We start from the raw sequence: 56,109 nt of genomic DNA, 5'->3' as shown, positions 1-56,109 counted from the left end.
TCATCAACGAGGCCGGCTCCCTCTACAACTCCGAGCGCTACCAGGAGTCGCTGGCCAAGTACCAGGAGGCCCGCGGCCAGACCGGCGGCGAGCAGCTGCGCACCCTCAACGGCATCTATCTCAACAACGTCAAGCTCGGGCGCATCGCGGAGGCCGAGTCGGCCTTCGGCCAGATCGTGGCCTATGGTCTGCGCGCCAACAAGCTGGATGTGAAGTTCCTCTTCAACCCCGGCAGCACCGAGTTCTGGTCCGACCCCAAGATCAGCGGCCCCTATCCGATGTGGCTGCGCCAGATCGCCAAGGAGGGCGCCGGCGCCCGGGTCTGCATGGTCATCGTCGGCCACACCAGCCACACCGGCTCGGAGCAGACCAACGACACGCTGTCGCTGCAGCGCGCCACCTTCATCCAGCAGCGCCTGGCCTCCGAGTCGTCGGGCCTGGGCCAGCGCACCAAGGCCAGCGGCATGGGCTGGCGCGAGAACCTGGTGGGCAGCGGCAGCGACAACGCAGTGGACGCGCTGGACAGGCGCGTCGAGTTCCGCGTCGAGCCCTGTAACTGAAAGCCCCTCGCCCACCCTCGCATCGCTGGACGCGAGCGAGTCTGGTCGGTCCCCCGAGGGGACGGCGATGCTTGCGGCATTGAGCCGCAAGCACATCGCCCAAGGCGGGCCGGCTAGGGAGCGGCCCGGCGCTCGGCCCGCAACGCCGCAGAACCAACGGATACGGGCATGGCGCCATCCCTAAGCTGGCGCAAGACTCGCACTGCATAATCGTTTTCGACCTGCAGTCCCCGAGTCCGCGCCCATGCTGATCCAGTTCTTCTACACGCTGCGTGCCGCCAAGCTCAAGGTGACGGTGCCCGAGTACCTGACGCTGCTGGAGGCCCTGCAGGCCGGCGTCATCGGCGGCCCCGACAACGGCGGCGTGGCCAGCATCGACGACTTCTATCACCTGGCCCGCACCAGCCTCGTCAAGGACGAGACCCAATACGACAAGTTCGACCGCGCCTTCTCCGCCTACTTCAAGGGCGTGGAGATGCTGACTGACTTCACGGCCGAGGTGCCGCTGGAGTGGCTGCGCAAGCAGCTGGAGATCGAGCTCACGCCCGAGCAGAAGGCCGCCATCGAGAAGATGGGCTGGAACGAGCTGATGGAGACGCTGAAGAAGCGTTTCGAGGAACAGAAGGAGCGCCACGAGGGCGGCAACCGCTGGATCGGCACCGGCGGCACCAGCCCCTTCGGTAACAGTGGCTACAACCCGCAAGGCATACGCATCGGCGGCGCCGGCGGCAACAAGAGTGCCGTCAAGGTCTGGGAGCAGCGCGCCTACAAGGACTACGACGACACGCTGGAACTCGGCACGCGCAACATCAAGGTCGCCCTGCGCCGCCTGCGCCGCTTTGCGCGCGAAGGCTCGGAGCTGGAGCTGGACCTGGACGGCACCATCCACGGCACGGCGGCCAACGCCGGCATGCTGGACATCCGCATGCAGCCCGAGCGCCACAACAAGGTCAAGGTGCTGCTGCTGATGGACGTCGGCGGCACCATGGACGAGCATGTCCATCGCGTCGAGGAACTCTTCAGCGCCGCCAAGAGCGAGTTCAAGCACCTCGAGTTCTATTACTTCCACAACTGCGTCTACGACTTCGTCTGGAAGAACAACCGGCGCCGCTTCGCGGAGAAGCTCAACACCTTCGACCTGATCCGCAAGTACAACCGCGACTACAAGCTCATCTTCGTCGGCGACGCGACCATGAGCCCCTACGAGATCCTTCAGGTGGGCGGCAGCGTCGAATACAACAACGACGAGGCCGGCGCCGAGTGGCTGCAGCGCCTCACCCACGCCTTCCCCAAGTACGCGTGGATCAACCCCGAGCCGCAAGGCGTCTGGCAGTACCGGCAGAGCATCGCGCTGATCCAGCAGCTGATGCAGCAGCGCATGTTCCCGCTGACCCTCTCCGGCCTCGAAGGCGCGATGCGGCTGCTCAGCAAATGACGCGTCTCGTCGCACTGCCTTTTGCAGTGCTTTTTGCAGTGCTGCTCAGTGCCTGCGCGACCCAGGCCCCGCCCCAGGCTCCCGCCCCCCCGGCGCCCGACATCCCGGCCGACGCGCCGGCCGTCTACAGCCTGGACATCCGCATCGACGGCGACAGCCGTGATGCCGGCGCGCTGCAGAGCCTGCTGGCCCAGAACCTCGATCTCGCCCGCTACCGCGCCAGCGAGGCTGCACTGAGCAAGGTCGAACTGGCCCGCCTGGCCGCGGCCGCACCGGCCCAGGCCGAAAGCCTGCTGGAGACCGAAGGCTATTTCAGCGCCAAGGCCGATGTGGACCGCGACCCGGCGGACGAGACGCGGCTGCTGTTGAAGGTCACCCCGGGGCCGCTGACGCGGGTCGGCGAACTCGACATCGAATTCACCGAAGGCCTGGCCGACGAGGAGGCCAAGGCCCTGCGCGAAAGCCTGCGCAGCGCCTGGCCGCTGAAGAAGGGCGCCGCTTTCACCCAGCAGCAATGGGCCTCGGCCAAGAGCGATGTGCTGCTGCGTGCCCGCAACGGCGGCTACCCGCTGGCGCGCTGGGGCGAGACCGCCGCCCGTGTCGACCCCGAAGCGCAGACGGCCGACTTGCACCTCGTGCTGGCCAGCGGCAACCGCGCCAGGCTGGGCGCCTTGCGCATCGAGGGGCTGAAGCGCCAGAGCCGCGACGCCATCGAGCGTCTGACCGGCTTCGACAAGGGCGATGGCTACACCGAGCAGAAGCTGGCCGAATTCCAGGAGCGCTTGGCCAAGACCCAGCTCTTCGACGCGGTGCGGGTGCAATTGCTGTCCGAGACCCCCGACGCCGATGGCACGACGCCGGTGCAGGTCACCGTGACGGAGTCGGCCCTGCAGCAGGCCACGGCGGCCGTCGGCTATCACAGCAACACCGGCCAGAGCGTCAGCGTCGAGCATCTGCATCGCCGGCCCTTCGACCTGCCGGTGCGCCTGCGCAGCAAGCTGCAGCTCAGCCGTGAGCTGAGTGGCGCCGAGTTCGAGCTCAGCTCGCATCCCCAGCCCGACCTGCACCGCAATCTCGCGTCTCTGCAGTTCGAGCAGGACCGCACCGGCGACACCATCGCCACCAACCTCGGCATCCGCCTGGGCCGCCTCTACGAATCGACGCGTGACGAACGCCTCAGCTATGTCGAGTTGCTGCGCGCCCGCGAGACCGAAGGCCAGCAGGTCAACACCAACCTGGCCCTGTCCATCAACCAGCAGTGGATTCGCCGCCGCCTGGACAGCACCCTGCTGCCCACCGACGGCCATCAGGCCCTGGCCCTGGTCGGCTTCGGCTATGCCAAGGGCGGCGGCACCGACAGCAGCGGGCCCTTCGGCCGCATGCAGTTCAAGCTGGGCGTCTACAAGCCCTTCGGCGGCTGGTTCGCGTCGGCACGCGCCGAGGTCGCCCAGGTCATCGCCAGGCAGCAGGTCGGCGTGCCCGAGAAACTGCTCTTCCTGGCCGGCGGCGACGAGTCCGTGCGCGGCTATGCCTATCGCAGCCTCGGCCCGCAGAACGATGCCGGCCTGACCGTTGGCGGCCGCGTGATGGCCACCGGCAGCCTGGAGATCGCGCACCCCATCATGCCGAGCTTCCCGGCCCTGTGGGGCGCGGCATTCATCGACGCCGGCAATGCTGCCCGGCGCTGGGGGGAATACAGCCCCGTCGTCGGCTATGGCGTCGGCGTGCGCTGGCGCAGCCCGGTGGGGCCGCTGCGCGTGGACGTGGCTCGGGCGCAGGAGACCGGCAAGTGGCGGCTGCACTTCAGCGTGGGGATCACGTTATGAAGCCAGACGCTGCGACTGCGCCGAACAGTGTGGGGATCACGCTGTGAGGCGCTCCCTGCGCGTGCTGCGCGCCTTCCTGATCGCACTGGTGCTGGTGCTGGTGCTGGCTGCCGGCTTCATCTTCTGGTTGCTGCAGCGGCCGTCCGGCGGCGCCTGGCTGCTGGCCCATCTGCCCGGCATCCAGATCGAGGCGCCGCAAGGCTCGTTGATGGGCGAGTTCAGCGCCCGCCGCCTCGTCATCAGATGGACCGGCGGCTCGGCCGAGCTGCGCGGCCTGCACTGGAAGGGCCTGGGTCTGACGGCCAGCAGCGGCCTGCTGCTGGCCCGCGAGCTGGCGGTGGACGAGGTCGTCATCCGCAGCCAGGCCAGCGACAAGCCCCTGGTGTTGCCACCCGACCTGACCCTGCCCATCGGCGTGCAGATCGCCAGCCTGCGCGTCGCCAAACTCAGCTGGTCGCCCGACCAGCCGCCTCTGCTCGGCCTGGACGCCCAGCTCGACCTGCCGCGCCGCGGCACACACGAGATCCAGCTCAAGGCCGCGCGCTGGCAACACCTGACGCTGGCCGGCAAGGCCCGCATCGAGACCGCGGCACCACTGCAGACCGATGCGACGCTGCGTGTGCAGCAGACCGAAGCCACCGACCTGCCCTGGACGGCGATCGCCGCCGTGACCGGACCGTTGGCCAAGCTCAAGGCCAAGGCCGAACTGGAAGCGGCCCACCAGACACTGAAAGCCGACGGTGAAGTCCAGCCCTTCGCGCCCTGGCCCGTCAATGCCCTGCAGCTGAAGGCCGACAAGCTCGACCTGGCCGCCCTGATGCCGGGCCTGCCGCGCACCGCGCTGAGCGGCGAGGCCCAGCTGAAGGCACCCGCCCGCGATGCCGAGGCGACGCTGCAGGCCGATCTGCACAACGCCGGCGCCGGCCGCTGGGACCAGGGCGCCCTGCCCGTCACCCGCCTCGTCATCGCCCTGGCCGGCCGCCCCGACCAGCCCACCAGCCTGCGCCTGACCGCCCTGGATGCCGAGCTGCCCGGCGGCGGTCGCGTGCAGGGCAAGGGCCTGCGCGAAGCCGACGGCCGCTGGCAGCTCGACGCCCGGGTACAAGGGCTGAGACCCGAGGCCCTGGATGCGCGCGCCACACCCGCGCGCCTGGACGGCCCGCTGACCCTCGCCGGCAGCAAGGCCGGCCCGCTGAATGCCAAGCTCGACCTCGCCGGCACGATCGAGAACCGCCCGCTGCGGCTGAAGGCCCAGCTGCGCGGCGAAGGCACGAAGTGGCAGATCGAGGATGCCCGCCTGGCCAGTGGCGACGCCACCCTACAGGCCAGCGGCCGCATTGATACCAGCAGCACCGCCGGCGCTGCCCAGCTCAAGGCCCAGTTGCGCCAGTTCGACCCCCATCTGCTGTGGCGCGGCGTCCCTGGATCGGCCTGGGCCCGCCTGCCCGGTCCGACGCGCCTCAATGCCGAGGCGGACGTGGATGTGCGCGGCAAGACCTTGAACACGCTCAGCGGCAACGCCTATGTCCGCCTGCTGCCCGGTCAGTTCGCCGGGCTGCCGCTGGAGGGCCGCATCAAGCTGCAGCGCGAGCGCGCCGCCGACCCGGCCGTCTTCGACGTCGAGGGCCGCCTGGGCAACAACCGCGTGCAGACCCAGGGCGAAGCCCGGGCCGAGGCGGTCACCGGCACGGCCCGGCTGAAGGCCGGTGCTCTGGCCGAACTGAATCCGCTGCTGGCCCTGTTCGGGCAGCAGCCCATCGCCGGCCAGGGCGAGGGTGAAGGCAGTTACCAGCTGATGCGGGGCGCCAAGGGCTGGCAGCTGGGCGGCAGTGGCAAGCTGGCCCTCGCCTCGGCCAAGGCCTTGGGCACCAGCATCGCCAGCATCAAGGCGCGTTGGGAGCTGCCCCTGCCCGGCGTCGATGGCGATGGCCCCGTCGCGCTCAACCTGGACATCAGCCAGCTGCGCGACCCATTGGCCCAGCTCTCCAGCGCCAGGATCGACCTGCAGGGCCGGCGCAGCGGCCACGACGTGAAGGCCGAGGTCAAGGGCAAGGTCACCCGCGAGTCGGAGGACCTCGCGCTGAACGCCCAGCTCCAGGCGCGCGGCCGCTGGGATGGCCAGGCCTGGACCGGCCGCGTGGCGCGCATCGACATCGGGCCGCTGCGCCCCAACACGCCGCCGCTGCTGGCGGCCAAGGACATCAATCTGCGCTGGGCCAGCGACGGCCCGCGCCTGCAGGCCGAGCCCGGCCGCGCCGAGGTCGGTGGCGCCTTCGTGCGCTGGCAAAGCCTGAGCTGGACTGGCGGTGAGCACCCCGAAGCCCGTGCCGATCTGCAACTGGAGGACCTGGCCGCCGCGCCGCTGCTGGCGCGCTGGCAGCCCGACTTCGGCTGGGGCGGCGACCTGCGCGTGACCGGCCATGCCTCGCTGTTGCTGAACGACCGATTGACGGCCGAGCTTCTGATCGAGCGCCAGGGCGGCGACCTGCGCGTGACCGACGAGTTCGGCCAGCGCGCCCTGGGCCTGACCGATCTGCGCCTGGCCGTCAACGTGAAGGACGGTGTCTGGCAATTCGCCCAGGGCATCGCCGGCAGCGAGCTCGGCAGCCTGGGCGGCGCGCTGACGCTGCGGCCCACCGGCCTCTGGCCCGACGCGCAGACACCGGTGCAGGGCGTGCTGCAGGCCAATGTCGCCCACCTCGGCACCTGGGGCAGCTGGGTGCCGGCCGGCTGGCGCCTGGGCGGCCGCGCCGCGGCCACCGTGCAGCTGTCGGGGCGACTGGGCGCGCCCGACCTCAACGGCCGCGCCGAGGGCGAGAACCTGGCCCTGCGCCATCTGCTCTATGGCGTCGACGTGACCGAGGGCCGCTTCGTGCTCGACCTCAAGGGCCAGCACGCCGAGCTGTCCAAGCTCGAGGCCCGCGGCGGCGATGGCTGGCTGCGTGCCAGCGGCACGGCCGAGCTGGGCGCGCAGCCCAAGGCGCATATCGGCATCACGGCCGACAAGCTGCGCGTGCTGTCGCGCGTGGACCGCCGCCTCGTCGCCAGCGGCGAGGCCACGCTGGACCTCGACGCCAAGGGATTGAAGCTGGACGGCAAGCTGCGCGCCGACGAGGGCCTGTTCGACTTCAGCCGCTCCGACGCACCGGCCCTGGCCGACGACGTCACGGTGCTGCGCGGGCCGCGCCCAGCGAGTGACGGGGCGCCCACCGGGCCTGCCGCCCCCAAGGCCGCGCGCAACAGCACCGTCAACATCGCCCTCGATTTCGGCGACGACTTCAAGGTGCGCGGCCGCGGCCTGGCCACGACGCTGCGGGGCCAGCTGCAGGTCAGCCAGAACAACGGCCCGCTGCGGGTGGCGGGCAAGCTCGACGCCCACGGCGGCCAGTACGCGGCCTACGGCCAGAAGCTGGACATCGAGCGCGGCGACATCCGCTTCACCGGCGCCTACGACAACCCGTCGCTGGACCTGCGCGCCGTGCGCCCCAACCTGGACGTGCGCGTCGGCGTCTACGTCACCGGCACCGCGCTGGCGCCGCGTGTGAGCCTGTATTCCGAGCCCGAGATGAGCGACACCGACAAGCTCTCCTGGCTGCTGCTGGGACGCGGCCCCGACGGCCTGGGCCGCACCGACACGGCCCTGCTGCAGCGCGCCGCCCTGGCCCTGCTCAGCGGCGAAGGCGAAGGCCCGACCGGCAAGGTGCTGCGCAACCTCGGCCTGGACGAGCTGTCGCTGTCGCAGAGCGATGACGACACCAAGGCCACCATCGTGCGCCTGGGCAAGCAGATCTCGCGGCGCTGGTATGTGGGCTATGAGCGCGGGCTGAACGCGACGACAGGCAGCTGGCAGCTCATCTACCGCATCGCCCAGCGGTTCACCTTGCGCGCACAGGGTGGTGAGGACAACGCGCTGGACCTGATCTGGCAATGGAAATGGGACTGAGGCAGGACGTCCGGCATGCTGGCCAAATGGCATGAGTGGCACCTCTCGGCCTGCGCTGTAAGACAAAGCCGTGTCGATACGGTCTGCACATCGGCCATCAGCCAGCGCCCTCCTACAGAGCGACGCGCCGCAAGCCCCCTCCTCCGCCCTCGCCTGCCTACACATCTGAAGGCCGACAAGGACGAAATTTGAATCACAGCTTCACCGCTGTGATGCCGAAGGAGGATCACGATGTCTCAGTCCAGGCTTGCTTCCCAACAAGACGCGATCGTCATGCCGGTGCCCGCACCGCAGCCCGAGCCGAAATTCGCCGCCAAGACCACGCTCGCTGAAGCTCTACCAGCCGAGGCAGAGCCCACCCATCTGCTGCACTTCGAGCCCCTGTCGGCCCAGAGTGCCGGGCTGGACATCCCCTGCGACCCGCAGGGCCGCGTCGGCCTTGATGCGCTCGGCGACAAGCTGCGCAACGACTACTTCTTCGCCCGCGCGCTGATCGGTCGCCTGTTCGACAAACCCATCGTCAAGCAGGCCCTGCCGCTGATGCACGCCTGAGCGATCAGGTGCCGTCCTACAGCCGCTGCGCGGTGCGCCCGACAACGGCTGTCACATCCCTCAACGAGGATTCCGACCATGTTCTCTGAATCCCTCTCCCCGCTGACCGTGCCGCTGTTGCCGGTCGAAGCCGACCTGGTCGATGCCGATCTCGACGTCTCCCTCAGCACGCCTTCCACGCTGGTCGTCAACGCCAGCCTCGAACTGCAGACCAGCGAGGCCATGGATCTGTCCCTGGTCATTCCGCGTTCGCGCTGCAACGGCGAGCGCCCGCGCCTGGCGGCCCTGCTGGACGCCGTACAGGCCGCTGTGGCGCGCGCCACGCGCGGCGGCACCCTGCACCAGCCGCGCCGCGTGCTGACGCGCGTGGCCGGCCAGCCCCACCTCGTCACCCAGTTCTGACCGGCCTGGTCAAACTTCACGAACCGTCGCCTGCGGCCCCGGTTCGCGGGTGTTGGCGTTCTTTACAAGACAAGTTCAGAAATCCCTAGATATAGGGATTGAATCCTTTTGAATCAAATGCTTGCAAACGCTGGCATGACGATTGCTTAAAGCTGGGTACTGCGGGCTGCATCAGCCATCGCAGCTGCCGCTTGAAAATTCAAAAGGAATCCTGGAATGAAGAAGATCGCCCTGGTTGCCGCTCTTGCAGGTCTGGCCATTGCCCAGTCGTCCATCGCCGCCCCGCTGATGACGACCGAACTGCCGAGCAACGCCTACATCACCATCAACGGTTACGACGTGGCCTGGGTTTCGCCCTGGAGCCAGCACACCACGCCTGGCGGCGGCATCGACTATTCCGTGCAGGCAGCATATGGCTGGCAAGCCATGACCAAGGCGATCTATGACCAGATCGGCGGCCTGACTGCCTACAACTTCTCGTTCGTCGGCGCCAACGTCGACTACGTGACCGGCAACAACCGCGACGAGGCCAGCGGCGCCTACGTGTCCTACGTCCAGAACGCCCCGGCCCACGACGTGGCCGTGGCCACGCCCTGGTTCACCCAGTACACCTGGATCGACTGGAACCAAGGCGTTGCCGGCCAATGGAGCCTGGCCGACATCGACATCGGTGGTGGCTGCGCCTATTCGTGCAATGAATCGCTGGCCTACCGCGTTCACGTCAACGCCAACACCGTTCCCGAGCCGGCATCGCTGGCCCTGGTCGGCCTGGGCCTGGCCGCTGCCGGCCTGCGTCGCCGCAAGCAAGCCGCCTGAGCGAGCTTCACCCCCTCTGAGCCCCGGCCCTGCCGGGGCTTTTTTTCGCCGGCTCGACGCTACTTCGACCGACCGTCGAACTCCGTGATGGTCACGGCCTTCAGGTCGATGTCTTCCAGACAGCGGATATTGATGGCCGCCATCGCCGAGCCGTCCGGCCCCTTGCCCTCGCCATAGGGGTGCATGCCGCAGGTCGGGCAGAAGCGGTGCCGGATGACGTGTTGGTTGAAGGTATAGCTGCTGGCGTTCTCATCCGGCGTCAGCAGCTTCAGCGCCGTGCGCGGCACGAACCACAGCAGCGAACCCTTGCGCTGGCAGATCGAGCAATTGCAAGACAGCGCCGAGGCCGGCTCGACCTCGACCTCGAACTTGATGCGTCCGCAATGGCAGCTTCCGTGATGCGTCATGGCCCTGTCTCCTTGTGTGCCGCATGCTGCCAGAAAGCCCTCGCGACCCCATGAGAGAATGCGCGCCGCTCGACGGCGTGGCCACACGCCGAGCAGCAGTCTCTCCGTAGTTCAATGGATAGAACGGCCGCCTCCTAAGCGGCAGATACAGGTTCGATTCCTGTCGGAGGGACCAGCACGGCCGAGGCCCGGCAGGCGCTACTCGTCGTCTCCCACCGTGAGGTTGAACTGGGCGGCCACCGTGTCCTGCCACTCCTCCCGGTTGCTGCTCTTCACTTTGGCGGCAGCAGCGCTTCCGAAGTCTTCCTCGAACCGCTTGGCCTGGGCTTCACGCTTGCGCTGAGCACGTTCTTCGACGCGCCGGAACCTTGCGACAAAGCGCTTGGGCATCTTCTCCAGCAGCGCAGCAAAGCCCGCCGGCTTGTTGGCCTTCACAGGGCCGTCCGAGCGGCGTCGCGCTCGATACCCTCCCCGTCTTCTTCATCGGCCACCGGCACTGTGATGTGCGTCATGGCGGCGCTCGCCGGTTGCAAGGCGTCGGGGCTGGGCGGGGTAGCGGTTGGGGCTGTCATGGTGGCTCCTGTTTCGATGGAGCCAGTCTCGAAGCCATGCCGCAAGGCGGCTATCGCCCCTTGGTGGGGCCAAAGGGGGATGGGTGACGAAGCATCCCCCCAGCTCCCCCAAAAGAGGGAGGCCGCCCGGGATCAGGCGTAGGTGTTCAGATGGCGCCCCACGCCGCCTTCGGCGGCCAGCGCTGGCGGCTGCGGCAGCGCGTTGAGCAGGGCCATGGCGCCGTCCTGTTGAACATCCAGGGCCTTGCGCAGCACCAGCAGGTTGACTGCATCGGCCGTTTCGCCCTGGGTCTGGGTAACGGCCGTGTTGACGGCCGTGGAGTTGGCGATGTTCATGTCGCGTGTATCGGCAGGCCCGCTCAGGACTTGAGACCCGGGTTTGTATCCGTCTGCAAGTCGACGCGGCCGCGCAGTCTGACCTTGCTTCGGCCACCCGCATCGCAAGAATCGTGGGTTCGCTTCACCGAGGAATCCCGATGCCCGCTCCTGCCCTCCGCGCCCTGGGCGCCGCCTGCCTGCTGGGCATTGCCGCCGCGGCCTTGGCCGCCGACCAGGTCGTCACCCTGCCGCTGAAGGAAGCCTGGTTCGAGGGCGAGATCGTGCACTACGTCAGCACCGACATCTCCGACCCCGGCATCGCCAAGAAGCAGGGCATCAACTATGTGCCCGCCCTGGCCGACACGCTCAAGCCCGGCATGCCGGTCGAGAAGGCCTACAAATTCCCCAATGACGAGCAGGCCACCGTGCTGCCCTCCATCCCGCGGCCGGTGGGCGGCGCCAACGCCGACGCGAGCTACAGCCCGCTGTGGGTGCTGACCATGGTGCGCTGGAAGCCCGGCGTCGCGCCGCACACGTTGACCTCCGAGGAGGCCGTGCTGGCCGCCGAGGAAAAGGGCGAGGTCGAGCTGACCCGCACCAGGATCGTCGCGAACTGGCCCGTCGTGCGGGCCCGCGGCGCCGCGCTGCAGGGCGTACGCTGATGCTTGGCCCAGCTTGCGCAAGACTTGCCAGCGGCTGACATGGTGCTGTAAGCCCTGAGCAGGCGCCGATGGCCGCGATCCTCGCGGCTAGAGTGGCGCGGCCTTGCCGGCCCGACGCACAGGGCCTGTCCATGCCTTTCACCCGCCTCGACGCCCTCCGCCGCTCCTGCGCCCCGCTCTGCCTGGTCTGCATCTCCTTTGCGGCCCACGCGGGCGGCAGCTTGCTGCTGCTGGAAGCGCCCCCGGCCGAGACCACCTGGTCGGGCGGCCTGTCGGTGCGAGGCTGGCCGCGGGCGCCTGGCAGTGCACGCCAGCGCGAGACCCTGCTGCCGGCCCTGGACTACGAGTCCCCCAGCGGCGTCTTCGTGGCCACCGACACCGGCATCGGCTGGAACGCCGCGCGGCAGCTGCTGGGCACCGAAGCCGCCAAGGACTGGCAACTGGGGGCACGGCTGTGGCCGCAGTCGGGCCGTTCGCGGCGCGAGTCGCCACCGGGCGTTGATCGCCTCGGCTCGCGGCTGATCACCCAGCTGTTCGCCAATGTGCAGGCCACGCCCGAGCTGCTGCTGCAGTCCGGCCTGTCCTGGGGCAGTGGCCGCCACCACAACGGTGACCAGCTCGAGCTGGGAGCCACCAGCGGCATCCCCGTTGGCCAGGACCTGCTGGCCATCAGCCTGGCCACCACCTATGCCAACGCCGCCCACCTGCGTGGCAGCTTCGGCATCGGACCTGGCGAGGCCCAGGCCAGCGGCCTGCCCGAGTTCCACCCCCACAGCGGCTGGCAGGACTGGAGCATCGCGCTGAGCGCCGAGCACAAGTTCTCGGACCATTGGTCGGTCAACGGCCAGTGGCTGCACACGCGGCTCATCGGCCAGGCTGCCAAGTCACCCCTCACTCACAGCCGCGACCAGCCATCCTTCATCGTCAGCGTCTGGCACCAGTTCTGAGGCATGTCCGAGATCGTGCTTTACGTGCTGCCCATCTTTCTGCTGCTGATGCTGGCGGAGTGGGCCTGGGGCCGCCGGCGAGGCCACAACACCTACGGCCTGGCCGACACCCTCAGCAGCCTCAGCCAGGGCCTGCTCAGCCAGGCTGTGGCCGTCGTCACGCCGCTGTTCCAGACCGGCCTCTACGCCGCCGTGCACAGCCGGCTGGCCCTGCTGCCCGGCACGCCGTGGCAGGGCGCAGTCGGCGCGCTGGCGGCCGTCGTCATGTACGACTTCTGCGACTACTGGCTGCACCGCACCAGCCACGAGAGCGCGCTGTTCTGGGCCGCCCATGCCGTGCACCACCAGAGCGAGCATTTCAACCTCAGCACGGCGCTGCGCCAGGAGAGCCTGTATTCGGTGATGGGTGCGCCCTTCTTCCTGCCCATGGCCCTGCTGGGCGTGCCGACGGCGCAGTACGCGCTGGCCGGCATCGTCGTGCTCTTCTACCAGTTCTGGATCCACACCGAACACATCGGCCGCCTGGGCTGGCTGGACCGGGTGCTGTCGACTCCGTCCAACCACCGCGTCCACCACGCCGTGAACCCGTGCTATCTGGACCGCAACTACGGGGCCATCTTCGTCATCTGGGACCGACTCTTCGGCAGCTTCACCGAAGAAACCGAACCCTGCGTCTACGGCACCGTCAAGCCGCTGGCGAGCTGGAACCCGCTGGCCGCGGTGGGGCAGTTCTATGCCGAGCTGTGGCGGCGCATGCGGGCCACGCCGCGCTGGGCCGACAAGCTGCGCGTGCCCTTCAAGTCGCCCGGCTGGATGCCCCCGGGCGCGGCGCCGTCCGCCCTGCCCATCGAGGCCCGCCTGAGCCAGCCCCGCTTCGATCCGCCCACAGCGCGCCGGGCGAGGATGGCGGCTGTCGCCCTGTTCGTGCTGACCGCTGCAGCCACGGGCGTGTGGCTGTGGTTCGCGGACGACCTGGGCGCCGCAGCCAACCTGTCCGCGGCCGCAGCCCTGGCGACGGGGCTTTGGGGCGTCGGCGCCCTACTTTCACGTCCCGCATAAGCATCCCGCTTTTCCTTCGTTCCGCGAGGAAGGCGGCTTCCCTATCGTTGCGGCCTGAATTGAATCAGGCCGCCATGCACATCACCAGCCTCTCCGCCAGCCCCAGCGAACGCTCGCGTTCCGCCTGGCTCACGCAGTTCGCGCTGACGCGGCTGGAAGGCCGGGGCACGCAGCAGGACCACATCCTGGTGCGCGACCTGCCCGCCGCCGCGCTGCTGAATGCGGATGTGCAGGACCGGGCCATCGCCGCGGCCGTGCAGGCCGTCGAGCAGGCCGATCTCGTCGTCATCGGCACGCCCATCTACAAGGCAGCCTACAGCGGGCTGCTCAAGGTCTTCCTGGACCTGCTGCCGCCCGACGCGTTGCGCGGCAAGCTGGTGCTGCCCCTGGCCACCGGCGGCAGCCCGGCCCATTTCCTGGCCCTGGACTACGCCCTCAAGCCGGTGCTGTCGGCCCTAGGTGCCCGCCACGTGCTGGACGGCGTGTTCGCCACCGACGCCCAGCTGCGCCGCCATGAAGCGGGCGGCTTCGTGCCCGAGCCCGACCTGATCGCGCGCCTGGACCGCGCCCTGGCTCCTCTCACCTCGGGCTCACCGCGAATGCCGACGCGGCTGGAGCCCGCGCTCAGCTGTTGACGCCTGCTCCGCCGCACACACCACCGCTTGTCTCCTCGCCTCCCGCACGGGATCGGCGACTTCATCCCGGCGCCACTGGGTGCTGATCGGGTGCGCCTCGGCGCCGGGATCTTTTTGCACAGGACACGACTCATGCTTTTCCGTTCTCTCCTCCGCTGGACCGCGCCGCTGTTGATTGCGGCCACCAGCCTCCACGCCTCGGCGCAGACCACCTTGCGCATCGGCTTCCAGAAATCTGCCAGCCTGCTGACGCTGCAGAAGTCCTCGGGCTCGCTGGAGAAGAAGCTCGCGCCCCTGGGTGTCAGCGTGAAATGGGTCGAGTTCCCCGCCGGCCCGCAGCTGCTCGAGGGTCTCAACGTCGGTGCCGTCGACGTGGGCTTTGTCGGCGAGGCCCCGCCCATCTTTGCCCAGGCGGCAGGCGCCCAGTTCGTGTACATCGGGTACGACCCGGCCGCACCGGAGGCCGAAGCCATCGTCGTGCCCAAGGACTCGTCCATCAAATCGGTCGCCGAGCTGAAGGGCAAGAAGGTCGCACTGAACAAGGGCAGCAATGTCCACTACCTCATCGTCAAGGCGCTGGAAAAGCAGGGCCTGAAGTTCAGCGACGTGCAGGCCGTCTACCTGCCGCCCGCCGATGCGCGCGCCGCCTTCGAACGCGGCGCCGTGGATGCCTGGGTGATCTGGGATCCCTTCCTGGCCGCCGTCGAGAAGCAGAGCGGCGCCCGCGTGCTCGCCGACGGTCGCGGCATCGTCAACAACTACGCCTACTACCTGGCCGAGCGCGGCTATGCCGAGAAGCAGCCGCAGGTCATCCGCGCGCTGTTCGAGGACACGCAAGCCCAGGCCAACTACCTCAAAGCCAATACCAAGGCCGCCGCGACCGTCATCGCCCCGTTGCAGGGGCTGGAGCCCGACGTGGTCGAGAAGAGCCTGACGCGCTACCAGTTCGGCGTGAAGCCGCTGACGCCGGCCGTCGCCGCCGAACAGCAGAAGATCGCCGACACCTTCCATGCCCTGGGCCTGATCCCCAAGTCCATCCGCGTGGCCGACGCCCTGCCCGGCACAGCCAAGCTGGCGGAGGCGGGCAAATGAGCGGCCACCACACGACGCGGCGCGCCGCCGTCGCCATCCTCGCGACGACGGCGGCAGTCTGGACCCGCGCGCAGTCGCAGCCGCAATTGCGCGTCGGCTTTCAGAAGGGCTCACTCAACCTCGCGCTGCTGAAGAGCTATGGCCTGCTGGAGCAGCGCCTGCCGGGCACGCGCATCCAGTGGATCGAGTTCCCCGCCGGCCCGCAGTTGCTGGAAGCCCTGGCCCTGGGCAGCGTGGAGTTCGGTGCCACGGGCGACGCGCCACCGGTGTTCGCGCAGGCAGCCGGCAAGGACGTGGTCTATGTCGGCGCCGAGCCGCCCAAGCCCGACAGCTCGGCCATCCTCGTCAAGCCCGATTCGCCGCTGAAGACGCTGGCCGATCTGAAAGGCCGCCGCGTCGCGCTGCAGAAGGGCAGCAGCGCCCATTTCCTGACGGTCCGCGCCGTCAAGAAGGCCGGCCTGACCTGGAACGACATCCAGGCCGTCTACCTGCCGCCCGCCGATGCACGCGCTGCCTTCGAGCGCGGCTCCGTGGACGCCTGGGCCGTCTGGGACCCCTACTACGCCGCGGCCGAGGTCACGGGCGAGCTGCGCGCGCTGGCCACCAGCCGCGGGCTGACCAGCAACAACACCTTCTACCTGGCTTCGCAGGCCCTGGGCCGCGAGGCCGCCCTGCTGAAGACGCTGTTCCAGGCCCTGACCGACACCGACTCGCGCGTGCGCACCGACCGCCGCGACGCGGTGCAGCGCTATGCCGAGTTCGCCGGCCTGCCGCTGGCGACGGTCTACAAGATGGTCGAGCGCCGCGGCGCCGCGCCGGTGGGCCCGCTGACGACGGAGCTGGTCAAGGAACAGCAGCTCGTCGCCGACTCCTTCACCGAGCTTGGCCTCATCCCGCGCTCCATCCGCGTGGCCGATGCCATCGCCACGCCGATCAAGAAGGCATGACATGAAGATCTTCTGGTTCATCCCCACCCACGGCGACAGCCGCTACCTCGGCAGCTCACGCGGCGCGCGCGTGGCCGACCATGCCTACTTCAAGCAGATTGCCATCGCCGCCGACAGCCTCGGCTACGAGGGCGTGCTGCTGCCCACCGGTCGTTCATGCGAAGACTCGTGGATCGTGGCGGCCAGCCTCATCGATGCGACCAAGAATCTGAAGTTCCTGGTCGCGCTACGCCCCGGACTGGTGGCGCCCTCGCAGAGCGCCCGCATGGCGGCCACGCTGGACCGACTCTCGGGCGGCCGCCTGCTGGTCAACCTCGTCACCGGCGGCGACCCCGACGAACTGGCCGGCGATGGCCAGTTCCTCGGCCATGCCGAGCGCTACGAGCAGTCGGCCGAGTTCATCCGCATCTGGCGCGAACTGCTGACCCGCTCGCACACCGGCGAGCCGCTGGACCTGGACGGCGAACACCTCAGCGTCAAGGGCGGCAAGGTGCTCTACCCGCCCATCAACAAGCCCTATCCGCCGGTGTTCTTCGGCGGCTCCTCGGGCCCGGCCCACGACCTGGCCGCGGAGCAGGTCGACACCTATCTGACCTGGGGAGAACCTCCCGCCGAGGTCGAGAAGAAGCTTGCCGATGTGCGCGAACGTGCGGCCATCAAAGGCCGCCAGCTGCGCTACGGCATCCGGCTCCACGTCATCGTGCGCGAGACCGAGGACGAGGCCTGGCGCGCCGCCGGCGAGCTGCTGTCCGAGCTGGACGAGGCCACCGTGGCTGCGGCCCAGGCACGCTTCAAGAGCATGGACTCGGTCGGCCAGCGCCGCATGGCCGAGCTGCATGGCGGCCAGTTCAACAAGGCCGATGTGCGCCAGGGACTGGAGATCTCCCCCAACCTCTGGGCCGGTGTCGGCCTCGTCCGCGGCGGCGCGGGCACCGCCCTGGTCGGCAGCCCGCAGCAGGTGGCGGACCGCATCCAGGAATATTCGGACATCGGCCTGGAGTACTTCATCCTCAGCGGCTATCCGCATCTGGACGAGGCGCATCGCTTTGCCGAACTGGTGTTCCCGCTGCTGCCGCTGAATGTGCGCGAGAAGCTGACGGCGCCCACGTTGACGGGGCCCTTCGGCGAGATCGTCGCCAACACGCTTTTACCCAAGGCCGTGTCGGCCAGTTGAACCATGCTGAAGCGCCTCACCCCCTGGCTGCTGCCCGCGGCCATCCTCATCGCCTGGGAGATCGCCTCGCGCAGCGGGGCGCTGTCGGCGCGCATCCTGCCCGAGCCCGCCGCCGTGGGCGCGGCTTTCTGGCAGCTGCTGCGCTCGGGCGAGCTGGCGCATCACGTCGGCGTCAGTGCCGCCCGGGCCTTCTCGGCACTGGCCATCGGCGGCGGCCTGGGGCTGCTGCTGGGCCTGCTGACAGGCACCTGGAAGCGTGCCGAAGCCTTGCTCGACACGACGCTGCAGATGCTGCGCAACATCCCGGCGCTGGCGCTGATTCCTCTCGTCATCCTGTGGTTCGGCATCGACGAGGCGGCCAAGCTGGTGCTGGTGGCCGTGGGCGTGTTCTTCCCGGTCTACCTCAACACCTTCCACGGCATCCGCAACGTCGACCGCGACCTCATCGAGATGGCGCGCAGCTACGGCCTGTCGGGCTGGCAGCTCTACGCGCAAGTCATTCTGCCCGGCGCCCTGCCCTCCATCCTGGTCGGCCTGCGCTTCTCGCTGGGCCTGATGTGGGTGCTGCTCATCGTCGCCGAGACCTTGTCGGCCCAGGCCGGCATCGGCTATCTGACGATGAACGCCCGCGAGTTCCTGCAGACCGACATCGTGCTGGTCGGCATCCTGCTCTACGCCGTCCTCGGCAAGCTGGCCGACGTCGTCGCGCGCTGGCTGGAGAAGGCTTGGCTGCCCTGGCACAAGGGCTATGCCGAACAAGGAAGCTGACCATGTGGCTGACCGAATACGACTCCCCCGTGCTGCCGCGTGAACCAGTCGCTGAAGCCTCCTCGCCCGCGCGCGACACCTCGCATGGCCTGGCCCTGCAGCTGCACGGCGTCGCCAAGTCCTTCGGCGCCCGCCATGTGCTGGAGAACCTGGACCTGAACGTCGCCCCCGGCGAGTTCGTCGCCCTGGTGGGCCGCAGCGGCTGCGGCAAGAGCACGCTGCTGCGCCTCATTGCCGGCCTGGACGCGCCGACCGCCGGCCGCATCGAGGCTGGCGTGGCGGAAGAACGCCGGCTGATGTTCCAGGATGCCCGCCTGCTGCCGTGGAAGCGCGTCGTCGACAACGTCGCCCTGGGCCTCGAAGGCCGCGATGCGCGCGACCGCGCGATGGAAGCCCTGTCCCAGGTCGGCCTGGCCGGCCGCGGCGGCGACTGGCCGGCAACGCTGTCCGGCGGCCAGCGCCAGCGCGTCGCCCTGGCCCGCGCCCTGGTGCACCGCCCGCGCCTGCTGCTGCTCGATGAGCCTCTGGGAGCGCTGGACGCGTTGACGCGGCTGGAGATGCACCGCCTTATCGAGCAACTGTGGCGCCGCCACGGCTTCACGGCCCTGCTCGTGACCCACGACGTCGCCGAGGCCGTGGCCCTGGCCGACCGCGTGCTGCTGATCGACCGCGGCGGCATCGCGCTGGATGCGACGGTGGCTTTGCCGCGGCCGCGTTCACGCACGGCGGCTGGGTTTGCCGAGCTGGAGGAGCGCGTGCTGCGCTATATCGTGGGGAACGATGCGACCGGGTGACGCGGCGTGTTCATCGCGCAGTCGCCGCGAACGTCGCACCCGCGTCGCCGAAGGCCAGCACGCTGTTGCCGTAGCTTTCCAGCGGAACGCGCATGTACTGGCTCCACTGCTGTCGGGGGTTCCAGTCGCGACGGCCAACGGGCGTGACCAGCGCGAAGGCGAACGGCTTGGCCGTCACGATGAGGCCATCCTTGCCGTCGAACTCATCCGGATCGCCGTACTCCACGACCCGGGCCTCAACATGGCTCTGGAGCAATCGCGCCACCACGGATGCGCCGAGCAGGCGCTGCTGAAAGATCTCCATATGGCCGCGCTTGGTGTGCGTATCCATGCCGTAGACCTTCTGCAGCAACTCGCTTGACGGCACATAGACCGTCAGCGGCGCCGCGGCCGGCAAAGGGCGCATGCCGTCGTACCTGGTCTTGATGAAGTTCACATAGTTGGCAATAGGCATCGCCATCGCCCGGTCGCCCGGGTAGCGCCAGCCAAAGCCCTGGCCACAATCGACCCGCCATACCAATGACGCCTCGGGCCCCGGCGACGCGATGAGTGCCTGCGCTCTCGGGTTGGTTGCCACTTCGTCGACGCTCATCGTGTTGCGGGCCAGCCATTGCTTCCACACGAAATCGTCCCGCGGGCTGGACTCGACCCAGCCGTAGCTCCCGCTGCCGCACGCCTTGGTGGCCGCCTCGGCAAGGCCGGCGCGATAGACGTAGTCGACATCATCTGCCGTGATGCGGTACTCCTGGCGCGTGCCGTTGAATGCCTGCAGCACGAAGTGCCCATCGGTGCCTTCGACCTTGACCACCAAGGTCGCCTTGTCGAAGGCCTGCATGCCACGGTGTATGGCGGTATTGGTGCCGGTCAAAATTTCATTGATCTTGCCTGCGAAGCGGTTCATCGGGTTGTCCGACAAATCGCCCGCCAGCGCGGCGGAACCGGCGAAGCCAGCAATGGCGGCCAAGGCAAATCGGCTGAGGATGCGATTCATGTCTTGTTCTCTCGGTGAAGCGGTTGCACAGCGGTTCAGTTGCCCTCGGGCGAGAAGTACAGCGTCTTGCCGCACTGCTCGCAGACGTGGGCGCGCGTGTAGCTGTGATTCATCAGGTTGCGCAAAGACAGGCGTTCACCGCCGCAGTGGCGGCAGCGCAAGCGACCATGGGCTTGCACCGCCTCGGGAAATGTCTGTCGGTACCAGGCGTAGTCGTGGCGCTTCCAGATGCTTCGCTGCGAAACAAAGCCGATGACGTTGCAGACAAAGGCGCCGGGCACGATCGCGAAGCCACCCAGAGCCAATGCGTTCTTTGGAATCGTCACCAGCCCCACGGCGTATGCCGCGGCGCAAAACAGCGGCAGCAACCACAGGTGATAGCGCGCTTCGGGGATGTCGTAAGTTTGCGTGTGCATGGTGTCGGGCGGCTGTGAGATGGGAGGACGATAGGCAGCTGCCCGCCGGGGCGACGCATCGATGTGACGAGCGTCGCAGGAGGGGGATGAACGTGGCTGCGGGCCGATGAACGCCGGCGCCGCCAGCCCGTTCACATTGCGCGAAACAGGTGGTGGTTGGCTACTGAGACCTTCAGTCGCTCGCCACGCCCCTTCAGCTCGATCTCTACCACTTCGCCCTTGCGGTGAACGGCATGCACGAAGCGACGGTTCACGACCGTGGAGCGGTGGGTCTGCACGAAGCTGCCGGGATCCGTCTGCTCCAGAACTTCCTTCAGCGTCAACCGCAGCAGGCCTTCGCAGTCATGGGCCACAACGCGGGTGTATTTGGTGTCGGACTCGAAGTAGAGAACGTCCTGCAGATGCACCATGCGCACCTGCTCGCCATGCGCACCTGTAGCCACCTGCAGCCAGTCGAGCCGCCGGGTGTCCTGCGGCCACACGGGTGGCGGCGAAACCGGTGCGGTCACGCCGAGGCGCTGTAGCGTGCTCAGCAGCCGTTCGGCCGCCTGGGGGTCGCCTTCGGCGAGTTGGCGCTTGAGCTTGGCGATGACTTTCACCAGCCGTGCCGTTTCAACGGGCTTCACCACATAGTCGACCGCATCGGCCTCGAAAGCCTCGACAGCATGGTCCGAATACGCGGTGACGAAGACGATGCGCGAGGCAGTGGTCTTAGCACGGGCGACCTCCAGGCCGGTCATGCCCGGCATGCGGATGTCCAGGAAGGCCACGTCCGGGCGCAGAGCCTCGATCTTCAACAAGGCCGTCAATCCATCCTCGGCCTCGGCGCGAATCTCGAGCTCCGGCCAGAGCGCCCGCAGATGCTCGCGCAACGCGGCACGCATCATGGGCTCGTCGTCGGCGATGACAGCGGTAGCCACGATCTCAATCCTCCTTCGTCAGTTCTTGTGGTGCTTCGTCGGGCAACACGATCAGCACGCGCGACATGACGCCGCCGCCAGCCACATCGGCCACCATCAGTTCAGCCCTTTCGCCATAGATGCCGGCCAAGCGCTCGCGGATGTTGGCCAGGCCAGCGCCGCTCCCGCCCGTGTTGGCGCGGCCCAGGCCGACGCCGTTGTCCACGACATCCAGCACGAGCCGGCGGCCGGTCGCGGTCGGCTCGACAACGGCACGTACCGTGATCGCCACGGGCCCTAGCTTGGGTTCCACGCCATGCCTGAGCGCGTTCTCCACCAGCGTCTGCAGGACCAGTGGTGGGAAAGCCAGCTCATGCAGGTCCCGGGCCAGTTCCACCTTGACCGTCAGCCGTCCACCCATCCGCATGCGCGCGATCTGCAGGAAGGCGTCGGCGAGCTCGAACTCCTGCTCCAGCGTCGACATCGGTCGGCGCATCTTTGGCATGGCATGGCGCAGGTAGCGGATCAACTGCGTCAGCAAAAAGTCCGCCGCATTCGCGTCGCGCTTCACCAGGTATTGCAGCGAGGCCAGCGTGTTGTAGAGGAAATGCGGCTCGATCTGCGCCTGCAGCATGGCCAGTTGCGCCTCCGCAAGCTGCCGGCCTCGCTCGGCCGCGGACGCCCGCTCCTGCTGCTCCGCCAGCCGCGCCTGCCAGCGGCTGACGACGATATCCCTCAGCCACAGCATCATCACCAGCACGCCCACTGAAGGCACCGGCACCCACACCAGGAGCTCCCAGACCCGATCCAGCGCCATGGCGCCGGCCAGCAGGCTGAGGCAGCCTCGCGCCGTGAAGATGCCTGTCAGCAGGCCGAAGACGGACGCCACGGCCAGCAGCCCCGTCACTACATGGCGTGGAGGCGTTCTGCCCCAACGCCTCACGACCAGTACCGCGAGCAGCTCGAAGGGCAGCAAGGTGAGCACGAAGATGACGAATGCCGCACAGGCCGGCCGCGCGAAAGGATCCGGTGCCCCGGGCGGACCGTAGAGCATGCCAGCGCCGAACAGCGCCAGCGCCGCGGCATAGCCAAGCACATGCAGCAGGATGACAGCCGGCGTCGCAGGGACGTGGGACAGCAGTCCACGGCTGGGATGTACGCCACCGTCCAGCAGCACCGGGCTCTCCACCTTGCGATAGCGCCACATCATCACTGCGGCGAACAGCAGGCCCAGCGCTGTGGTCGACGCGCAGACCAGCAGCCCCGCAGACTCCATTCCATCGATGCTCATCAGCAACACGGAAAGCGTCAGGCCTAACCCCAAGCCGAGCCGGTACTGATTCATCGGCTTGCGCAGCATCCGTGGCGCGAGAAACGCCGCGTTCATGGGCGCCCACCGTCGATCAATGCCGCGAAGTACGGGACACAGCTGAGATCGGTCTTCATGCGATTGAGCCAACAGGCCAAGTGGGTATGGCTTGCATGGTGTTGGCTGGCCAGTGGCTCGTGGCGCGCGATCCGACGAACGTGGCCGGTGACGGACGAGCGAGGGCCATGCCGGGACGAAAGCCCCTGGGATTCCCTGCTCCGCAACCGCCGCTCGACTCCACGCCCGGCACCATAGTGGCTGCCGACAGTCGAGCCGGCGTGTCGAGCCGGTCCGGTGGGAACTAATGCACGGGCCTCAAGGTTCGACCGCCAGCCGAAGCGGCTGACGGACCGCGCCGGTGTGCTCAGTAGTCACCGGATGAAGGTCTCATTCACTTCTTGCATGCTGAATCGGCGCTTCGAGCGCCACCCGTTCTCCACAGCCCGAGCCCGGTCGGCCACGCTGCTGGCGGAGGTGTCTTACTTCACAGCGCCGCTCGACATCTCCATGATGAGGCGCGTCACCAGATAGAGCCGCTGCGGGATGGAGCGGATGTCGACATACTCGGCGTCGTTGGAGTGGGCGCCAAAGCCCGTCAGGCCCAGGCCTTCGATGACCGGCCCGCGCGCCTGCAGGGCGGCGAAGGCCGCATCCGTGCCGCCGCCGGTGGCGACCTCGGCCACCTGCATGGGCAGGCCCAGCTCGCCGTAGATGGCCTGGGCGCGCTTGGCCAGGGAGCGTGAGGCCTCGGTGGCCTCGAGCGGCGGGCGGCGCACCTCGAACTTCAGCTGCACCTTGGCCTCAGGCAGGCGCTTGAGCTGCACGCGGCGCTGCAACTCCTTCTCCAGGCGCTCGAAGTCCGCCACGCGCAAGGCGCGCGCGTCAGCCTGGGCCGTGGCCTGAGCCGGAATCACATTGCGGTTGGTACCCGCCTGGGCCACCGTCCAGTTGAGCTTCAGGCCCGTGGCCGGCTCCGACAGGTCCTGCATCTGCAGCAGTTGGTGGGCCAGCTCCGTCAGCGCGTTGATGCCGCCCTCCGGCCGCGCGCCAGCGTGTGAAGAGCGGCCTTCCACACTTAGGTAGGCCGAGCCGATGCCGCTGGTCGCCAGGCGCACGCCGCCCTGCGCGCCCGAGCCCTCGAAGGACAGCGTCATGTCCTGATCGGCCGCGGTGCGGGTGATGGTGGCGCGCGAGCCCGGCGAGCTGATCTCCTCATCGCCGTTGATCAGCACCGTCAGCGTGCCGTAGTCGGCTATGCCCGCCTTCTTCAGCAGCGCGATGGCATGCAGGATGGTGGCCACGCCCTGCTTGTCGTCGGCGATGGCCAGGCCGTAGGCGCGGTCGCCGTCGATGCGAAAGGGCTGGTCCTTCAGCATGCCCTTCAGGTAGACCGTATCCATGTGGGCGATCAGCAGCAGCTTCTTGCTGCCCTTCCCTTTGAACTGCGCCTTCACCATCTGGCCCTGGCGCTCCGGCGTGTCTTCCATGCGGTAGACGTCGCTGGGGTCGACCAGCATCACCTCACCGCCCAGGGCCTTGAGCTTGCCGGCGATGAGGCCGGCCAGCGAGGCCAGGCCCTCCAGGTCCTTGCTGCCCGATTCGATCTCGACCAAGGACTTCAGGGTCTCCAGCAGCGCGGGCTGCTCCTGCTTCGCCAGCTCCTGCAGTTGCTGGGACGTGGGGGCCGCCTGGCTCAGGGAAGCCGCCAGCAGCGCGGCGGTGGCGATCAAGGTGCGGACTTGCATGACGAGGGCGTGAAGCTGCGACGGCGCGACTGTGCCAGCGCCGGCCCGCCGCGCCCATCGACAAGTTTTCCCCACCCTATGCAGTGATGTAATAGGCCATGCGCTTTCGCTCGCCGTCGCTGGCCGAACTCCATGCCTTTGCCGCAGTGGCCGAGCTGGGCAGCTTCTCGGCGGCCGCCCAGGCCCTGTCGGTGACCCAGGGCGCCGTCAGCCGCGCAGTGCAGCGGCTCGAGGCGGAACTCGGCCTGGCCTTGCTGGCGCGCGGCGGTGCCCGTGTCGCCGCGACGCCCGACGGCGCGCGCTACCTGGCCCGCATCCGGCCCGCCCTGGACATGCTCGAAAGCGCAGTGCCCCTGAACGCCGCACCCGCCGTGCAAGCCCTGCGCATGGCGCCCGTGCCCTCGCTGTATGCACGCTGGCTGGTGTCGCGCCTGCCGGCCCTGCAGGCCCAGCACCCGCAGGTCAGGCTCGAGTTCCGCCGCTGGCGCCACGACGACGGCTTCGTCCGTGACGATGTCGATTGCTGGATCAATCCCAAGCCCAGCTCACACAGCCGCTGGCCCGAAGGGGTCATCGCCCAATACCTGCTGGGGCGCGAGTTGGTCGCCGTGTGCCGCCCCTCGCGTGCGGCGCGGCTCAAGCAGCCTCAGGACGTGCTCCAGCAGCCGCTGCTGCACCACAGCGCCCACCCCGGCGACTGGCCCCTCTGGCTCAAGGCCCAGGGCGTGCAGGCTGCTGCGCCGCCGCTGGCCACCGGCTTCGACCAGGCCGCGGCCCTGATCGAGGCCGTCGTCGCCGACATGGGCATCGCCGTGGTGCAGCTCTGCCTCATCGAAAGGGAGCTGGCCGCCGGGCAGCTCGTCCTGCCCTTCAGCGGCTGGGTCTCGTCGGGCCGGGGTTTCTATCTCTGCCGGCGCGCCGACCGCGAAGCTTCGTCCGAGCAGCACGCCTTCGCGCAGTGGGCCGTGGCCGAGAGCCGGCGCTGGCGGCGCCAGGCTCTGGCCGCACTCGGCTGACAACAGGCGAGCGAAGGACTTGCCGGCCATGGCACCATCGCGCCCCATGTCCATTCACATCGCCTGCCTCTGCGCCGCCTGGTGCCGCACCTGCGAGTCCTACCAAGAGGTCTTCGAAGCCGCCTGTGCCGAGCTGCCGCAGGACGGTCTGCAGGTGCGCTGGATCGACATCGAGGACGAGGCGGAGCTGATCGGCGACCTGGACATCGAAACCTTCCCGACGCTGCTGATCGCCGACGACACCCAGGTGCGCTTCGCCGGGCCGCTGACACCGCAGCCCGAGACGCTCAGGCGAGTGCTGCGTGCGCATCTGGCAGACGCAACGCCGGCGCGCGTCGATGCCGACTATCTGAAGCTGGCCAGTCGGCTGCGCTCCGGAACCTAGTCAGGCCGGCAGTCGCCGTAGGCCTCGGCGTAGGGCTTGCCAAAGCACTTCTCCAGGCCCATCAGCACCTTGAAGTTGATCTCGTTCTTGGGGCTCGCCTTGGCGGCGAGCCGGTGGACTTCATAGTGCCGCTCGAAGTCGGCGCGGTCGTTGCGCAGAAAGGCCACCGTTGCCAGCACATAGGCGTTCCAGCTGAAGTCCGGGTGCTGGGTCGCCTCGTCGGGGTTGGTCGTCAAGGCGGCCTGCGCCGCCGCAGCGGCATGGTCACCGCTCAGCGCCAGCGTCTGTGCCAGATGCCAACGCACATGGCGTTGCTCCGAAGCCTGGCGCTTCAGATAGCGTTGCAGCAGCTTGGACTGCTGAGCCGTGCATTCCCCGAGTTGACGCCAGCCTGCCTCGGTCTGATCAAACTCCCAGTAAGCCAGCTTCATCGCGGCGTCGCTGACTTCCTTGTATTTCTGCTCGCAATCGACCGACGGGTCTTTGGCGTCAGCACATGCCCCCGCACTCAATGCAGCGAGGAGAACCGGGAACAAGTGACAAGAGCGGAAAGTCATCGAGCGCCAGCCAGTTGCGAGGAGACGGCACGTTATCAGGCCAGCCAGGCCCGCCGCCCCTCCCTTGTCACCTCTTCAAGGGCTCACCTCGTAGAGCAGCCAGGGCGAAAGCAAGACGAATACGAGCAGCAGCAGGGCCGCGGCGAACAGAGAGCGAAAAACCAAACGGGCCATCACAGCGCAATTCCTCGCCCAGGCTGCCTCAATCCCGTTGGAAGGCGCCACTTTTCACGATGCGGCAGAGACCGCGCTTTTCATGGGGGAGGCGTAGGACAGCACTGACAGAGACACGCGACGCAAGCCGCTGTAACGGCAAGGCATAGCCACCCAAAGTCGAAGCATGTCCGCACCCCCTCAACACCCGCCACATGACCTGACGCCCACGGGCGCTGCGCAAGCCTTCGTCAAACTCGCTCGCGGCACGGAAGCCGCTGCACTGCCGGTGCGGGCGGTGCAGTTTGGCGCCGATCGCTTCGCCGAACATGGCCGCAGCCTGGCCGCCGCCCAGCGCGTGGACGACCCGCGCAGCCAGCCTCGCCCCTTCTCACCACGGCTGCGCAGCAACCTGCAGGTCTGGTCCGCGGCACTTGCCGTGCTGTCGGAAGAAGGCCTGCAGGCCGACATCGACCCCGCCCACGCCTGGCTGCTGGACAACGCACGCATCGTGCAACAGCAGCTCGACGAGGTGCTGCACGACCTGCCGCACAGCTATTTCCAGCGCCTGCCCCGGCTGGCCGACGAGCCGCTGCAGGGCCTGCCGCGTGTCTACGGCGTCGCCTGGGCCTGGGTGGCCCACGCGGACAGCTCGCTGGACCTGACCCTGCTGCACCACTTCCTGGCCGGCCATCATGAGGTCGAGGCGCTGACACTGCGGGAGCTGTGGGCCCTGCCCTCGACGCTGCGCGTCGTGCTGGTGGAGAACCTGCGCCGCCTGGCCGAACGCGCCGCCTGGCGTCATCTGGCACGCCGCGCCGCCCAGCGCCTGTTCGAGGCCCTGCCGCATCTGGACGCCGCCGCCGTGCGCCAGCAGCTGCAGCAATGGCAAACCGCCTGGCCGCGCGACCCCGCCCTCACCGCCCTGGCCCTGCGCCTGCATGAGCGTCTGACCGACCGCGCCATGGGCCAGTCCGAGCCACGCGATGCCGAGGACTCGTCCTGGGTCGCCGTGCAGACCTGGCTGGCAGACATGCTGCCCGATCCCGCCGCGGCCCAGGCCGCGGAGCAGGCCGAAAGCGCCGCCGACCACCAGAGCATCCGCAATGCCATCGGCAGCCTGCGCAATCTCGGCGCGGCCAACTGGGCCGGCCTGTTCGAGCATGTACATCCGACGCTGCGCGCCCTGGGTCGCATCGACATCTACCGTCAGGAGCACGAGGCCACGCGCGACATGGCCATGCATGCCATCGAGGCGCTGACGGAAAGGCACAACGTGCCCGAGGCCGATGTGGCCCAGGTGCTGCGCCTGCTCTGCAACGACCCCGGCTGGGCCGAGGATGCCGAAGAACGCGCGCCGCTGTACTGGCTGTCCGGGCCCGGCCGTGCCCGCCTGCTGAGCGAACTGCGCCTCAAGCCCACAACGGGCGAGCGCTTCACCGCCGCACTGCGCCGCCACCGCGCGGCCCTCTATCTGACCAGTCTCGCCGGACTGCTGCTGATGGCCGAGCTGACCCTGCTGCTGCTCGGCCTGCCCGCCGGCGCCCACTGGCCCATGGTGGTGGCCGCGGTGCTGCTGTCGCTGCTGCCGGCCAGCGAAGCCGTCGTCGCCCTGGCCAACCGCCTCATCAGCGAATCCGCCGCACCGGCCCTGCTGCCGCGGCTGAACTGGCCGCAGGGCATCCCGGCCACATCCCGCAGCATCGTCGTCATCCCCTGCATGCTGACGCGGCCCAAAGGCATCACGACACTGCTGGCCCAGCTCGAGCGCCATCACCTCGCCAACCTGGAAGGGGAAGCGCAATTCGCCCTGCTCAGCGACTGGGGCGACGCCAAGGCCCAGCATCAGAACCAGGATGCCGCCCTGCTGGCCCAGGCGCGCGCGGGCATCGAGGCGCTCAACCAACGCCACGGCACGGCCAGCGATGGCCGCCCCCGCTTCCTGCTGCTGCACCGCGAGCGGCGCTGGAGCGAGAGCGAACAGCGCTGGATCGGCTGGGAGCGCAAGCGCGGCAAGACCGAGGCCCTGGCCGCCCTGCTGGCCGGTCAGCCTGCCGAGCAGCTGCCTGACCGCTTCGTCGACCTCGGCGAGCTGTCGACGCCGGCGCCCGGCATCCGCCACATCATCACGCTGGACGCCGACACCGCCCTGCCGCCCGGCGCGCTGCGCGAACTGGTGTCCATCGCCGCCCACCCGCTGAACCGCCCACGCCTGGCCCGCTCGGCCAGCGGCGCCGTCACCGTCGTGCGCGGCCACGGCATGCTGCAGCCGCGCGTGGCCACACCGCTGGCCACGGCCGCCGGCAGCTCTACCGTGCACGGCACCTGGTTCCACAGCCTTTTCGCGGGCCAGCCCGGCCTGGACCCCTACAGCGCCGCCAGCTCCGAGGTCTACCAGGACCTGTTCGACGAAGGCAGCGCCACCGGCAAGGGGCTGATCGACGTGCAGGCCGCGGCCGAGGTGCTGGCCCACAGCCTGCCCGAGGGCCAGGTCTTGAGCCACGACCTGCTGGAAGGCTCGCTGATGCGCTGCGCCGGTGTCAGCGATGTCGTCCTCGTCGAGCCCGCGCCCATGCATGCCGACGTGGCCGCCTCGCGCATCCACCGCTGGACGCGTGGCGACTGGCAGCTCTTGCCCTTCCTCGGCAACCCGCGCCGTTGGGGCCTGCGCGCCATCCATGTCTGGAAGATGCTGGACAACCTGCGCCGCTCCCTGGTGGCGCCGTCGGCCCTGGTGCTGCTGGTGGCCTCCTGGATGGGCCTGGGCCTGACGCCCGCCTATGCCCTGGGTCTGGTCGCCGCAGCCTTCGGCGGCGGGCCGCTGATGGGCGCCCTGGCGGCTTGCGCACCGTCGGGCGAACGCATCTCGCTGCCACGCTTCTATCGCCAGGCCGCCATCGAGCTGGGCCGCGCCATCGGCGGCGTGATCTGGCACCTGGCCATGCTGCCGGCGGCGACCTGGCTCAGCGTCGACGCCATCGTGCGCGCGCTGTGGCGCCAGCGTGTGAGCCACCAGCACCTGCTGGAGTGGACCACGGCCGACGCCGCCGAAGCGGCCGCCCGCACCGACTGGCTGCCGCTGTGGCGCCAGCACAAGCGCCTGACCTTCGCCAGCGGCGCCCTGGCCCTGCTGCTGATGACGCCGGCCCTGATCGGCCGCCCCGTGGACTGGGAACTGGCCCTGCCCATGCTGGTAGCCTGGGCGCTGTCGCCGCTGTGGATAGGCCTGGCCAGCAGGCCGCGCCCGCGCCCGCGCCGCGAGGCGATCAACGACGACGATCGCCAATACCTGCTCAGCGTCGCGCGCGACACCTGGCGCTGGTTCGAGCGCTGGGTCACCAAGGACGACAACGACCTGCCGCCCGACAACGTGCAGTTCGACCCCGACATCGCCGTCGCCCACCGCACCTCGCCGACCAATATCGGCCTGTATCTGTTGTCGGCCTGCTGCGCCCGCGAGTTCGGCTGGCTGCATGACGTCGGCCTGGCCGAACGCATCGGTCGCACCCTGGACACGCTGGACAAGCTGCCCCGCCACCGCGGCCATTTCTACAACTGGATCGACACCCAGCGCCTGGCCGTGCTGGAGCCGCCCTATGTGTCGGCGGTGGACAGCGGCAACCTCTGCGCCCATCTGCTGGTCGTCGCGGCGGCCTGCGAAGGCTTCGCGCACGGCGGCGAAGGCATGCCGCCGCCACCGGCCGTGGCCGAGGCGCTGAACAGCGTCGCGACGCGCGCCCGCGCCCTGGCCCTGGCCCACGACTTCAGCTGGCTCTACGACACCCAGCGCCGCCTGCTCTACATCGGCGCCATCGCGGCCCAGGGCTCGGAGCCCGGCACCGAGAGGTTGGACCAGAACCACTACGACCTGCTCGCTTCCGAGGCCCGCCTGGCCAGCCTGGTCGCCATCGCCAAGGGCGATCTGCCGGCCACGCATTGGGGGGCGCTGGGCCGGCCCTTCTTCTCGCGCGGCCGTGTCACCGGGCTGAAGAGCTGGTCGGGCTCGATGTTCGAGATGCTGATGCCTTCGCTGGTGCTGGACGAGCCCACCGGCAGCGCCCTGGCCGAGGCCTCACGAGCGGCGGTCATGGAGCAGATCCGCGCTGGCCGCGCCGCCGGCCTGCCCTGGGGGGTGTCCGAGAGCGCCTATGCCAAGCGCGACAACAGCCTGGCCTACCAGTACGGTCCGCAAGGCGTGGCCACGTTGGCCCTGCGTGACACGCCGGCCGATGAACTCGTCATCGCACCCTATGCGACGCTGATGGCCACCATGGTGATGCCACGCGCGGCCGTCGCCAACCTGCGCGCCCTGCAGGCCCTGGGCGCCCGCCATGAAGGCGGCTTCGTCGAGGCTTTGGACTACACCGCCAGCCGCCAGCCCGAGGCCCCGGCGGATGCGCCCCTGCAGCCACGCCAGCGCTTCCAGCGCATCGGCACCACCATGGCTCATCACCACGGCATGTCCCTGGTTGCGCTGACCGAGGTGCTGTGCGGCGGTGCGCCACAGCGCTGGGCAGACGCCGAGCCCCGCCTGTGCGCCGTGCGCTGGCTGCTGCACGAACGCGCGCCGCACAAGGTGGCCCCGCTGCGCGAGCCGCCACCGCAACCCACGCGCAGCGCACCGCGCAAGGCCCGCATCTCCCTGGTCGTGCCCGAGCTGCATGGCCGCGCGCTGCCCGCCACCGCCTGGCTGGGCCACGGCAAGCTCAGCGCCATGCTGCGCGAGCACGGCGGCGGCACCCTGGTCTGGGGCGAGCCCGGCAGCCAGGTGCTGGTGAGCCGCTGGCGCGACGACCTCGCGCAGGACCTGCTCGGCCACCACCTGCATCTGCGCGACCTGGACCTGCACTGGAACGGCACGCCCGAGCAGAGCCCCTGGCGGTCCCTCACGCTGCGGCCCACGCCCGGCCCGCAGTGGCGCTACGGCTGCCGGCTGCATCCTGCCAGCGCCCAGTTCACCGCCGAGGGCGAGGAGCTGCATGCCCACACCGAGGCCTGGGTGGCGGTTGAGGACGACGTCGAGCTGCGCCGCATCACGCTGCGCAACCTCGCCAACCGCCCGCGCCGCCTGGCCCTGGTGTCCAGCTTCGAGCCCGTGCTGGCGCCGGCCAAGGCCGACCTGGCCCACCCGGCCTTCGGCAAGCTCTTCCTGCAGGCGCGATGGGAGCCCGGCCAGCAGGCCCTGCACTGGCAGCGCCTGCCGCGCAGCCACAAGGAGCAGGCCCTGCACGCGGTGCACGCCCTGGTGGGCGTGGAGCTGGACGGCGGCGCGCGGCTCGATCAGGTGCGCGCCGGTGCCGACCGCGCCCACTGGCTGGCCCGCGGCGGCACGCAGGGACAGCCCGGCGGCGTCATTGCGCACGCTGGCGTGCAGACCCTGCTCGGCACCGACGTCACCGGCCTCAACAGCGCGGCCGGCTGCCTGGACACCGGCAACGATCCCATCTCGCTGATGCACATGGTGCTGACGCTGCCGCCCGGTGCCCGCATCACGCTGACGCTGGCCACCGCCGCCGCGCGCGAATCGCAAACGCTCAACCACCTGCTGGACAAGCTGCGCCAGCCGGCCCTGGTGGAACGCGCCTTGACGCTCGCCCACACCATGGCTGGCGTGCGCACCCAGGGCGCCGCGCTGGCCCCGGGCGCCTGGCGCGCCGGCCTGACGCTGCAGACCCTGCTGACCTCGCAGGCTGCGCGCGAGGCCCTGCCCCTGCCCGAGACCGGCTTCGAGCGCGACGCGCTGTGGCGCCACGGCATCTCGGGCGACGACCCCATCATCCTGATCCGCGTCGCCGACGCCACCGGCGTCGTCATGGTGCGGGAGCTCTGTGCGCTGCTGCAGGCCCAGGGCAGCCCGCTGCCGGTCGACGTCGTCGTGCTGGACGCCGAGCCGCCCTCCTATCTGGCGCCAGTGTCGCGCGCGTTGCGCTCGCTGGCCGAGCAGCAGGTCTATGGCCGCTGCAAGGTCCATGTGCTGTCCGACGAGACCGTGGGACCGGATACGCGCTTTGCGCTCAACCTGCTGGCCCGCGTGCGCTGGTTTGCGGATGGCCGCCCGCTCGCCCAGCAGCTGGAGCGCCTCGGCATCAACCATGAACAGGCGGCCAAGGCCCGCCGCGGCGCCGGTGCAACGCTGGTGTCCACCGTGGCCCCAGCGCCGGGGGCGGAGACACCGGAGCACGACTTCGACGCCGACAGCGGCGCCTGCCGCTTCGAGCTCACCGAACGCAGCCAGCCGCCGCGGCCGTGGATCAACGTCATCGCCAACGAGAACTTCGGCTGCCAGGTGTCGGAGCGCGGCGCCGGCACGGCCTGGGCCGGCAACAGCCGGCTGCACCAGATCACGCCCTGGTCCAACGACGCGCTGCTCGATTCACCCGGCGAATGGCTGATGCTGCACTGCCTGTCCAGCGGCAAGGTCTGGCTGCTGGGCCGCGCGAGCGCGAAGCAGAACGTGGCCCATCTGCCCGGTGCCACGGCCCTGGCCTTCCAGCTGCCCGGCATGGTGGTGCGGCTGCGCTGGTCGGTGGACGAGAGGACGGCCGTCAAGCAATGCCAGATCGAGCTGCACGCCGCGCCCGGCAAGCCGCCGCGCCCGATGCGCCTGCTGACTGCCGCACAGTGGCAGCTGGGCATGGACAGCAGCGCGCGCCGCAGCGTCGTCACGCGCCTGGAGCCGGCGCAGGGCGACGGCCCGTTGCTGGCCCTGGCCACGCAGGCCGACGGCCTCAACGGTTTTGGCGGCCACACCGCCTGGATGGCCCTGCGCCCGACCCGCGAGGGCGATGCCACGCCCGATCAGATCGACAGCCTGGCCAGCGACCAGGCCCTGTGGCCCTGGCCCAGCGACGCCGGCTTCACGCCCGACCTGAACCGGCCGCGCGCCTGGACGGCCGCCATCGAGGCCAGCGGTGACCGCCGCCTGCTGTTCGACGACGAAGGCCGCCTCGTCATGCCGCATGCGCTGGACGGCCAGGCCGGCCCGGCCACCGACCCGGCCGCCCTGCTGGCCGTGCCGCTGCGCCTGGAGCCCGGCCATGCCTGGCATGCCACGGTGCTGCTCGGCCACGCACCCAGCCTCGCCGCGGCACGCGAGCAGGCGACCGAGGCCTGGGCCGCCGACCCGCTGCGCCGCCTGGCCGCGCAGCGCGAGGTCTGGCGCGCGTTGAGTGCGCCGGTGCAGGTGGACACGCCTGATCCGGCTTTCGATGCCCTGGTCAACCACTGGCTGCCGACCCAGGTGCTGGCCTGCCGCATCTGGGGCCGGGCCGGCTTCTACCAGGCCGGCGGCGCCTTCGGCTTCCGCGACCAGTTGCAGGACGCGATGTCGCTGGTGCAGCACGCGCCCGAACGCCTGGCCGAGCAGATCCGCCGCCATGCGGCGCGCCAGTTCCCGCCCGGCGATGTGCAGCACTGGTGGCATGAGCCCGCCGGCGCCGGCGTGCGCACGCATTTCGCCGACGACCGGCTGTGGCTGGCCCTGGCCCTGGCCCTGTATGTCGAGCGCACCGCCGACACCTCGCTGGCCGACGAGAGCGTGCCTTTCCTGCAGGGCCGCCCCGTGCCGGAAGGTGCCGAGGACATCTACGAAGTGCCGGCCATCAGCGACGAGAAGGCCAGCATCTACGAGCATGCGGCCCGCTCCATCGACGTCAGCCTGCCGGTGGGCGCTCATGGCCTGCCGCTGTTCGGCACCGGCGACTGGAACGACGGCATGAACCGCGTCGGCGCCGAAGGCAAGGGCGAATCGGTGTGGATGGGCTTTTTCCTGTGCGCCGTCATCGATGCCCTGCATCCGCTGGCGATTGCGCGCGGCGAGCAGGCCCGCGCGGCACGCTGGCGCCAGGCCCGCGACCAGCTGGCCAAGGCCCTGGATGCCGAAGCCTGGGACGGCCGCTGGTACCGCCGCGGCTGGTTCGACGACGGCAGCGTCCTCGGCACCCACACCGACACGGAATGCCGCATCGACCTGATCGTGCAGGCCTGGGCCGTGCTGACCGGTGCGGCGGACGCCGACCGCGCCCGCCTGGCCCTGGACAGCGCCTGGCGCGAGCTGCACGACCGCGACGCCCATCTGCTGCGCCTGCTGTGGCCGCCGCTGAAGGACCACCAGCCCGAGGCCGGCTACATCCAGGCCTACCCGGGTGGTGTGCGCGAGAACGGCGGCCAGTACAACCACGGTGCCACCTGGGCGCTGATGGCCAGTGCGAAGCTGGGCCAGGCGGAACGCGCCTGGGCGGCCTTCACGGCCATCAGCCCGGCCCATCGCGGTGCGCATGGGGCGGCTTATGGGCTGGAGCCCTATGCCGTGGCCGGCGACATCGAGACGGCGTCACCGCATGCGGGCCGTGGCGGCTGGAGCTGGTACACGGGCGCCGCCGGTTGGCTGCTGCGGGCCGCCACGGAGTCGTTGTGCGGCGTGAAGCATGCCGACGGCCTGCTGCGCGTGCAGCCCTGCCTGCCGCCGCATTGGAACCAGGCCCGCGTGCGCCTGCAGCACCAGGGCCGTCGCATCGAAGTGCTGGTGCAGCGCGCGCCCACTGGCGCCGGCATGGCACCGCCGCCGGGCTATCGCACCCTGGTGCCGGGCAGCACCCTCGCCCTGGGCGAACTCGAGGGCGATGTGCTGCTGTGGGTGCCGGTGACCGAGACCCCGGTGCGGCGTCCGGAACCCGTCACTTCCTGATGTACCAAAAGCGAAGCGGCCCCGAGGGGCCGCTTTTCACGCGGGGCTTGAAGCGGTCAGACCGTCAGGCTCAGCACCGCGGCAATGACGACGCTGCCCAGCACGACCGTCGTGAAGACGCGCTCGCCGATGGCGGAGTCCAGGGCCTCCAGCGAAGACAGCATGCGCAGGCGGCGGTCGGACAGGGTGCGGCACTGGCGCAGGTGGGCGCCCAGGCTGTCCAGGTGTTGACGCAGCAGATGATCGGTAGCGCGGGACATGGAGGACCTCCTCTGGAAACAATGTCTTCGACTCTAGACACGATGCAGCGCCGTTGCATTCGGACACGAGGGCAGCCTTCTGTAGGGCGGGTCCGACACGTCAGAAATGCCATGAGGCACCATGGGGGCATGAACATTCGCCGGCAAGTCTTACTGCTGCTGACGCTGCTGACGATGTGGACCGTCAGTACGGCAAACGCCGCTCCCGCCCTTCAGGTGGGTTCCAAACGCTTCACCGAGAGCTATCTGCTCGGGGAGATCGTCACCCAGACCCTGGCCCGGCAAGGTGTGACCGCCGAGCACCGCCAGGGCCTGGGCAACACGGCCATCCTGGCGGCGGCCCTGCAGCAGGGCCAGATCGACGTTTACCCCGAATACACCGGCACCATCGTGCGCGAGCTGCTCAAGCGCGAGTCGCCTGCCGACGCGCAGGCGCCGCTGGAAAGCATCAACGCCTGGCTGAAACCGCTCGGGTTGAAGGCCGGCGTGCCGCTGGGCTTCAACAACAGCTACGCGCTGGCGATGCGCGAGGCCGATGCAGCCAAGCTGGGCATCACGACCATCTCCGATCTCGCCGCCAAGGCCCCGGCGCTGAAGCCGGGCCTGTCACACGAATTCCTGGCCCGCGCCGACGGCTGGCCTGCCCTGCAGCAGGCCTATGGCTTGAAGCTGCAACCTGGCAACGGCCTCGACCACGGCCTGGCCTATCAAGCCCTCGCCAGCGGCCAGGTCGACCTCATCGACGTCTACACGACCGATGCCCAGCTCGCCCGCCAGCCGGTGCGCGTGCTGCGCGACGACCGCGGCTTCTTTCCGCGCTATGACGCGGTGCTGCTGATGCGCGCGACGGTGGACGACAAGCCGCTGCAAGGTCTGGCGGGCCGCCTGCCCGAGGCCGAGATGACCCGCCTGAACGCGGCGGCAGAACTGGACGGGCGGCCGTTTGCCGAGGTGGCGCGCGGCTTCCTGCAGTCGGGCTCGGAGCCCGCCGCACGCCAAGGCCTGATGGCGCGGCTGCTGGCGCCCGATCTGACCCAGCTGCTGCTCCAGCACCTGGCCCTGGTGCTGGCCTCGCTGGCCTTGGCCGTCGTGGTGGCAGTGCCGCTGGGCGTCGCTGCCCATCGCCTGCCGCGCCTGGCGGCGCCGGTGATGGCCGTGGCAGGCCTGCTGCAGACCCTGCCCTCGCTGGCCCTGCTGGCCTTCCTGATCGCCGCGGTCGGTCGCATCGGTTTCTTGCCGGCCCTGCTGGCCCTGTTCGTCTATGCACTGCTGCCCATCGTGCGCAACACGCATGCGGGGCTGCAGGCCGTGTCCAGAGGGCTGACCGAGTCGGCCCTGGCCCTGGGCCTGACCCGCGGCCAGACCTTGCGCGCCGTGGAATTGCCGCTGGCCCTGCCGACGCTGATGGCGGGCGTGAAGACGGCCGCGGTGACCAATGTCGGCACGGCGACCGTCGCGGCCTTTGTCGGCGCGGGCGGCCTGGGCGAGCGCATCGTGGCCGGCCTGGCCGTCAACGACAGCACGCTGATGCTGGCCGGCGCCCTGCCGGCCGCCGCCCTGGCCGTGGTGGTGCAACTGCTGTTCGACGCGCTGGAGCGCCGAGTCGCGCACAATGGGCCAAAACAACCTCGGGATCACGGGGCATGAACGTTGGGGCGCGTTGGGGCTGCTGGGCGGCCGCTTGCATGCTGGCCATGGCGACGGCCGCCGAGGCGCGTTGCTCGCGATCCATCCATGTACCCATGGCGCCCATCGGCCTGAGTGTCAGCTTCGACGACGCCAAGCCCCAGGGCATCTATCCGACGCTGTTGCGCGAAGTTGCCGCCGGCGCTCAATGTCAGTTCGACATGCACAAGGTGCCGCGCGCGCGGCTGCAGACCCTGTTCGACGCCGGCCAGGCCGATGTCCTCGTGCCGGCCTCGGCCACGCCGACGCGTGACGTCCTCGGCGAATTCGTGCCACTGATCCAGGTGCGCGCCAGCCTGATCACGCTGGACCCCGAGATGCCGGTGCCGCGCTCCCTGGCGGAACTGCTGGCCCAGCCCGACTACAAGCTGGTCGTCGTGCGCGGCTTCTCCTTCGGCGCGGCCTACGACGGTGCCATCGCCACGCTGCGCCAGCGCCAGCGCCTGCTGGAAGAGGCCGACCCGGCCGGCGTCGCCCGCGCGCTGCGCCAGGGCCTGGCCCAGGCCACGGTGATGACGGCGTCCATCCTGGTCGGCACGCTGGTGGTGGAGCCTGACCTGAACCCACTGCTCAAGCGCCTGCGGGTCGAACCGCTGGAGGAATTGGGCTGGGGCGCCAGCGGTCTCTACCTGTCACGCCGCAGCTTGACCGAGGCCGACCGGCGCACGCTGCGCCTGGCCTTTGGCCAGGTAGCGCGCAGCGGGCGGGTCTGGCAGCTTTTCAACGAGCTGCACCCGCCGGGCAGCCTGGGCGGCAGCATCCGACCGCTGACGCCCTGAGCCTGCTTCAACGCACCTGGCTGTTGTAGTCCAGCGGAACCCACTGCCAGCCCTTGCCGGCCTGGCGCAAACGGCCGACGCCGGGGAAGTTGAAGTGGCTCACCGCCACCAGGCTGCCGTCCTTGGCCAGTTCGGCAAAGACGCGGGCGCGGGTCTTGGCGGCTTGCGCCTCGTCGCCGTCGAAGGCGATGGTGACTTCCGGTGAGGCCAGCTGCACCGACGCGACATGGATGAGGTCGCCGATCAGCACCAGGCGCTTGCCGTCGCTCTCCACCACGTAGACGCTGTGCCCAGGCGTATGCCCATGGGCCTGCGACGCACGGATGCCCGGCACGATCTCACCGTCGCGCTCGAAGGTCGCGAAGCGGCCGGCCTTCACATACGGCGTCAGCGAAGCCTGGGCTCCCTGGAAGAAGCTCTTGGTTTCCTTGGGCGCCGCCTCGGCCTTGTCCTCGGACAGCCAGAAGTCGGCGTCGGCCTTGTCGGCATGCACGGTGGCGTTGGGGAAGACGCGCTGGCCCTCGGCCGCGAGGCCGCCGACATGGTCGGGGTGCATGTGGGTGATGAGGATGTCGTCGATCTGCTCGGGCTGGTAGCCGGCGGCGCGGATTTGCGCCGCGAGCTTGCCCAAGGTGGGGCCGAACAGCGTGCCGGCGCCGGTGTCGACCAGCACGAGGCGGCTGCCGGTGTTGATCAGCCAGGCATTGACCGAAGTCTCCAGCGGCGTCTGCTGGAAGTTCTGCTTCAGGCCCTGGGCGACGCGGCCGGCGGGCGCATGCAGGATCTGGTCGACCGGCAAGCCGACGGTGCCGTCGCTCAGCGAGGTGACCTCGAAGCTGCCCAGCATCAGGCGGTACCAGCCGGGGGCCTGGGTCTTGAGCTGGGGCGCTGCCGCCTGGGCGGATTCGGGCACGGTGACGGTGGCCAGGCCGGACAAGGCCAGGGCCGCGGCGACGGCCAGGCGGCCAAGGGCCATCTGGCGGCGGCGGGAAGGAGTCGGGAAGGGAGTGGAAGGCGTCATGTTGGGCTTCTCGGTGAGGGTGGGATTCGTGAACGGGGTGCATTGTTTTGCTTTGCGTTTCCCGGAACAATCACGCACCACGCAAACCAAGCTTGCGAATTACGCAAAATGATCGAGTCCTTCGAAACCTTTCTGGCCGTCGCCGCCGCCGGCAGCTTTTCCGAGGTGGCGCGCCGCCAGGACGTCGCGGTGTCGTCCGTGACGCGCAAGATCGATGCACTGGAAGCCGAGCTGGGCTCGAAGCTTTTCCACCGCAGCCCACGCCGCCTCTCGCTCACCGACGCCGGCGAGCAATTCCTGCCAAGGGCGCGCCTCATCCTGGGCGAGTTGGCCGGGGCCAAGGAGGCACTGAACGCCGGCGACGCCGAGCCCCGCGGCCTGCTGACGGTGACGGCACCCACGGTCTTCGGCCGCCGCCACGTGGTCGGCGCCCTGGCCAGCTTCCTGAAGCGCTACCCCGACATCGAGGTCGACCTGCACCTCATCGACCAGATCGTCGACCTGTCCGAGCAGCGCATGGACGTGGCCATCCGCATCGGCCTGCTGCCCGACAGCGACCTGCGCGCCACCAAGCTTGCGCAGATCCGCTTCGTCACCTGCGCCAGTCCGGCCTATCTGGCCCGCAAGGGACGGCCGCGCACGCCCGAAGACCTGCTGCAGCACGACTGCATCACCGTCGCATCGCCGCCCGCGCCCAGCTTCGTGTGGCGCTACCCGGGCGTCAACCGCAACCAGCCGCTGCCCGTGCATGGCCGCTACCGCAGCGACGACAAGGACGGCATGCTCCAGGCGGCCCTGCAAGGTGTGGGCGTGTTGCACATGGCCACCTGGGTCGTCTGCGAGCACCTGCGCTCCGGTGAACTGGTGGCCTTGTTCCCCGAAGAGGCCAGCGCCCCGGCGCCACCCGACATGCCGGGCATCCACGCCGTGCGCCTGCCGGGCCGCAGCCATGCCACCAAGGCCAGGCTCTTCATCGACCATCTGCGCACCGAGATCGGCGACACGCCCTGGTGGGACCGCGTGCTGCTGGAGGAGCGGGCGCTGCCGGCCTGAGGGGATCCCTTCCTGCCGATTGGGGATTCACGCGGCGCCACAAGCGCCTAAGGTCACGTCTGTTTGTCGCTGATGGAGGCCGCCATGTGCATTGCCAAGAGCGTCGGGCTGGGTGCCCGCAACGACGTCGCCGACGTCCGCATCGTCCAGGTCCTGCTGAACATGAACAGCGAGGCCTGGAGCGGCGCAGCCATGAAGCAGCTGAGCATGGACGGGCAGATCGGCCCCAACACCATCGACGCCATCCGCGCCTTCGAGACCCAGGCCATGGGCTTGTCGGAGTCCGACGGCCTGGTGACGCCGGGCGATGCCACCATGGCGCGGCTGCTGGCCGGCCTTCCGCCGGGTGCGACCAAGGAGAAGCTCGGCATCGTCATGCCGCGCGCCATGCCCAAGCGCATCGACCTCTATTTCGAACCGCTGGTGAAGGGCATGACGCGCTACGGCATCGACACGCCGCGCCAGATCGCTCATTTCATCGCCCAGCTCGCGCATGAATCCGGCTCGCTGCTGTACTCGGAAGAGCTGGCCAGCGGCAGTGCCTACGACGGTCGCACCGACCTCGGCAACACCCAGCCGGGCGACGGCCCGCGCTACAAGGGCCGCGGCCTGATCCAGCTGACCGGCCGCAACAACTACCGCGACTACAGCCAGTTCACCGGCATTGACTACGTCGGCAACCCGACGCAGCTGGCCGCAGACCCGTTTGCCTGCGTCGACGTGGCCTGCTGGTTCTGGAAGACGCGCGGCATCGGTCCGCTGGCCGAGGCCGACGACGCCCGCGCCGTCACCAAGCGCATCAATGGCGGCTACAACGGACTGGACGATCGCCTCGAACACCTGGCGCGCGCCAAGGCTTTGCTGGGTTTGTAGCCCCCATACCGCGCGGGCAAGAAAAAAGGACTTGTCTCGCGACAAGTCCTTTTTCTTTCTTAATTTTGGTGGGCCCTGAGTGACTCGAACACTCGACCTACGGATTAAGAGTCCGCTGCTCTACCAACTGAGCTAAGAGCCCTGATTCAACTTGGCGTGTGCCATGCTGAGCCAATGATTGTAGCGTGATTCTTTCGAATTACCGCTGGAAATTCTGGTGGGACGTGCAGGATTCGAACCTGCGACCAACGGATTAAAAGTCCGCTGCTCTACCGACTGAGCTAACGTCCCGTGTCAAGCAGAGCCCGCCATTATAGGCAGATTTTTGAGGGCTCCACAAGAATTCCTTGAATTTCTTGTCAGCCCGTTTTCCGGGCCAGGTGCAGGCGCTGCAATTCGGCCGCAGCGCACAGGCCGAAGGTCGCCGTGACGGTGACGCTGGAGCCATAGCCATGGCAGTTCAGGCTGCCGTCGGTGCCCCCGATGTCGCAGGCGTCGCCCTCGCCCTGCTGCGGCAGATGCACCGGCTCGCGCGAGTAGACACAGGCCACATCCATCTTGCCGGCACGAGGCGCAGCGTGATGCTTGCGCAGGCGCTGGCGCAGCGAGGCCAGCAGCGGGTCATGCGTCGTCGCGCTGAGGTCGTCGAGCTGCACGCGATGCGGCTCACGCTTGCCGCCGGCTGCGCCGACGGTGACGAAGGGCATGCGCTGCTCGCGCGCCCAGGCCGCCAACGTCGCTTTCGCACGCACCTGGTCGCAGCAGTCGATGAGGCCATCGAACTCGGCGCCATCAATCAGCGCGGGCCAGTTCTCGGGCTCGACGAATTCCTCGATGACGCGCACGGCGCAGCCGGGATGGATGTCGGCGATGCGCTGCTTCAGCGCCTCGGCCTTGGCCATGCCGACGGTCGAACCCAGGGCCTGGATCTGGCGGTTGATGTTGGATTCGGAGACCTGGTCCAGGTCGATCAGCGTCAGCGCGGCGACGCCGCTGCGCGCCAGCGCTTCGACGGCCCAGGAGCCGACGCCGCCCAGGCCCACGACGGCGAATCTCGCCGTGCGCAGGCGCTGGTAGGCGGCATCACCGTGCAGGCGACGCAGGCCGCCGAAGCGACGCTCCAGATCAGCGTCGAGCTGATCCTGATCCATCGCCATCACTTCAACGAACGCAGGCGTTCCTTGCCCGCTTGCGCGGCCTCGGTGCTCGGGTAAGCCTTGATGAGGTCTTCGAGGCTGCGGCGCGCGGCCTTGTTGTCCTTCAGCTCGATCTGGCAGTTGGCCAGGGCGAGCAGGGCTTCACCGGCGCGCGGATGGTCGGCATTGCCGGCGATGAAGGCCCTGAAGGTCGCGATGGCGTCCTTGTAGTCGCGCTTGCCGTACTGGGCGTTGCCGAGCCAGAAGCGCACCGAGTCGGTGTAGCCGCTGGCGGGGTAACGCTTCAGGAAGGCATTCAGCGCGGCCACGGCCTCGGCGAAGTCGCCGCGGCGCACGAGGCCGATGGCGGCTTCGTACTGATTGCGCTCATCCGGACCGACCTGGAACTCACGGCCATCCAGGCTGACCTTCTGCGGCTCCAGCGGCTTGAAGCGGGCTTCGACAGACTGCGACTGGTCGCTCAGCTTGCGCTGCGTGTCGGACAGGTCGCGGGCGAGCTGCTCGTTGGCGCCGCGCAGCTTGGCGATCTCGGCGCGCAGGGCGTCGATCTGGCTGTTCAGGTCCAGCATGCTGCGACGCAGCGGCTGGAGCTGATCCTGGACCAGCGCGTTGAGCTGCTCGGCACGCTGCTTGGCGGCGTCCTCGTTGGCCTTGACCTGGGCACGCAGATCGAGGATGGCCTTGCGGGCTTCGTCATCCTCGAACAAGCCGGCGCGGGCCGGCTGCATGAAGGCCGCGCCCATGGCGAGCGCCATGAGCGTCAGTCGCAGCACTCGCTTCACTGTCACTTGTCCTTCAGCTCGACGCGGCGGTTCTTGGCCCAGGCTTCTTCGCCACCGCCTTGAACGGCCGGGCGCTCCTTGCCGAAGCTGACGGCTTCGACCTGGTTGGCACCGGCGCCCAGCAGCGTCAGCGACTTGGCGACGGCTTCGGCACGACGCTGGCCCAGGGCCAGGTTGTACTCGCGGCCACCGCGCTCGTCGGTGTTGCCTTCAAGCATCAGGGCCGCTTGCGAACGGGCCTTCAGGCGGCGGGCGTGCAGGTCGACCAGGGGACGGTACTCTTCCTTGACGACGTCGCTGTCGAAGTCGAAGTAGATGGTGCGCTTGCCGCTGCCGTTGGCTTCCTGGCTCAGCTGGGTGAACAGGTCGACGGTCGGCACGGTGGTCTGGGCCGGCTCAGCCGGCTTCTGCGCCTGCGGGGGCTGGGCCGGTTGGCGGTTCTCGACCGGCACGTCCTTGGGCTCGTCCAGCTTGACGGGGGAGCTGCAGCCAACCAGCGCGGCGGCGGCAATCAGGGTGAGTGCGTACAGGGTCGGTTTCATTCGAAGAGTCTCCACAACGGACGGGGGGCGGGGGATGGGGGGCACAGCACCATCGGCGGCGCGGGCGCTGCATTGTCCAACATGGCAGGTGCTGTCAAGTTACTGACGGGTAAAGGGTCCCCAGGTGGGTTCACGCACTTCCACCAGGGTCACGAGCAAGGGGGTCTTGATCTTGCCGTCCAGCGTCGTCGTCATCAGCACCTCCTTGCCGCCGGCGCGGCTGGCGTAGACGATGAGCTTGCCGTTGGGCGCGAAGGCCGGACTCTCGTCGTCGTTGGCCTCGCTGATCTGCTGGGACTGGCCGGTGCCCAGGTCCATCACCGACAGGCGGAAGGCGCCGCTGGTCCGCGTGATGTAGGCCATGGTGCGGCCATCGGGGCTGATGGCGGGGCTGATGTTGTAGTTGCCGCTGAAGGTCACGCGCTCGGCGCTGCCACCGCTGGCCGCCATGCGGTAGATCTGCGGGCCGCCGCCGCGGTCGCTGACGAAATAGATCTTGCTGCCGTCGGGCGCATAGCAGGCCTCGGTGTCGATGGCCCCGCTTTGCGTCAGGCGGCGCAGGCCCGAGCCGTCACGGTTGATGACAAAAAGCTGGGTACCGCCTTCGCGCGACAGGCTGAGCACCAGCTGCTGGCCATCGGGCGACCAGGCCGGCGCGCTGTTGGTGCCCTTGAAGTCGGCCAGCACGCGGCGGCCACCGGTCAGCACGTCCTGGATGCGCACGGTGGCTTTGCGGCTCTCGAAGCTCACATAGGCCAGCTCGCGGCCATTGGGCGCCCAGGCCGGCGAGATGATGGGCTCGGGACTGGTCAGCGCCACCTTGGCGCCCTCGCCGTCCGCGTCGGCAACGACAAGGCTGTAGCGCGGGCCGGCCTTGGTCACATAGGCCATGCGCGTCGCGAACACGCCCTTGTCGCCGATGAGCTTTTCGTAGATGGTGTCGGCGATGCGGTGGGCCGCGAGGCGTGCATCGTCGGGATGCACGGCCTGGGCCTGGCCGACGAGCTCGGTGCCCTTGGCCACATCCCAGAGCTTGAAGCGGATGTCCAGCCGGCCATCGGCGAGGCGGTTGACCGACCCGGCGACCAGGGCATCGGCCTGACGCGCCTTCCAGTCGGCCCAGGCGGGGACGCTCGTCTCGCTCAGGCCGGGCGGCGCGTCGACGCTGCGGAACAGCCCGCTGCGCTCCAGGTCGGCCCGCACGATGGCCGCGATGGGCTGGGTCGAGACCTTGCCATCGTCGCGGAAGTCGACGATGGCCATGGGGTAGCGCGAACCGCCATAGCCGGCGATGTCGATGCGGACCTGGGCGAGCGTGGGGCCAGCGCCCAGAGCGGCGAGGGCCGCAAGGCTGCGGCGGCGGGAGACGTTTGCAGGAGATGCGAGCATGGCGCGCGATTTTGCCGCAGCTGCGCAAGTTGTAACGTCGGACAAGGCCGCATCCCCGTCACACGGTTTTTACAACGCGGGAAAGCGCCGGGCCGCTCCCAAGCTGGCCCGCGGGCGATGTGCACGGGGCTCTATGCCACGTGCATCGCCGTCCCCGCGGGGGCTGAAGCCGGACCCATGGCGCCCAGTGGGCGGCATGTGCCTGCTGAAGAGCTGCGGCGTCTGCCACAGCGCGGTCTGCAAGACCGATTGGACTCGCCTGCGTTCAGCGCGGCGAGGCCAGGCGAGGGGCTCACAACAAGACGATGTCGTAATGCTCGGTCTGGTTGGTCGGCTCGGCCGTCAGCGAGATGGGCTTGCCGATGAAGTCGGACAGGCCGGCCAGATGGGCGCTCTCTTCGTCCAGCATCATCTCGACGACATTGGCGGCCGCCACGACGCGGAACTCGCGCGGCGAGAACTGGCGCGCCTCGCGCAGGATCTCGCGCAGGATGTCGTAGCAGACCGAGCGCGCCGTCTTCACCTGGCCGCGGCCCTCGCAGGTCGGGCAGGGCTCGCAGAGCATGCGGGCCAGCGACTCGCGCGTGCGCTTCCTCGTCATCTCCACCAGGCCGAGCTGGGTGAAGCCACCCACCGTGACCTTGGTGCGGTCGCGCCCCAGCTGCTTGCGGAACTCGGCCAGCACGGCCGTCTTGTGCTCCTCGCGCGTCATGTCGATGAAGTCGACGATGATGATGCCGCCGAGATTCCTCAGGCGCAGCTGGCGGGCGATCGCGCCGGCCGCCTCGAGGTTGGTCTTGAAGATGGTGTCGTCGAAGTTCTTGGCGCCGACGAAGCCGCCGGTGTTGACGTCGATGGTCGTCATCGCCTCGGTCTGGTCGAAGACCAGCGACCCGCCCGACTTCAATTCCACCTTGCGCGCCAGCGCGCGTGCGATCTCGGCGTCGACATTGCACAAGTCGAAGATGGGCCGCTCGCCGCGGTAATGCTCCAGCTTGGCCGTGGCGGCCGGCATGAAGGTCTCGCCGAAGCCGCGCAGCACGTCGTACTGCATCTTGGAGTCGATGCGGATGGAGCCGGTGCGCTCGCTGGTCAGGTCGCGCAGCACGCGCTCGACCAGGCTCAGGTCCTGGTGCAGCAGGCTGGCCGGCGGCGTCGTCAGCGCACCTGCGCGGATCTGCTGCCAGGTCTTGCGCAGATAGGCGATGTCGGCGGCCAGCTCCTCATCGGAGGCGTCTTCCGCATTCGTGCGCAGGATGAAGCCACCACCACCGCCCTGCTCCTTGGTGCCCACCAGGGCCACCATGCGCGCGCGCAAGGCCTCACGCGTCTCCGGCGAACCGATCTTCTGGCTGATGCCGATGTGCTCGTCCTGCGGCAGATAGACCAGCATGCGCCCGGCAACGCTGATCTGGCTGGAAAGACGCGCGCCCTTGGTGCCGATCGGGTCCTTGATGACCTGCACCGTCAGCGGCTGGCCTTCGAAGACGAGGCGCTCGATGGGCGTGGGCGGCGCGTCGGCGTTCTGGTGTCGGCCATGGCCGAACTGCGAGGCGCTGTGCAGGTCGGCCACGTGCAGGAATGCTGCCCGCTCCAGGCCGATGTCGATGAAAGCCGACTGCATGCCCGGAAGCACGCGCACGACCTTGCCGAGATAGACGTTGCCGACCAGGCCCCGCTCCAACGTGCGCTCGATGTGCAGCTCCTGCACCGCGCCGTTCTCGACCACGGCCACTCGCGTCTCCTGCGGTGACCAGTTGATCAGGATGTCTTCCATCTCTCATCCTTGAATGCTGATGCTTGCCGCCGGCCGGAGCGGCATGCATCAAAACTCAAGCGTCAAAACTCAAAGCCAAATTTGTCCAACAGCTGGGCCGTCTCATAGAGGGGCAACCCCATGATGCCTGAGTAGCTGCCGGCAATCTTCACGATCCAGGCCGCTGCCTGACTTTGAATCGCATAGGCGCCGGCCTTGCCGAAGGGTTCCCGGCTGGCGACGTAGCGCTCGATCTGGGCGGCCGACAGCGGCGCGAACTCGACCTGCGAGACGTTCAACGTCGCCGCGCGGCGGCTCGCGTCCGCCACGGCCACGGCCGTGATGACCCTGTGCGTGCGGCCCGACATCAGGCCCAGCATGCGGGCCGCGTCGGCATCGCTCTCGGGCTTGCCGAGGATGAGGTTGTCCACGGCCACCGTCGTGTCGGCGCACAGGATGGGTGCCGGCGGCAGGCCGCGTGCGGCCAGACGCGCCAGCGCCGCATCGAGCTTGGCAGCCGTGACGCGGGCGCAATAGGTCTCGGGCAGCTCGTCCGCCTGCACGGCTTCCAACGCCTCGGCATCCTCGTCGGCGCCCGGCAGCAGCAACTCATGCCGGATGCCGATCTGCTCCAGCAGCTGGCGGCGGCGCGGGCTTTGCGAGGCGAGGTAGACCAAGTTATTCACGGTGATACGGGTGACCGGTGGTGACCGTCCAGGCGCGGTACAAGCCCTCCGCCAGCAGCACGCGGGCAAAGGCATGGGGCAGGGTCAGGTCGGACAGGCGCAGCGTCTCGTCGGCCGTCGCCTTGAGGTCGGGGTGCAGGCCATCCGGCCCACCAATGACCAGCGCCGCGTCACGGCCCTCACCCATCCACAGCTTGAGGCGTTCGGCCAGTTGCACCGAGGTGCGACGCTCGCCGCGCTCGTCCAGGATGATGCGGCGCACGCCTTTCGGCAAGGCGGCCTCGATGCGCGCCGCCTCGGCCGCCATCAGCTGCTCGGCCGTCTTGCTGCCGCGCGTCTCGGCCTTGACGGCCTTCAGCTCGAGCTTGAGCTCGGGCGGAAAGCGCTTGGCGAAGTCTTCATAGGCCGTGTCGGCCCAGGCCGGCTGGCGCTGGCCCACGGCGACGAGAAAAAGGCGCATCAGCCCTTCTTGGCAGCCGTCTTCTTGGCCGGGGCTTTCTTGGCGACGACCTTGGCGGCCGCCGTCTTGGCGGGTGCGGCCTTCTTCACGCCGACCGTGGTCTTGACCGGCGTCTTCTTGGCCGCGGGCTTTTTGGCGGCAGGCTTGGCAGCGCCGACCTTGACGGTCTTGGCCGCCGGCGTCTGGGCGCCCACGACACGGCTCGGCGCCTTCTTGGCGGCGGGCTTCTTGGCGGCAGGCGCCGCCTTCTTGGCCGCCGGGGCCTTCTTCGCAGGTGCTGCAGCCTTCTTCGCAGGTGCGGCCTTCTTGGCCGGCGCCGGTTCTTCCGAAGCCTTCACGAGCTTGACCTCGCCGCTGCCGACCTTGATCTTGACCGGCTTGTCGCCCCAGATTTCCTCGAGGTGGTAGTAGTCGCGGATGGCGGGCTGCATCACGTGCACGACGGCGGCGCCGCAGTCCACGATGATCCATTCACCGTTGTCCTCGCCCTCGGTACGCATGACCTGCATGCCGCGGCCCTTGACCGTTTCACGCACGCTGGACGCGAGGGCCTTGGTCTGCCGGTTGCTCGTGCCCGAGGCGATGATGACGCGCTCGAACAGCGGCGACAGATGCTCGGTGTTGAACACGACGATGTTCTGGGCCTTCACGTCTTCGAGGCCATCGACGATGGCGCGTTGCAGCTTGCGGATGTCCATTCAGTGCTTCTTCTCGTAGAGGCGGTGCGAGGCAATATAGCTCGCCACCTCGGCGCCCACCATGGGGCTGATGTCCTCGCCACGCGCGACGGCGTCGCGTACGGCGGTGGACGAAAGGGGTAAATCGGGCAGGGCCAGCACCTGCAGGCGATGGGCCGGCAGGCCCGGCGGCGTGACGACGGCCTCGCCGGCACGCGGCACGACGACCAGGGTCGCCAGCGCGGTGACCGTCTCCACCTGGTACCAGCTCGGCAGGCGCCCGTACTGGTCCTGGCCGATCAGGAACATCAACTCGGCGCCCGGGTTCTGGCCGGCGAATTCTCGCAGGGTATCGGCCGTGAAGCTGGGACCGCGGCGATGCAGCTCGCGATCGTCCAGCACAAAGCGTGGCTCGCCGGCGATGAGGCGGCGGATCATGCTCGAGCGGTGCACGGCGGCAGCCATGACCTGGTCGGGCTTCTGCCATTGCCGGCCCGCGGGCAGCCAGACGAGTTGGTCCGGCGCCAGCGCGTCCAGCGCGAAGCGGGCGAAGGCCAGGTGACCGAGATGGGGCGGGTCGAAACTCCCGCCGAAGATGGCGAGCTTTACAGCCATAGTGCGGTCGGCGTCTCTTCGGCCCAGTCCCGGGGGCGCAGGAAGTCGCTGTACAGCCGCGCCTCGGGCGTGCCCGCCTCGGGCGTCCAGTCGTAGCGCCACTTCACCTGCGGCGGCATGGACATCAGGATGGACTCGGTGCGGCCGCCCGACTGCAGGCCGAACAGCGTGCCGCGATCCCACACCAGGTTGAACTCGACATAGCGGCCGCGCCGGTAGGCCTGGAAGTCGCGCTCGCGCTCGCCATAGGCATAGCCCTGGCGGCGCTCGAGGATGGGCAGATAAGCCTGCAGGAAGGCGTCGCCCACCGAGCGCATCAACGCAAAGCCGGCGTCGAAGCCCCCATCGGCGAAGTCGTCGAAGAAGATGCCGCCGATGCCGCGCGGCTCCTGGCGGTGCTTCAGGAAGAAGTAGTCGTCGCACCAGGCCTTGAACTTCGGATGCAGCTCCGCACCATGCGGCGCCAGCGCGTCGCGACAGGTGCGGTGGAAATGCTGGGCGTCGCGTTCGTAGCCGTAATAAGGCGTCAGGTCCATGCCGCCGCCAAACCAGGTCACGGCCGGCGCATCCGGCGGCAGAGCGATGAAGGCGCGCACATTCATGTGCACCGTCGGCACAAAGGGGTTGTGCGGGTGCAGCACGAGGGACACGCCCAGGGCCTCGAAAGGCGCGCCGGCCAGTTCGGGTCGGTGCTGGGTGGCCGAAGGCGGCAGCACGCGCCCCTTCACATGCGAGAAGTTGACGCCGCCGCGCTCGAACACCGAGCCGCCCTCGATGAGGCGTGACAGGCCGTCGCCTTCCAGCCGGCCGCCCGGCTCGCGCGTCCAGCCGTCGCTCATGAAGGCATTGCCGTCGGCCGCCTCCAGCGCGCTGACGATGCGCTGCTGCAGACCCAGCAGATAGTCGCGGACGACTTGCGTGTTCATGAGCGCGGACGGATGGGGCTGGCCAGCTCGGGGCGCTTGCCCACGCGGTGGCCGAAGTAGTCGGCAAAGGCTGCGAAATCGGTGTCAACGTTACCCGTCAACTGAACGAAGCGGGTCAGGGATACCGTGCGGGTCTGGAAGTCAAAGTAACAAAGGCCGACCGGCACCCCGGCCTGCACGGCCACCTGGTAGGCGCCGGTGCGCCAGCCGGTGGACAGCGACCGCGTGCCCTCGGGCGCCACGGCGAGCCAGAAGCGCTCGCCGCGCACGGCGGCCTCGCGCATCTGCCTGGCCGTGTCGTCGACGATGCCATGCCGGCTGCTGCGGTCCACCGCCACGCCCCCGATCCAACGCACCCAGCGGCCCAGCAGCGGCACCTTGAACAGGCTGTCCTTGCCCCAGAAGCGCAACTGCAGGCCCAGGGCCCATTTGGCGAGGATGCCGATGACGAAGTCCCAGTTGGACGTGTGCGGATAGACCAGGATGACGCCCTGCTCCGCCGGCAGCCCGGGTGACTCCACCGTCCAGCCGAACAGCCGCAGCACGGCGCGCGCCGTGCGGCTCTGGTGGCCGTGAGGATGCAGCGGCCCGGACAGGACGGCGGGAGCCTGGCTCAACGCTTGATGGCCCGGTGGCCGATGTCGGAGCGGTACTGGCGTCCGGCGAACTGGATGCCGGAGGCCGTGTCATAGGCGCGCTGGGCCGCCGTGCGCACGGATTCGCCCAGGGCCGTCACGCAGAGCACGCGGCCGCCGCTGGTGACGAGCGTCCCGTCGACCACCGCCGTGCCGGCGTGAAAGACCATGGCCTCGTCCTCGTCGGCCGGCAGGCCGCTGATGGCGTCGCCCTTGCGCGGGTTGAGCGGATAGCCCTCGGCCGCCAGCACGACGCCGAGCGCCACGCGGCGGTCCCATTGCAGTTCGACCTGGTCCAGAGTCCCATCGGTGGCATGCATCATCAGCTCGAAGAGGTCGCTCTTCATGCGCATCATGATGGGCTGGGTCTCGGGGTCGCCCATGCGGGTGTTGAACTCGACGGTGCGCGGCTGGCCGTGGTCATCGATCATCAGGCCGGCATACAGGAAGCCGGTGAAGGGATGGCCGTCCTTGGCCATGCCGGCGATGGTCGGCTGGATGATCTCGTGCATGACCTTGGCATGCACATTGGGCGTGACGACCGGCGCGGGCGAATAGGCACCCATGCCGCCCGTGTTGGGGCCGGCATCGCCGTCCAGCAGGCGCTTGTGGTCCTGGCTGGTGGCCAGGGACACCACCTGCCTGCCGTCGCAGACGACGATGAAGCTGGCCTCCTCGCCGGCCAGGAAATCCTCGATGACGACGCGCGCGCCACCGGCGTTGTGGGTCACGCCGAGCTTGTTGTCTTCCAGGATCCACGAGATCGCCTCGTGGGCCTCCGCCAGTGTCATGGCGACGACGACGCCCTTGCCCGCCGCCAGGCCGTCGGCCTTGATGACGATGGGGGCGCCGCGGCCGTCCACATAGGCGTGGGCGGCCGCCGGGTCGGAGAAGGTCTCGTAGGCGGCCGTCGGGATGCCGTGGCGCTTCATGAAGTCCTTGGCGAAGGCCTTGGAGCTCTCGAGCTGGGCGGCCGCCTTGGTGGGGCCGAAGATGCGCAGTCCGCGCGCGCGGAATTCGTCGACGACACCGGCGGCCAGCGAAGCCTCGGGGCCGACGACGGTCAGCGTGATCTTCTGTTCGACGGCGAAGTCGGCCAGGGCCTTCACATCGGTCATGCCGATGGGCACGGTCTCCAGCCGCTCATCGCGCGCCGTGCCGCCGTTGCCGGGGGCCACATAGACCTGGCTGACGCGCTCGCCCTGGGCCAGTTTCCAGGCCAGCGCATGCTCGCGGCCACCATTGCCAATGACAAGGACTCGCATCAGTTCAGCTCGGCGTTGTGATAGACGGCTTGCGTATCGTCCAGGTCTTCGATGACATCCAGCAGCTTCTGCATGCGCTCGGCGTCTTCGCCGCTCAGCTCGATGGTGTTTTCGGCGCGCATGGTCACTTCGGACAGTTCGGGCGTGAGGCCCGCGGCCTCCAGGGCGGCCTTGACGGCTTCGTAGTCGGCGGGGGCGGTCAGCACCTCGATGGCGCCGTCGTCACCGGTGACGACGTCTTCGGCACCGGCGTCCAGGGCCACTTCCATGACCTTGTCTTCCGACGTGCCGGGCGCGAACAGCAGCTGGCCGCAATGCTTGAACTGGAAGGCCACCGAGCCGTCCGTGCCCATGTTGCCGCCGTATTTGCTGAAGGCGTGGCGCACTTCGGCCACGGTGCGGACACGGTTGTCCGTCATCGTGTCGATCATGATGGCCGCGCCGCCGATGCCATAGCCTTCGTAGCGGATTTCCTCGTAGGTCAGGCCATCGATATTGCCGCTGGCCTTGTCGATGTTGTACTTGATGCGGTCGGCCGGCATGTTGGCGGCCTTGGCCTTGTCGACGGCCAGACGCAGGCGCGGGTTGTCCTTGATGTCCGGGCCACCCTGGCGGGCGGCGACCGAGATTTCACGAATGATGCGCGTCCAGATCTTGCCGCGCTTCTCGTCCTGGCGGCCTTTGCGGTGTTGGATATTGGCCCATTTGGAATGTCCGGCCATAAGGTTTGGCTCCCGGCGGCTGACAAGGCAGCGGCCTGATTTATCGTTGGCAGAAGCGAGATTTTAGAGGAGCGCCCCAGGCATCATGACGACCGACCCCATCCTGCTGGCCCGGAACCCGGCCACCGAGTGCCTGCTGCTGCCCGCGCTGGCCAACCGCCACGGCCTCATCACCGGTGCCACCGGCACCGGCAAGACCATCAGCCTGCAGAAGCTGGCGGAGAGCTTTTCCAGGCTCGGCGTGCCCGTTTTCATGGCCGACGTGAAGGGCGACCTGACCGGCATCAGCCAGTCCGGCAATCCCAGCGAGAAGCTGCTCGGCGTGCTGAAGGACCGCGGCCTGGAAGCGCCGGAGAAGATCGCTTGCCCGACCACGCTGTGGGACGTTTTCGGTGAGCAGGGCCACCCGGTGCGCGCCACCGTGTCCGACATGGGTCCGCTGCTGCTGGCCCGCATGCTGGCCCTGAACGAGACCCAGGCCGGCGTGCTGCAGATGGTGTTCAAGATCGCCGACGACAACGGCCTGCTGCTGCTGGACCTGAAGGACCTGCGCGCCATGCTGCAGCACGTGGGCGACAACGCGAGTCAGTTCACCACCCAGTACGGCAATGTCTCGGCCGCCAGCGTCGGCGCCATCCAGCGCGGCCTGCTTCAGATCGAGGCCCAGGGCGGCGACAAGTTCTTCGGCGAGCCCATGCTGAACATCGCCGACTTCATGCAGACCGAGTCCGGTCTCGGCGTCATCAATGTGCTGGCCGCCGACAAGCTGATGAACTCGCCGCGGCTGTACGCGACCTTCCTGCTGTGGATGCTGAGCGAGCTGTTCGAGACCCTGCCCGAGGTTGGCGACCTGGACAAGCCCAAGCTGGTGTTCTTCTTCGACGAGGCCCACCTGCTGTTCAAGGATGCGCCGGACGCGCTGGTCGAGCGCATCGAGCTGGTCGTGCGCCTGGTGCGCTCCAAGGGCGTGGGCGTCTATTTCGTGACCCAGAACCCGCTGGACATCCCCGACGCCGTGCTGGGCCAGCTCGGCAACCGCGTGCAGCATGCGCTGCGCGCCTTCACGCCGCGCGACCAGAAGGCCGTCAAGAGCGCCGCCGACACCATGCGCGCCAAGCCCGGGCTGGACATCGCCACCGCCATCACCGAGCTGGCCGTCGGCGAGGCCCTGGTCAGCCTGCTGGACGACCACGGCCGGCCCAGCATCACGGAGCGCGTCTTCGTGCTGCCGCCGGGCAGCCAGATCGGCCCGATCACGCCGGCGCAGCGCCAGCAGCTGGTCGCCAACTCGCTGGTTGCCGGCGTCTACGAAAAGCAGCTCGACCGCGAATCGGCCTACGAGAAGCTCAACGGCAAGACCGCGGCAGCACCGGCCGGTGGCGGTGTCGCGGCCACTCCGCTGCCCCAGGGCGGCACGGCCGCCGCGCCGGCGCCTGCCCAGGCCGGCGGCGGCATGATGGACAGCTTGAAGGACGTGCTCTTCGGCACCACCGGCCCGCGCGGCGCCCACCATGCCGGCCTGGCCGAGACGGCGGCCAAGTCGGCCGTGCGCAGCATCGGCTCGGCCGTCGGCCGCGAGATCATCCGCGGCGTGCTGGGCAGCATCCTGGGCGGAAGCGGCAGTCGCCGGCGCTGAACAGCCCCGCATGGACATCGCCTGGGTCTGGGATCACCAGGCCCCGCCGCTGCAGGCCAGCGCCTGGGCCGTCACGGTCACGCAGATCCAGCTCGACGGCGCCGGCCTGCGCGAGCGTCCGCGCGCCCGGGCGCTGCCGCCGGCGGGCGACCGCACCGTCATCCCCGTCGTGCATGTGCAGCCCGCGCCGCATCGCCGTGCCGAGCCGCTGAACGACGGGCAGCGCCGCGCCATCACCGAACGCGTCGTGCGCGCCGCCGCGGGAGGCTGGGTTCAGCTCGACTTCGAGGCCCTGCCTTCGCAGCGCGACAGCTACCACGCACTGGTGCGCGAGATCCGCGCGGCCCTGCCGCCATCGACGCGGCTTTCCGTCACCGTGCTGGCCTGGCAATGCCGCAGCGCCGCCTGGATCACGCCTCTCGCAGCCGACGAGATCGTGCCGATGTTCTTCCAGCTCGGCCGCGACGCCGACGCCTGGATCGCCCAAGCCCGAGCCGGTGGGCCGCAACTGCAGCCACGCTGCCGCCAGGCCGGCGGCTTCACCCCCAGTTTGACGCCGCCCGAGGGTCTGCCCGCCACCTGGTCGCGACGTTACTGGTTCAATCTCCAGCGCGGCGCCGCCACCCACTGGACGCCCGAAACCCAGCAGCGCCTCTGGCCCTCATCCACCATCGCCACGCCATGAAGCTCCGCCTGTTCACCGCCGCCCTGCTCGCGGCCATGGTCTCTTTCGCCCAGGCCAGCGGCGCCGGCCCCACCGACATGTTTGTGCAGCGCGACATGCCCGATGTGGCCGCTGACGCCTGGCTGCACGGCCAGCTCGGCATGCTGTTGCCCAGCTATCCGCGCGTGCACCTGATCCCGGCCTGGCGCGCGCTGGCCAGCGCCGACGCCGGCCGGCCGCTGCAGCCCATCTCCGAGGAGGCCTGGCGCCTGGCCTGCTGCGATGGCGGCGCGCTGCAGGTCGCCATGGACGGGCCCGCGACGCCCGGCATCAAGGCCTGGCTGGAAGCCCGCAGCCAGGCCGGCCAGCCCGCACCACGCGCCGCTCCCCAACCCATCAAGCCCCTGGACAAGAACGACTGGGACGGTTTCCTGAACTGCCCCGATCCCGCCTTCGCGTTCGCCACGCAAACCCTGGCGCGGCTGCGCCAGCGCAATGACGCCACGCCGGACCGGCTGCGCGCCTGGGTGCAGGCCCAGGACCAGGTCTTCGAGCACTGCCGCCCCGACGGCAGCGTGCTGCAGCGCCCCGAGGCCCTGGCCGCCCGCGAACCTCTGTTCTGGCGCCAGGCGCGCGACTACCAGCGCGCCGCGGCTGCCTTCTACGCGGCCGACTGGCCCGCCGCCGGCGCCGGCTTCGAGCCCATCGCTCGTGACGACACCCATCCCTGGCAGGCCTGGGCCGCGCTGGCCTTGCTGCGCACCCAGTTGCGCGAGGCGGCGCTGAGCGACAAATTGCGCCCCGAACCCGCCGCCGAGGCCGAGGCCCTGCTGCGCCGCCTGCAGGCCGGCGCCGACCGCCTCGCCCCCATCGCCGCACGCAACCCCGAGGCCGCACCGGCCCTGCGCGGCGCGCGGGAGCTGATCGCACTCGCCCAAGCCAAGCTGAAGCCCGTGCCGCGCCTGGCCGCGCTCGGCGCCGAACTGCGCCTGCTGGACCGCGCGCCCGGCCGCCAGACCCTGGCCGACTGGGTGCGCCTGGCCGATGCGCGCTACGACGGCAAGGCCGAGCTGCGCCAGCGCGAGCAGGCCGCCGATCCCTTGCTGGACTGGGCCAGCACGCTGCAGGCCTGCGAGGCCGAGGCCACCATCCGTGCCACCGCCCTCCAGCACGCGCTGGCCGAGTGGCGTCGCGCCCCCAAGGCCGCGCTGTGGCTGGTACCGGCCCTTAGTTGCGCCGACGGCGCCAAGACCGCACGCGCCGATGTCGACGCCCTGCTGCTGGCCGGCGCCCGCGTGGCCGACGGCCACCCGGCCTCGGCCACGTTGCGCTGGCAGCAGCTGCGCCTGCTGCGCGAGAGCGGCCAGCCGGAAGCCGCCCGCGCCTTGCTGCCGCGTGC

The 56,109-nt window shown here is 69.2% G+C and carries 51 protein-coding genes and 3 tRNA genes (2 of these 54 only partly in view); 27 read left to right on the top strand and 27 right to left on the bottom strand.

Annotated elements, in window-relative coordinates; genetic code table 11:
- From ACS5PN_RS22620 to ACS5PN_RS22590, 7 genes are all read left to right on the top strand, one after another.
- A protein-coding gene (locus tag ACS5PN_RS22620) for an OmpA family protein (RefSeq protein WP_439466262.1) crosses the window boundary here: on the top strand, positions 1-560 show its 3' portion. The gene continues 676 nt to the left of window position 1, outside the view; the window shows 560 of its 1,236 coding nt (coding positions 677-1,236); its start codon lies beyond the left edge, outside the window; its stop codon occupies positions 558-560.
- Positions 561-804: 244 nt separating this feature from the next.
- Entirely contained in the window at positions 805-1,995 is a 1,191-nt protein-coding gene (locus tag ACS5PN_RS22615; RefSeq protein ID WP_439466261.1) for a vWA domain-containing protein, read from the top strand.
- Positions 1,992-3,821 carry an autotransporter assembly complex protein TamA gene (locus ACS5PN_RS22610; RefSeq protein ID WP_439466260.1) on the top strand — a complete coding sequence of 610 codons (1,830 nt, stop codon included), beginning with the start codon at positions 1,992-1,994 and terminating at the stop codon, positions 3,819-3,821. The genes ACS5PN_RS22615 and ACS5PN_RS22610 overlap by 4 nt, the downstream gene beginning before the upstream one ends.
- Before the next feature lie 43 nt (positions 3,822-3,864).
- Positions 3,865-7,764, top strand: a complete 3,900-nt coding sequence (locus ACS5PN_RS22605; protein ID WP_439466259.1) for a translocation/assembly module TamB domain-containing protein — start codon at positions 3,865-3,867, stop codon at positions 7,762-7,764.
- A gap of 231 nt (positions 7,765-7,995) precedes the next feature.
- Positions 7,996-8,316, top strand: coding sequence for a hypothetical protein (locus tag ACS5PN_RS22600; protein WP_439466258.1), 321 nt, complete (start codon positions 7,996-7,998; stop codon positions 8,314-8,316).
- A gap of 78 nt (positions 8,317-8,394) precedes the next feature.
- Positions 8,395-8,718 (top strand): hypothetical protein, encoded by a 324-nt coding sequence (locus ACS5PN_RS22595; RefSeq protein WP_439466257.1) that lies wholly within the window; start codon positions 8,395-8,397, stop codon positions 8,716-8,718.
- Positions 8,719-8,934: 216 nt separating this feature from the next.
- Positions 8,935-9,534: a PEP-CTERM sorting domain-containing protein gene (locus ACS5PN_RS22590; protein WP_439466256.1), complete on the top strand. Its 600-nt coding sequence runs from the start codon at positions 8,935-8,937 to the stop codon at positions 9,532-9,534.
- Positions 9,535-9,593: 59 nt separating this feature from the next.
- Here ACS5PN_RS22590 and ACS5PN_RS22585 read toward each other — a convergent pair whose 3' ends face one another.
- Entirely contained in the window at positions 9,594-9,941 is a 348-nt protein-coding gene (locus tag ACS5PN_RS22585; RefSeq protein ID WP_439466255.1) for a GFA family protein, read from the bottom strand.
- A gap of 100 nt (positions 9,942-10,041) precedes the next feature.
- Here ACS5PN_RS22585 and ACS5PN_RS22580 point away from each other — a divergent pair.
- A tRNA-Arg gene (locus ACS5PN_RS22580) sits at positions 10,042-10,116 on the top strand.
- Between the two features lie 23 nt (positions 10,117-10,139).
- On the opposite strand, the gene ACS5PN_RS22575 is transcribed toward ACS5PN_RS22580, so the two are convergent.
- The 3 genes from ACS5PN_RS22575 to ACS5PN_RS22565 form a co-directional block, all read right to left on the bottom strand.
- Entirely contained in the window at positions 10,140-10,376 is a 237-nt protein-coding gene (locus ACS5PN_RS22575; RefSeq protein ID WP_439466254.1) for a hypothetical protein, read from the bottom strand.
- On the bottom strand, positions 10,373-10,513 hold the full coding sequence (locus ACS5PN_RS22570; protein ID WP_439466253.1) for a hypothetical protein: 141 nt from the start codon (positions 10,511-10,513) through the stop codon (positions 10,373-10,375). The genes ACS5PN_RS22575 and ACS5PN_RS22570 overlap by 4 nt, the downstream gene beginning before the upstream one ends.
- Positions 10,514-10,645: 132 nt before the next feature.
- Positions 10,646-10,849, bottom strand: coding sequence for a YjfB family protein (locus tag ACS5PN_RS22565; RefSeq protein WP_439466252.1), 204 nt, complete (start codon positions 10,847-10,849; stop codon positions 10,646-10,648).
- 140 nt (positions 10,850-10,989) lie between these two features.
- Here ACS5PN_RS22565 and ACS5PN_RS22560 point away from each other — a divergent pair, with 140 nt between their 5' ends.
- From ACS5PN_RS22560 to ACS5PN_RS22520, 9 genes are all read left to right on the top strand, one after another.
- Positions 10,990-11,493 (top strand): DUF7482 domain-containing protein, encoded by a 504-nt coding sequence (locus tag ACS5PN_RS22560; RefSeq protein ID WP_439466251.1) that lies wholly within the window; start codon positions 10,990-10,992, stop codon positions 11,491-11,493.
- A gap of 131 nt (positions 11,494-11,624) precedes the next feature.
- Positions 11,625-12,440, top strand: coding sequence for a MipA/OmpV family protein (locus ACS5PN_RS22555; protein ID WP_439466250.1), 816 nt, complete (start codon positions 11,625-11,627; stop codon positions 12,438-12,440).
- Between the two features lie 3 nt (positions 12,441-12,443).
- A complete protein-coding gene (locus ACS5PN_RS22550) occupies positions 12,444-13,499 on the top strand; it encodes a sterol desaturase family protein (protein ID WP_439466249.1) in 1,056 nt (351 codons plus the stop codon).
- A 74-nt stretch (positions 13,500-13,573) separates the two neighbouring features.
- Complete coding sequence (gene ssuE / locus ACS5PN_RS22545) at positions 13,574-14,134, top strand: NADPH-dependent FMN reductase (protein WP_439466248.1); 561 nt, start codon at positions 13,574-13,576, stop codon at positions 14,132-14,134.
- Between the two features lie 132 nt (positions 14,135-14,266).
- On the top strand, positions 14,267-15,226 hold the full coding sequence (locus ACS5PN_RS22540; protein WP_439466247.1) for a sulfonate ABC transporter substrate-binding protein: 960 nt from the start codon (positions 14,267-14,269) through the stop codon (positions 15,224-15,226).
- Complete coding sequence (locus tag ACS5PN_RS22535) at positions 15,223-16,173, top strand: aliphatic sulfonate ABC transporter substrate-binding protein (protein ID WP_439466246.1); 951 nt, start codon at positions 15,223-15,225, stop codon at positions 16,171-16,173. Before ACS5PN_RS22540 ends, ACS5PN_RS22535 begins: the two co-directional genes overlap by 4 nt.
- Before the next feature lies 1 nt (position 16,174).
- Entirely contained in the window at positions 16,175-17,347 is a 1,173-nt protein-coding gene (ssuD, locus tag ACS5PN_RS22530; RefSeq protein ID WP_439466245.1) for an FMNH2-dependent alkanesulfonate monooxygenase, read from the top strand.
- A gap of 3 nt (positions 17,348-17,350) precedes the next feature.
- Positions 17,351-18,115 (top strand): aliphatic sulfonate ABC transporter permease SsuC, encoded by a 765-nt coding sequence (gene ssuC, locus ACS5PN_RS22525; RefSeq protein ID WP_439466244.1) that lies wholly within the window; start codon positions 17,351-17,353, stop codon positions 18,113-18,115.
- Positions 18,116-18,117: 2 nt separating this feature from the next.
- The gene (locus tag ACS5PN_RS22520; protein ID WP_439466243.1) at positions 18,118-18,909 is read left to right on the top strand and encodes an ATP-binding cassette domain-containing protein; all 792 of its coding nucleotides are present in this window, start codon (positions 18,118-18,120) and stop codon (positions 18,907-18,909) included.
- A gap of 10 nt (positions 18,910-18,919) precedes the next feature.
- Here ACS5PN_RS22520 and ACS5PN_RS22515 read toward each other — a convergent pair whose 3' ends face one another.
- The 5 genes from ACS5PN_RS22515 to ACS5PN_RS22495 form a co-directional block, all read right to left on the bottom strand.
- The gene (locus ACS5PN_RS22515) at positions 18,920-19,900 is read right to left on the bottom strand and encodes a hypothetical protein (RefSeq protein ID WP_439466242.1); all 981 of its coding nucleotides are present in this window, start codon (positions 19,898-19,900) and stop codon (positions 18,920-18,922) included.
- Between the two features lie 35 nt (positions 19,901-19,935).
- A complete protein-coding gene (locus ACS5PN_RS22510; protein ID WP_439466241.1) occupies positions 19,936-20,316 on the bottom strand; it encodes a hypothetical protein in 381 nt (126 codons plus the stop codon).
- A gap of 131 nt (positions 20,317-20,447) precedes the next feature.
- The gene (locus ACS5PN_RS22505; protein WP_439466240.1) at positions 20,448-21,236 is read right to left on the bottom strand and encodes a LytR/AlgR family response regulator transcription factor; all 789 of its coding nucleotides are present in this window, start codon (positions 21,234-21,236) and stop codon (positions 20,448-20,450) included.
- A 4-nt stretch (positions 21,237-21,240) separates the two neighbouring features.
- Entirely contained in the window at positions 21,241-22,602 is a 1,362-nt protein-coding gene (locus tag ACS5PN_RS22500) for a sensor histidine kinase (RefSeq protein ID WP_439466239.1), read from the bottom strand.
- A 461-nt stretch (positions 22,603-23,063) separates the two neighbouring features.
- A complete protein-coding gene (locus tag ACS5PN_RS22495) occupies positions 23,064-24,329 on the bottom strand; it encodes a M20/M25/M40 family metallo-hydrolase (protein WP_439466238.1) in 1,266 nt (421 codons plus the stop codon).
- 98 nt (positions 24,330-24,427) lie between these two features.
- On the opposite strand from ACS5PN_RS22495, the gene ACS5PN_RS22490 reads away from it, so the two are divergent.
- Positions 24,428-25,345 carry a LysR substrate-binding domain-containing protein gene (locus ACS5PN_RS22490; RefSeq protein ID WP_439466237.1) on the top strand — a complete coding sequence of 306 codons (918 nt, stop codon included), beginning with the start codon at positions 24,428-24,430 and terminating at the stop codon, positions 25,343-25,345.
- Positions 25,346-25,391: 46 nt separating this feature from the next.
- Positions 25,392-25,730, top strand: a complete 339-nt coding sequence (locus ACS5PN_RS22485; protein WP_439466236.1) for a thioredoxin family protein — start codon at positions 25,392-25,394, stop codon at positions 25,728-25,730.
- Here the strand turns inward: ACS5PN_RS22485 and ACS5PN_RS22480 are convergent.
- A complete protein-coding gene (locus ACS5PN_RS22480) occupies positions 25,727-26,161 on the bottom strand; it encodes a hypothetical protein (RefSeq protein ID WP_439466235.1) in 435 nt (144 codons plus the stop codon). The two genes, ACS5PN_RS22485 and ACS5PN_RS22480, sit on opposite strands and share 4 nt — an antisense overlap.
- Before the next feature lie 466 nt (positions 26,162-26,627).
- On the opposite strand from ACS5PN_RS22480, the gene ACS5PN_RS22475 reads away from it, so the two are divergent.
- Positions 26,628-35,126 carry a GH36-type glycosyl hydrolase domain-containing protein gene (locus tag ACS5PN_RS22475; protein WP_439466234.1) on the top strand — a complete coding sequence of 2,833 codons (8,499 nt, stop codon included), beginning with the start codon at positions 26,628-26,630 and terminating at the stop codon, positions 35,124-35,126.
- A gap of 56 nt (positions 35,127-35,182) precedes the next feature.
- Here ACS5PN_RS22475 and ACS5PN_RS22470 read toward each other — a convergent pair whose 3' ends face one another.
- Positions 35,183-35,386: a hypothetical protein gene (locus tag ACS5PN_RS22470; protein WP_439466233.1), complete on the bottom strand. Its 204-nt coding sequence runs from the start codon at positions 35,384-35,386 to the stop codon at positions 35,183-35,185.
- 129 nt (positions 35,387-35,515) lie between these two features.
- Here ACS5PN_RS22470 and ACS5PN_RS22465 point away from each other — a divergent pair, with 129 nt between their 5' ends.
- Both ACS5PN_RS22465 and ACS5PN_RS22460 read left to right on the top strand, forming a co-directional pair.
- On the top strand, positions 35,516-37,033 hold the full coding sequence (locus ACS5PN_RS22465) for an ABC transporter permease/substrate-binding protein (protein WP_439466232.1): 1,518 nt from the start codon (positions 35,516-35,518) through the stop codon (positions 37,031-37,033).
- Positions 37,030-37,851, top strand: coding sequence for a substrate-binding periplasmic protein (locus ACS5PN_RS22460; protein ID WP_439466231.1), 822 nt, complete (start codon positions 37,030-37,032; stop codon positions 37,849-37,851). Before ACS5PN_RS22465 ends, ACS5PN_RS22460 begins: the two co-directional genes overlap by 4 nt.
- 7 nt (positions 37,852-37,858) lie before the next feature.
- Here ACS5PN_RS22460 and ACS5PN_RS22455 read toward each other — a convergent pair whose 3' ends face one another.
- A complete protein-coding gene (locus ACS5PN_RS22455; protein WP_439466230.1) occupies positions 37,859-38,872 on the bottom strand; it encodes an MBL fold metallo-hydrolase in 1,014 nt (337 codons plus the stop codon).
- Positions 38,873-38,980: 108 nt separating this feature from the next.
- On the opposite strand from ACS5PN_RS22455, the gene ACS5PN_RS22450 reads away from it, so the two are divergent.
- Together ACS5PN_RS22450 and ACS5PN_RS22445 are read left to right on the top strand one after the other, a co-directional pair.
- Positions 38,981-39,925 carry a LysR family transcriptional regulator gene (locus ACS5PN_RS22450; protein WP_439466229.1) on the top strand — a complete coding sequence of 315 codons (945 nt, stop codon included), beginning with the start codon at positions 38,981-38,983 and terminating at the stop codon, positions 39,923-39,925.
- Between the two features lie 84 nt (positions 39,926-40,009).
- Positions 40,010-40,798, top strand: a complete 789-nt coding sequence (locus ACS5PN_RS22445) for a glycoside hydrolase family 19 protein (RefSeq protein ID WP_439466228.1) — start codon at positions 40,010-40,012, stop codon at positions 40,796-40,798.
- 66 nt (positions 40,799-40,864) lie between these two features.
- Here the strand turns inward: ACS5PN_RS22445 and ACS5PN_RS22440 are convergent.
- The 15 genes from ACS5PN_RS22440 to ACS5PN_RS22370 all read right to left on the bottom strand — a co-directional run bounded on the left by ACS5PN_RS22440 (position 40,865) and on the right by ACS5PN_RS22370 (position 52,410).
- A tRNA-Lys gene (locus tag ACS5PN_RS22440) sits at positions 40,865-40,940 on the bottom strand.
- A gap of 73 nt (positions 40,941-41,013) precedes the next feature.
- A tRNA-Lys gene (locus ACS5PN_RS22435) sits at positions 41,014-41,089 on the bottom strand.
- A gap of 68 nt (positions 41,090-41,157) precedes the next feature.
- Positions 41,158-41,949, bottom strand: coding sequence for a tRNA threonylcarbamoyladenosine dehydratase (locus ACS5PN_RS22430; RefSeq protein WP_439466227.1), 792 nt, complete (start codon positions 41,947-41,949; stop codon positions 41,158-41,160).
- A 5-nt stretch (positions 41,950-41,954) separates the two neighbouring features.
- Complete coding sequence (gene ybgF, locus ACS5PN_RS22425) at positions 41,955-42,737, bottom strand: tol-pal system protein YbgF (protein ID WP_439466226.1); 783 nt, start codon at positions 42,735-42,737, stop codon at positions 41,955-41,957.
- Positions 42,738-42,739: 2 nt separating this feature from the next.
- Positions 42,740-43,279, bottom strand: coding sequence for a peptidoglycan-associated lipoprotein Pal (gene pal, locus ACS5PN_RS22420; protein WP_439466225.1), 540 nt, complete (start codon positions 43,277-43,279; stop codon positions 42,740-42,742).
- 99 nt (positions 43,280-43,378) lie between these two features.
- Positions 43,379-44,668: a Tol-Pal system beta propeller repeat protein TolB gene (tolB, locus tag ACS5PN_RS22415; protein ID WP_439466224.1), complete on the bottom strand. Its 1,290-nt coding sequence runs from the start codon at positions 44,666-44,668 to the stop codon at positions 43,379-43,381.
- A gap of 292 nt (positions 44,669-44,960) precedes the next feature.
- Positions 44,961-46,445 (bottom strand): ribonuclease G, encoded by a 1,485-nt coding sequence (gene rng, locus ACS5PN_RS22410; protein WP_439466223.1) that lies wholly within the window; start codon positions 46,443-46,445, stop codon positions 44,961-44,963.
- 62 nt (positions 46,446-46,507) lie between these two features.
- Positions 46,508-47,110: a Maf family protein gene (locus ACS5PN_RS22405; RefSeq protein WP_439466222.1), complete on the bottom strand. Its 603-nt coding sequence runs from the start codon at positions 47,108-47,110 to the stop codon at positions 46,508-46,510.
- Complete coding sequence (gene rlmH / locus ACS5PN_RS22400; RefSeq protein ID WP_439466221.1) at positions 47,103-47,570, bottom strand: 23S rRNA (pseudouridine(1915)-N(3))-methyltransferase RlmH; 468 nt, start codon at positions 47,568-47,570, stop codon at positions 47,103-47,105. Before rlmH ends, ACS5PN_RS22405 begins: the two co-directional genes overlap by 8 nt.
- Positions 47,570-48,268, bottom strand: a complete 699-nt coding sequence (gene rsfS / locus ACS5PN_RS22395; protein WP_439466220.1) for a ribosome silencing factor — start codon at positions 48,266-48,268, stop codon at positions 47,570-47,572. The genes rlmH and rsfS overlap by 1 nt, the downstream gene beginning before the upstream one ends.
- Positions 48,269-48,862 (bottom strand): nicotinate-nucleotide adenylyltransferase, encoded by a 594-nt coding sequence (gene nadD, locus ACS5PN_RS22390; RefSeq protein ID WP_439466219.1) that lies wholly within the window; start codon positions 48,860-48,862, stop codon positions 48,269-48,271.
- Entirely contained in the window at positions 48,853-49,788 is a 936-nt protein-coding gene (gene hemF / locus ACS5PN_RS22385) for an oxygen-dependent coproporphyrinogen oxidase (protein ID WP_439466218.1), read from the bottom strand. Before hemF ends, nadD begins: the two co-directional genes overlap by 10 nt.
- On the bottom strand, positions 49,785-50,405 hold the full coding sequence (locus ACS5PN_RS22380; RefSeq protein ID WP_439466217.1) for a 1-acyl-sn-glycerol-3-phosphate acyltransferase: 621 nt from the start codon (positions 50,403-50,405) through the stop codon (positions 49,785-49,787). The genes hemF and ACS5PN_RS22380 overlap by 4 nt, the downstream gene beginning before the upstream one ends.
- A complete protein-coding gene (gene purD, locus ACS5PN_RS22375) occupies positions 50,402-51,688 on the bottom strand; it encodes a phosphoribosylamine--glycine ligase (RefSeq protein ID WP_439466216.1) in 1,287 nt (428 codons plus the stop codon). The genes ACS5PN_RS22380 and purD overlap by 4 nt, the downstream gene beginning before the upstream one ends.
- Entirely contained in the window at positions 51,688-52,410 is a 723-nt protein-coding gene (locus ACS5PN_RS22370; RefSeq protein ID WP_439466215.1) for a YebC/PmpR family DNA-binding transcriptional regulator, read from the bottom strand. The genes purD and ACS5PN_RS22370 overlap by 1 nt, the downstream gene beginning before the upstream one ends.
- An 85-nt stretch (positions 52,411-52,495) precedes the next feature.
- Between ACS5PN_RS22370 and ACS5PN_RS22365 the strand changes: the two genes are divergently transcribed.
- The 3 genes in view from ACS5PN_RS22365 to ACS5PN_RS22355 are tightly spaced (at most 10 nt apart) and all read left to right on the top strand, a layout consistent with a single transcriptional unit that may run on beyond the window.
- Positions 52,496-54,046: a helicase HerA-like domain-containing protein gene (locus tag ACS5PN_RS22365; protein ID WP_439466214.1), complete on the top strand. Its 1,551-nt coding sequence runs from the start codon at positions 52,496-52,498 to the stop codon at positions 54,044-54,046.
- Positions 54,047-54,056: 10 nt separating this feature from the next.
- Positions 54,057-54,731: a hypothetical protein gene (locus ACS5PN_RS22360; RefSeq protein WP_439466213.1), complete on the top strand. Its 675-nt coding sequence runs from the start codon at positions 54,057-54,059 to the stop codon at positions 54,729-54,731.
- Positions 54,728-56,109, top strand: the 5' portion of a protein-coding gene (locus ACS5PN_RS22355) for a hypothetical protein (protein ID WP_439466212.1). The gene runs 892 nt beyond the window's last position; only the first 1,382 of its 2,274 coding nucleotides appear in the window; it begins with the start codon at positions 54,728-54,730; the stop codon falls past the right edge of the window. Before ACS5PN_RS22360 ends, ACS5PN_RS22355 begins: the two co-directional genes overlap by 4 nt.

The sequence above is a fragment of the Roseateles sp. NT4 genome, from assembly GCF_051857475.1.
In the GTDB taxonomy this organism is placed as follows: Bacteria; Pseudomonadota; Gammaproteobacteria; order Burkholderiales; family Burkholderiaceae_C; genus Pelomonas.
Note: the sequence above shows the minus strand (reverse complement) of the source record. Positions and strands in the feature narration are given on the sequence as shown.

Bases quoted from the DNA above. Each gene is read 5' to 3' on its own strand.
- ACS5PN_RS22615 (WP_439466261.1), top strand. From the start codon at position 805: ATGCTGATCCAGTTCTTCTACACGCTGCGTGCCGCCAAGCTCAAGGTG.
- ACS5PN_RS22610 (WP_439466260.1), top strand. From the start codon at position 1,992: ATGACGCGTCTCGTCGCACTGCCTTTTGCAGTGCTTTTTGCAGTGCTG.
- ACS5PN_RS22600 (WP_439466258.1), top strand. From the start codon at position 7,996: ATGTCTCAGTCCAGGCTTGCTTCCCAACAAGACGCGATCGTCATGCCG.
- ACS5PN_RS22595 (WP_439466257.1), top strand. From the start codon at position 8,395: ATGTTCTCTGAATCCCTCTCCCCGCTGACCGTGCCGCTGTTGCCGGTC.
- ACS5PN_RS22590 (WP_439466256.1), top strand. From the start codon at position 8,935: ATGAAGAAGATCGCCCTGGTTGCCGCTCTTGCAGGTCTGGCCATTGCC.
- ACS5PN_RS22585 (WP_439466255.1), bottom strand. From the start codon at position 9,941: ATGACGCATCACGGAAGCTGCCATTGCGGACGCATCAAGTTCGAGGTC.
- ACS5PN_RS22570 (WP_439466253.1), bottom strand. From the start codon at position 10,513: ATGACAGCCCCAACCGCTACCCCGCCCAGCCCCGACGCCTTGCAACCG.
- ACS5PN_RS22565 (WP_439466252.1), bottom strand. From the start codon at position 10,849: ATGAACATCGCCAACTCCACGGCCGTCAACACGGCCGTTACCCAGACC.
- ACS5PN_RS22560 (WP_439466251.1), top strand. From the start codon at position 10,990: ATGCCCGCTCCTGCCCTCCGCGCCCTGGGCGCCGCCTGCCTGCTGGGC.
- ACS5PN_RS22555 (WP_439466250.1), top strand. From the start codon at position 11,625: ATGCCTTTCACCCGCCTCGACGCCCTCCGCCGCTCCTGCGCCCCGCTC.
- ACS5PN_RS22550 (WP_439466249.1), top strand. From the start codon at position 12,444: ATGTCCGAGATCGTGCTTTACGTGCTGCCCATCTTTCTGCTGCTGATG.
- ssuE (WP_439466248.1), top strand. From the start codon at position 13,574: ATGCACATCACCAGCCTCTCCGCCAGCCCCAGCGAACGCTCGCGTTCC.
- ACS5PN_RS22540 (WP_439466247.1), top strand. From the start codon at position 14,267: ATGCTTTTCCGTTCTCTCCTCCGCTGGACCGCGCCGCTGTTGATTGCG.
- ACS5PN_RS22535 (WP_439466246.1), top strand. From the start codon at position 15,223: ATGAGCGGCCACCACACGACGCGGCGCGCCGCCGTCGCCATCCTCGCG.
- ssuD (WP_439466245.1), top strand. From the start codon at position 16,175: ATGAAGATCTTCTGGTTCATCCCCACCCACGGCGACAGCCGCTACCTC.
- ssuC (WP_439466244.1), top strand. From the start codon at position 17,351: ATGCTGAAGCGCCTCACCCCCTGGCTGCTGCCCGCGGCCATCCTCATC.
- ACS5PN_RS22520 (WP_439466243.1), top strand. From the start codon at position 18,118: ATGTGGCTGACCGAATACGACTCCCCCGTGCTGCCGCGTGAACCAGTC.
- ACS5PN_RS22515 (WP_439466242.1), bottom strand. From the start codon at position 19,900: ATGAATCGCATCCTCAGCCGATTTGCCTTGGCCGCCATTGCTGGCTTC.
- ACS5PN_RS22510 (WP_439466241.1), bottom strand. From the start codon at position 20,316: ATGCACACGCAAACTTACGACATCCCCGAAGCGCGCTATCACCTGTGG.
- ACS5PN_RS22500 (WP_439466239.1), bottom strand. From the start codon at position 22,602: ATGAACGCGGCGTTTCTCGCGCCACGGATGCTGCGCAAGCCGATGAAT.
- ACS5PN_RS22495 (WP_439466238.1), bottom strand. From the start codon at position 24,329: ATGCAAGTCCGCACCTTGATCGCCACCGCCGCGCTGCTGGCGGCTTCC.
- ACS5PN_RS22490 (WP_439466237.1), top strand. From the start codon at position 24,428: ATGCGCTTTCGCTCGCCGTCGCTGGCCGAACTCCATGCCTTTGCCGCA.
- ACS5PN_RS22485 (WP_439466236.1), top strand. From the start codon at position 25,392: ATGTCCATTCACATCGCCTGCCTCTGCGCCGCCTGGTGCCGCACCTGC.
- ACS5PN_RS22480 (WP_439466235.1), bottom strand. From the start codon at position 26,161: ATGAAGCTGGCTTACTGGGAGTTTGATCAGACCGAGGCAGGCTGGCGT.
- ACS5PN_RS22475 (WP_439466234.1), top strand. From the start codon at position 26,628: ATGTCCGCACCCCCTCAACACCCGCCACATGACCTGACGCCCACGGGC.
- ACS5PN_RS22470 (WP_439466233.1), bottom strand. From the start codon at position 35,386: ATGTCCCGCGCTACCGATCATCTGCTGCGTCAACACCTGGACAGCCTG.
- ACS5PN_RS22465 (WP_439466232.1), top strand. From the start codon at position 35,516: ATGAACATTCGCCGGCAAGTCTTACTGCTGCTGACGCTGCTGACGATG.
- ACS5PN_RS22460 (WP_439466231.1), top strand. From the start codon at position 37,030: ATGAACGTTGGGGCGCGTTGGGGCTGCTGGGCGGCCGCTTGCATGCTG.
- ACS5PN_RS22455 (WP_439466230.1), bottom strand. From the start codon at position 38,872: ATGACGCCTTCCACTCCCTTCCCGACTCCTTCCCGCCGCCGCCAGATG.
- ACS5PN_RS22450 (WP_439466229.1), top strand. From the start codon at position 38,981: ATGATCGAGTCCTTCGAAACCTTTCTGGCCGTCGCCGCCGCCGGCAGC.
- ACS5PN_RS22445 (WP_439466228.1), top strand. From the start codon at position 40,010: ATGTGCATTGCCAAGAGCGTCGGGCTGGGTGCCCGCAACGACGTCGCC.
- ACS5PN_RS22430 (WP_439466227.1), bottom strand. From the start codon at position 41,949: ATGGATCAGGATCAGCTCGACGCTGATCTGGAGCGTCGCTTCGGCGGC.
- pal (WP_439466225.1), bottom strand. From the start codon at position 43,279: ATGAAACCGACCCTGTACGCACTCACCCTGATTGCCGCCGCCGCGCTG.
- tolB (WP_439466224.1), bottom strand. From the start codon at position 44,668: ATGCTCGCATCTCCTGCAAACGTCTCCCGCCGCCGCAGCCTTGCGGCC.
- rng (WP_439466223.1), bottom strand. From the start codon at position 46,445: ATGGAAGACATCCTGATCAACTGGTCACCGCAGGAGACGCGAGTGGCC.
- rlmH (WP_439466221.1), bottom strand. From the start codon at position 47,570: ATGCGCCTTTTTCTCGTCGCCGTGGGCCAGCGCCAGCCGGCCTGGGCC.
- rsfS (WP_439466220.1), bottom strand. From the start codon at position 48,268: ATGGACATCCGCAAGCTGCAACGCGCCATCGTCGATGGCCTCGAAGAC.
- nadD (WP_439466219.1), bottom strand. From the start codon at position 48,862: ATGGCTGTAAAGCTCGCCATCTTCGGCGGGAGTTTCGACCCGCCCCAT.
- hemF (WP_439466218.1), bottom strand. From the start codon at position 49,788: ATGAACACGCAAGTCGTCCGCGACTATCTGCTGGGTCTGCAGCAGCGC.
- purD (WP_439466216.1), bottom strand. From the start codon at position 51,688: ATGCGAGTCCTTGTCATTGGCAATGGTGGCCGCGAGCATGCGCTGGCC.
- ACS5PN_RS22370 (WP_439466215.1), bottom strand. From the start codon at position 52,410: ATGGCCGGACATTCCAAATGGGCCAATATCCAACACCGCAAAGGCCGC.
- ACS5PN_RS22365 (WP_439466214.1), top strand. From the start codon at position 52,496: ATGACGACCGACCCCATCCTGCTGGCCCGGAACCCGGCCACCGAGTGC.
- ACS5PN_RS22360 (WP_439466213.1), top strand. From the start codon at position 54,057: ATGGACATCGCCTGGGTCTGGGATCACCAGGCCCCGCCGCTGCAGGCC.